The 57,671-nt window shown below is 61.0% G+C and carries 53 protein-coding genes and 2 tRNA genes (2 of these 55 cut by a window edge); 22 read left to right on the top strand and 33 right to left on the bottom strand.

Going from position 1 to position 57,671, the window contains the following annotated elements; all coding sequences use genetic code 11:
* Both G533_RS0104755 and G533_RS0104760 read right to left on the bottom strand, forming a co-directional pair.
* Positions 1 to 1,657, bottom strand: partial view of an efflux RND transporter permease subunit gene (locus tag G533_RS0104755; RefSeq protein WP_027948975.1) — the 5' portion only. It extends 1,520 nt beyond the left edge of the window; 1,657 of the gene's 3,177 nt are visible here — the first part of the coding sequence; the start codon lies at positions 1,655 to 1,657; its stop codon lies off the left edge, out of view.
* Complete coding sequence (locus tag G533_RS0104760) at positions 1,654 to 2,727, bottom strand: efflux RND transporter periplasmic adaptor subunit (RefSeq protein ID WP_027948976.1); 1,074 nt, start codon at positions 2,725 to 2,727, stop codon at positions 1,654 to 1,656. Before G533_RS0104760 ends, G533_RS0104755 begins: the two co-directional genes overlap by 4 nt.
* 200 nt (positions 2,728 to 2,927) lie before the next feature.
* Here G533_RS0104760 and acnA point away from each other — a divergent pair, with 200 nt between their 5' ends.
* On the top strand, positions 2,928 to 5,663 hold the full coding sequence (acnA, locus tag G533_RS0104765; protein WP_027948977.1) for an aconitate hydratase AcnA: 2,736 nt from the start codon (positions 2,928 to 2,930) through the stop codon (positions 5,661 to 5,663).
* 15 nt (positions 5,664 to 5,678) lie between these two features.
* On the opposite strand, the gene G533_RS0104770 is transcribed toward acnA, so the two are convergent.
* A complete protein-coding gene (locus tag G533_RS0104770) occupies positions 5,679 to 6,107 on the bottom strand; it encodes a CBS domain-containing protein (RefSeq protein ID WP_035526490.1) in 429 nt (142 codons plus the stop codon).
* 171 nt (positions 6,108 to 6,278) lie between these two features.
* Here G533_RS0104770 and G533_RS0104775 point away from each other — a divergent pair, with 171 nt between their 5' ends.
* Positions 6,279 to 8,072, top strand: coding sequence for a DEAD/DEAH box helicase (locus G533_RS0104775; protein WP_027948979.1), 1,794 nt, complete (start codon positions 6,279 to 6,281; stop codon positions 8,070 to 8,072).
* 20 nt (positions 8,073 to 8,092) lie between these two features.
* On the opposite strand, the gene G533_RS0104780 is transcribed toward G533_RS0104775, so the two are convergent.
* Together G533_RS0104780 and G533_RS0104785 are read right to left on the bottom strand one after the other, a co-directional pair.
* Positions 8,093 to 8,878 (bottom strand): TSUP family transporter, encoded by a 786-nt coding sequence (locus G533_RS0104780; protein WP_035526493.1) that lies wholly within the window; start codon positions 8,876 to 8,878, stop codon positions 8,093 to 8,095.
* Positions 8,871 to 9,719, bottom strand: coding sequence for a heme-dependent oxidative N-demethylase family protein (locus G533_RS0104785; RefSeq protein ID WP_027948981.1), 849 nt, complete (start codon positions 9,717 to 9,719; stop codon positions 8,871 to 8,873). Before G533_RS0104785 ends, G533_RS0104780 begins: the two co-directional genes overlap by 8 nt.
* A gap of 185 nt (positions 9,720 to 9,904) precedes the next feature.
* Between G533_RS0104785 and G533_RS0104790 the strand changes: the two genes are divergently transcribed.
* Entirely contained in the window at positions 9,905 to 10,852 is a 948-nt protein-coding gene (locus tag G533_RS0104790; RefSeq protein WP_240472372.1) for a surface lipoprotein assembly modifier, read from the top strand.
* Here the strand turns inward: G533_RS0104790 and G533_RS20565 are convergent, their stop codons facing one another.
* Positions 10,853 to 12,586, bottom strand: coding sequence for a S8 family serine peptidase (locus G533_RS20565; protein WP_240472373.1), 1,734 nt, complete (start codon positions 12,584 to 12,586; stop codon positions 10,853 to 10,855). It lies immediately after the preceding gene.
* 119 nt (positions 12,587 to 12,705) lie between these two features.
* On the opposite strand from G533_RS20565, the gene G533_RS0104800 reads away from it, so the two are divergent.
* Both G533_RS0104800 and G533_RS0104805 read left to right on the top strand, forming a co-directional pair.
* Positions 12,706 to 13,203, top strand: a complete 498-nt coding sequence (locus G533_RS0104800; protein ID WP_027948983.1) for an RNA polymerase sigma factor — start codon at positions 12,706 to 12,708, stop codon at positions 13,201 to 13,203.
* A gap of 7 nt (positions 13,204 to 13,210) precedes the next feature.
* Positions 13,211 to 13,951, top strand: a complete 741-nt coding sequence (locus G533_RS0104805; RefSeq protein WP_051229980.1) for a hypothetical protein — start codon at positions 13,211 to 13,213, stop codon at positions 13,949 to 13,951.
* 301 nt (positions 13,952 to 14,252) lie between these two features.
* Here the strand turns inward: G533_RS0104805 and G533_RS0104810 are convergent, their stop codons facing one another.
* From G533_RS0104810 to G533_RS20570, 4 genes are read right to left on the bottom strand one after another with little or no spacing between them, the layout of a single operon-like run.
* Positions 14,253 to 14,981, bottom strand: a complete 729-nt coding sequence (locus G533_RS0104810; protein ID WP_205622547.1) for an SIMPL domain-containing protein — start codon at positions 14,979 to 14,981, stop codon at positions 14,253 to 14,255.
* 34 nt (positions 14,982 to 15,015) lie between these two features.
* On the bottom strand, positions 15,016 to 16,344 hold the full coding sequence (locus G533_RS0104815; protein WP_027948986.1) for an ATP-binding protein: 1,329 nt from the start codon (positions 16,342 to 16,344) through the stop codon (positions 15,016 to 15,018).
* Positions 16,341 to 17,024 (bottom strand): response regulator transcription factor, encoded by a 684-nt coding sequence (locus G533_RS0104820; RefSeq protein WP_027948987.1) that lies wholly within the window; start codon positions 17,022 to 17,024, stop codon positions 16,341 to 16,343. The genes G533_RS0104815 and G533_RS0104820 overlap by 4 nt, the downstream gene beginning before the upstream one ends.
* Before the next feature lie 3 nt (positions 17,025 to 17,027).
* Positions 17,028 to 17,291 (bottom strand): PepSY domain-containing protein, encoded by a 264-nt coding sequence (locus tag G533_RS20570; RefSeq protein WP_035526499.1) that lies wholly within the window; start codon positions 17,289 to 17,291, stop codon positions 17,028 to 17,030.
* A 712-nt stretch (positions 17,292 to 18,003) separates the two neighbouring features.
* Here G533_RS20570 and G533_RS0104835 point away from each other — a divergent pair.
* Positions 18,004 to 19,311, top strand: coding sequence for an amidohydrolase (locus G533_RS0104835; protein ID WP_084638801.1), 1,308 nt, complete (start codon positions 18,004 to 18,006; stop codon positions 19,309 to 19,311).
* A gap of 27 nt (positions 19,312 to 19,338) precedes the next feature.
* On the opposite strand, the gene G533_RS0104840 is transcribed toward G533_RS0104835, so the two are convergent.
* On the bottom strand, positions 19,339 to 20,202 hold the full coding sequence (locus G533_RS0104840; RefSeq protein ID WP_027948990.1) for an LLM class F420-dependent oxidoreductase: 864 nt from the start codon (positions 20,200 to 20,202) through the stop codon (positions 19,339 to 19,341).
* Positions 20,203 to 20,317: 115 nt separating this feature from the next.
* A complete protein-coding gene (locus G533_RS0104845; RefSeq protein WP_027948991.1) occupies positions 20,318 to 22,276 on the bottom strand; it encodes a flavin-containing monooxygenase in 1,959 nt (652 codons plus the stop codon).
* A gap of 159 nt (positions 22,277 to 22,435) precedes the next feature.
* On the opposite strand from G533_RS0104845, the gene G533_RS0104850 reads away from it, so the two are divergent.
* From G533_RS0104850 to G533_RS0104865, 4 genes are all read left to right on the top strand, one after another.
* A complete protein-coding gene (locus G533_RS0104850) occupies positions 22,436 to 24,472 on the top strand; it encodes a TonB-dependent receptor domain-containing protein (RefSeq protein ID WP_027948992.1) in 2,037 nt (678 codons plus the stop codon).
* Positions 24,473 to 24,564: 92 nt separating this feature from the next.
* Positions 24,565 to 25,035, top strand: coding sequence for a Rid family detoxifying hydrolase (locus G533_RS0104855; RefSeq protein ID WP_027948993.1), 471 nt, complete (start codon positions 24,565 to 24,567; stop codon positions 25,033 to 25,035).
* Positions 25,032 to 26,099, top strand: a complete 1,068-nt coding sequence (locus tag G533_RS0104860) for a pectin acetylesterase-family hydrolase (RefSeq protein WP_027948994.1) — start codon at positions 25,032 to 25,034, stop codon at positions 26,097 to 26,099. Before G533_RS0104855 ends, G533_RS0104860 begins: the two co-directional genes overlap by 4 nt.
* A 30-nt stretch (positions 26,100 to 26,129) precedes the next feature.
* Positions 26,130 to 27,434, top strand: a complete 1,305-nt coding sequence (locus G533_RS0104865) for a malonyl-CoA decarboxylase (RefSeq protein WP_027948995.1) — start codon at positions 26,130 to 26,132, stop codon at positions 27,432 to 27,434.
* A gap of 164 nt (positions 27,435 to 27,598) precedes the next feature.
* Here G533_RS0104865 and G533_RS0104870 read toward each other — a convergent pair whose 3' ends face one another.
* The 5 genes from G533_RS0104870 to G533_RS0104890 all read right to left on the bottom strand — a co-directional run bounded on the left by G533_RS0104870 (position 27,599) and on the right by G533_RS0104890 (position 30,656).
* On the bottom strand, positions 27,599 to 27,895 hold the full coding sequence (locus G533_RS0104870) for a cytochrome C oxidase subunit IV family protein (protein ID WP_035526504.1): 297 nt from the start codon (positions 27,893 to 27,895) through the stop codon (positions 27,599 to 27,601).
* 2 nt (positions 27,896 to 27,897) lie between these two features.
* Complete coding sequence (locus G533_RS0104875; protein ID WP_205622548.1) at positions 27,898 to 28,590, bottom strand: cytochrome c oxidase subunit 3 family protein; 693 nt, start codon at positions 28,588 to 28,590, stop codon at positions 27,898 to 27,900.
* Between the two features lie 135 nt (positions 28,591 to 28,725).
* Entirely contained in the window at positions 28,726 to 29,640 is a 915-nt protein-coding gene (gene secF, locus G533_RS0104880) for a protein translocase subunit SecF (protein WP_027948998.1), read from the bottom strand.
* 89 nt (positions 29,641 to 29,729) lie between these two features.
* Positions 29,730 to 30,059: a hypothetical protein gene (locus G533_RS24450; protein WP_144079793.1), complete on the bottom strand. Its 330-nt coding sequence runs from the start codon at positions 30,057 to 30,059 to the stop codon at positions 29,730 to 29,732.
* A gap of 138 nt (positions 30,060 to 30,197) precedes the next feature.
* Positions 30,198 to 30,656, bottom strand: coding sequence for a hypothetical protein (locus G533_RS0104890; protein WP_027949000.1), 459 nt, complete (start codon positions 30,654 to 30,656; stop codon positions 30,198 to 30,200).
* A 254-nt stretch (positions 30,657 to 30,910) separates the two neighbouring features.
* On the opposite strand from G533_RS0104890, the gene G533_RS0104895 reads away from it, so the two are divergent.
* Positions 30,911 to 31,837 (top strand): HDOD domain-containing protein, encoded by a 927-nt coding sequence (locus G533_RS0104895; protein WP_084638803.1) that lies wholly within the window; start codon positions 30,911 to 30,913, stop codon positions 31,835 to 31,837.
* Between the two features lie 57 nt (positions 31,838 to 31,894).
* Complete coding sequence (locus tag G533_RS20575) at positions 31,895 to 33,520, top strand: mechanosensitive ion channel family protein (RefSeq protein ID WP_035526508.1); 1,626 nt, start codon at positions 31,895 to 31,897, stop codon at positions 33,518 to 33,520.
* 114 nt (positions 33,521 to 33,634) lie between these two features.
* Here G533_RS20575 and G533_RS0104905 read toward each other — a convergent pair.
* The 9 genes from G533_RS0104905 to thrS all read right to left on the bottom strand — a co-directional run bounded on the left by G533_RS0104905 (position 33,635) and on the right by thrS (position 41,281).
* A tRNA-Pro gene (locus G533_RS0104905) sits at positions 33,635 to 33,711 on the bottom strand.
* Between the two features lie 54 nt (positions 33,712 to 33,765).
* Positions 33,766 to 34,128: a MerR family transcriptional regulator gene (locus G533_RS0104910; protein WP_027949002.1), complete on the bottom strand. Its 363-nt coding sequence runs from the start codon at positions 34,126 to 34,128 to the stop codon at positions 33,766 to 33,768.
* Positions 34,106 to 34,411, bottom strand: coding sequence for an integration host factor subunit alpha (gene ihfA / locus G533_RS0104915; RefSeq protein ID WP_027949003.1), 306 nt, complete (start codon positions 34,409 to 34,411; stop codon positions 34,106 to 34,108). The genes G533_RS0104910 and ihfA overlap by 23 nt, the downstream gene beginning before the upstream one ends.
* Before the next feature lie 5 nt (positions 34,412 to 34,416).
* Positions 34,417 to 36,816 (bottom strand): phenylalanine--tRNA ligase subunit beta, encoded by a 2,400-nt coding sequence (gene pheT, locus G533_RS0104920; protein WP_027949004.1) that lies wholly within the window; start codon positions 36,814 to 36,816, stop codon positions 34,417 to 34,419.
* Between the two features lie 21 nt (positions 36,817 to 36,837).
* Positions 36,838 to 37,851 (bottom strand): phenylalanine--tRNA ligase subunit alpha, encoded by a 1,014-nt coding sequence (gene pheS, locus G533_RS0104925; protein WP_027949005.1) that lies wholly within the window; start codon positions 37,849 to 37,851, stop codon positions 36,838 to 36,840.
* Between the two features lie 326 nt (positions 37,852 to 38,177).
* Entirely contained in the window at positions 38,178 to 38,534 is a 357-nt protein-coding gene (rplT, locus tag G533_RS0104930; protein ID WP_027949006.1) for a 50S ribosomal protein L20, read from the bottom strand.
* Positions 38,535 to 38,564: 30 nt separating this feature from the next.
* Positions 38,565 to 38,759: a 50S ribosomal protein L35 gene (gene rpmI / locus G533_RS0104935; RefSeq protein WP_027949007.1), complete on the bottom strand. Its 195-nt coding sequence runs from the start codon at positions 38,757 to 38,759 to the stop codon at positions 38,565 to 38,567.
* Positions 38,760 to 38,817: 58 nt separating this feature from the next.
* Positions 38,818 to 39,342, bottom strand: a complete 525-nt coding sequence (gene infC / locus G533_RS0104940; protein ID WP_123035200.1) for a translation initiation factor IF-3 — start codon at positions 39,340 to 39,342, stop codon at positions 38,818 to 38,820.
* Between the two features lie 7 nt (positions 39,343 to 39,349).
* A complete protein-coding gene (gene thrS / locus G533_RS0104945; RefSeq protein ID WP_027949009.1) occupies positions 39,350 to 41,281 on the bottom strand; it encodes a threonine--tRNA ligase in 1,932 nt (643 codons plus the stop codon).
* 336 nt (positions 41,282 to 41,617) lie between these two features.
* Between thrS and G533_RS0104950 the strand changes: the two genes are divergently transcribed.
* Positions 41,618 to 43,291, top strand: coding sequence for a putative bifunctional diguanylate cyclase/phosphodiesterase (locus G533_RS0104950; protein ID WP_027949010.1), 1,674 nt, complete (start codon positions 41,618 to 41,620; stop codon positions 43,289 to 43,291).
* On the opposite strand, the gene G533_RS20580 is transcribed toward G533_RS0104950, so the two are convergent.
* Together G533_RS20580 and G533_RS20585 are read right to left on the bottom strand one after the other, a co-directional pair.
* Complete coding sequence (locus G533_RS20580; protein ID WP_240472374.1) at positions 43,245 to 43,862, bottom strand: class GN sortase; 618 nt, start codon at positions 43,860 to 43,862, stop codon at positions 43,245 to 43,247. The genes G533_RS0104950 and G533_RS20580 overlap by 47 nt on opposite strands.
* Positions 43,846 to 45,990 (bottom strand): marine proteobacterial sortase target protein, encoded by a 2,145-nt coding sequence (locus G533_RS20585; RefSeq protein WP_051229982.1) that lies wholly within the window; start codon positions 45,988 to 45,990, stop codon positions 43,846 to 43,848. Before G533_RS20585 ends, G533_RS20580 begins: the two co-directional genes overlap by 17 nt.
* 166 nt (positions 45,991 to 46,156) lie before the next feature.
* Between G533_RS20585 and pdsR the strand changes: the two genes are divergently transcribed.
* Both pdsR and G533_RS0104970 read left to right on the top strand, forming a co-directional pair.
* Complete coding sequence (pdsR, locus tag G533_RS0104965; RefSeq protein WP_027949011.1) at positions 46,157 to 46,849, top strand: proteobacterial dedicated sortase system response regulator; 693 nt, start codon at positions 46,157 to 46,159, stop codon at positions 46,847 to 46,849.
* 3 nt (positions 46,850 to 46,852) lie between these two features.
* Positions 46,853 to 48,925: an ATP-binding protein gene (locus tag G533_RS0104970; RefSeq protein WP_027949012.1), complete on the top strand. Its 2,073-nt coding sequence runs from the start codon at positions 46,853 to 46,855 to the stop codon at positions 48,923 to 48,925.
* On the opposite strand, the gene uvrB is transcribed toward G533_RS0104970, so the two are convergent.
* Complete coding sequence (gene uvrB, locus G533_RS0104975; protein ID WP_027949013.1) at positions 48,918 to 50,936, bottom strand: excinuclease ABC subunit UvrB; 2,019 nt, start codon at positions 50,934 to 50,936, stop codon at positions 48,918 to 48,920. The genes G533_RS0104970 and uvrB overlap by 8 nt on opposite strands.
* Before the next feature lie 172 nt (positions 50,937 to 51,108).
* On the opposite strand from uvrB, the gene G533_RS0104980 reads away from it, so the two are divergent.
* The 6 genes from G533_RS0104980 (at position 51,109) to G533_RS20590 (ending at position 54,655) form a co-directional block, all read left to right on the top strand.
* Positions 51,109 to 51,184: transfer RNA gene (locus G533_RS0104980), tRNA-Asn, on the top strand.
* Positions 51,185 to 51,335: 151 nt separating this feature from the next.
* Positions 51,336 to 51,854 carry a hypothetical protein gene (locus G533_RS0104985; RefSeq protein ID WP_240472375.1) on the top strand — a complete coding sequence of 173 codons (519 nt, stop codon included), beginning with the start codon at positions 51,336 to 51,338 and terminating at the stop codon, positions 51,852 to 51,854.
* 106 nt (positions 51,855 to 51,960) lie between these two features.
* The gene (locus G533_RS0104990) at positions 51,961 to 52,182 is read left to right on the top strand and encodes a hypothetical protein (protein ID WP_027949015.1); all 222 of its coding nucleotides are present in this window, start codon (positions 51,961 to 51,963) and stop codon (positions 52,180 to 52,182) included.
* A gap of 263 nt (positions 52,183 to 52,445) precedes the next feature.
* Positions 52,446 to 53,276 (top strand): methyltransferase domain-containing protein, encoded by an 831-nt coding sequence (locus G533_RS0104995; protein WP_027949016.1) that lies wholly within the window; start codon positions 52,446 to 52,448, stop codon positions 53,274 to 53,276.
* Positions 53,277 to 53,455: 179 nt separating this feature from the next.
* A complete protein-coding gene (locus G533_RS0105000) occupies positions 53,456 to 53,881 on the top strand; it encodes an H-NS histone family protein (protein ID WP_035526512.1) in 426 nt (141 codons plus the stop codon).
* 24 nt (positions 53,882 to 53,905) lie between these two features.
* Positions 53,906 to 54,655 carry a pseudouridine synthase gene (locus tag G533_RS20590; RefSeq protein WP_035526515.1) on the top strand — a complete coding sequence of 250 codons (750 nt, stop codon included), beginning with the start codon at positions 53,906 to 53,908 and terminating at the stop codon, positions 54,653 to 54,655.
* On the opposite strand, the gene G533_RS0105010 is transcribed toward G533_RS20590, so the two are convergent.
* Both G533_RS0105010 and G533_RS0105015 read right to left on the bottom strand, forming a co-directional pair.
* Positions 54,642 to 55,403, bottom strand: a complete 762-nt coding sequence (locus G533_RS0105010; RefSeq protein ID WP_027949018.1) for an SDR family NAD(P)-dependent oxidoreductase — start codon at positions 55,401 to 55,403, stop codon at positions 54,642 to 54,644. The two genes, G533_RS20590 and G533_RS0105010, sit on opposite strands and share 14 nt — an antisense overlap.
* A gap of 70 nt (positions 55,404 to 55,473) precedes the next feature.
* The gene (locus G533_RS0105015) at positions 55,474 to 55,800 is read right to left on the bottom strand and encodes a hypothetical protein (protein ID WP_027949019.1); all 327 of its coding nucleotides are present in this window, start codon (positions 55,798 to 55,800) and stop codon (positions 55,474 to 55,476) included.
* 180 nt (positions 55,801 to 55,980) lie between these two features.
* Here G533_RS0105015 and G533_RS0105020 point away from each other — a divergent pair, with 180 nt between their 5' ends.
* Positions 55,981 to 56,571: a DUF502 domain-containing protein gene (locus tag G533_RS0105020; RefSeq protein ID WP_027949020.1), complete on the top strand. Its 591-nt coding sequence runs from the start codon at positions 55,981 to 55,983 to the stop codon at positions 56,569 to 56,571.
* Between the two features lie 9 nt (positions 56,572 to 56,580).
* On the opposite strand, the gene G533_RS20595 is transcribed toward G533_RS0105020, so the two are convergent.
* On the bottom strand, positions 56,581 to 57,456 hold the full coding sequence (locus G533_RS20595; protein WP_035526519.1) for a LysR family transcriptional regulator: 876 nt from the start codon (positions 57,454 to 57,456) through the stop codon (positions 56,581 to 56,583).
* 74 nt (positions 57,457 to 57,530) lie between these two features.
* Positions 57,531 to 57,671, bottom strand: partial view of an acetyltransferase gene (locus tag G533_RS0105030; RefSeq protein ID WP_027949021.1) — the end only. Its footprint extends 816 nt past the window's final position; only the last 141 of its 957 coding nucleotides appear in the window; its start codon lies beyond the right edge, outside the window; the stop codon is at positions 57,531 to 57,533.

The raw sequence follows: 57,671 nt of genomic DNA on the forward strand, positions 1-57,671 counted from the left end.
CGGGCGTCAGCGTGATAACTGCCAGGGAACTGGCAGCGACCACCAAAACAACACAACCCACCCGGCGGCCGGCGGTCGCAAGCAACCAGGCAACCCCCTGCAACGTCTTGTCCCGCAAGCGCGGTCGCGATGTCGGCACCGCACCCTCGCGCCCAAGGGTCAGGCGCGCCGCTGCGGCCGGCAACACGGTGATGGCCACCAGCATGGAGGCCAGAATGGCCGCGGATATCGCGATGGCCACATCCGAATACAACTGACCGGCTTCCTCCTCCACAAACATGACCGGAATGAACACCAGGATCGTGGTTGCGGTGGAGGCAAACACAGCGGGCCACACCTGGCGCACCCCGTCGACCGCAGCACGCAGGCGGGACGCACCGCGCCGACGCTCCAGGGCGATGCTCTCCAGCACAACAATGCTGTTGTCCAGGGTCATGCCAATGGCAAAGGCGATACCTGCCAGGGAGATGACATTGACGGTGCGCCCCGCCAGTAGAAGACCGAGAAAGGCCACAATGATGCACAGGGGCACGCCCATCACGCCCACCAGCGTGGCGCGGGCAGAGCGCAAGAACAGGTACATGACCAGGGTGGCAAACAACGCCCCCAGAATGAGGTTCTGCCAGACGTTACGTACCGAATCCTGAACATAACGTACGTCATCGGAGACCGGCACCATCTGCAATCCCGCCGGCTCAAGTACCTCTTGATTGACGGCGTCGAGCTCCGCCAGCATCGCGCGCTTGATGGCAATGACGTTGGAACCGGACTCGCGGCGCACAGACAGGAAGATGTTGGTCTGGTCATTGAAAAACGACAGGGTGCGGGATTCAAAACTGCCCAGTGTCACGTCCGCCACATCGCTCAAACGAGTAATCGCATCCCCGCGACGCAACAGAATCAGCTGTTCCAGAGAGGCCTGGTCCGCGAAGCGGCCCACGGTGCGCAACAGGTACTCCCGCTTGCCCGACTGCACATCGCCGGCGGAGCGATCGCGGTTGCGGGAACGCACGGCATTGCGCACGTCAGTCAGCGTCAGGCCACGCTGTGCCAAGCGGGCCGGGTCGATCAAAATCTGGATCTGCCGTTCAGCGCCCCCGCCAAGGCTCACTTCGGAAACGCCGGGCACCCGGGCCATGCGCGGCTTCACCGCATCCTCGATAAAATCCAGTGCCAGGTTCACATCCACCTGGCGCGGGTTACCCGCCAGCGGCGTTATACTGAAAAACATGAAGGCATTGGCCGAGAACGAATTGGCAAAAATGCGCGGCTCGTCGACGTTTTCCGGGTAGTCCGGCACCTGGCTGAGCGCGTTGCTGACCCGAATCAGCATTTCCGTGATATCGGTGCCAAAGGGAAATTCCAGCTCGATTTCCGCGCGGCCGGCGCGTGCGGTCGCCACAATGCGCGACAGGCTGGGGAGGTTGCGCAGGTACTCCTCCTGCTCGATGAGAATCTCTTTCTCCACATCCTGGGGCGTGGCGCCGGGCCAGGTGGTGCGCACACTGATCACGCGCACATCGAGATCCGGAATCATCTGTACGGGTATACGCAGCGCCGCAATAATACCCACGACCGTCACGATCAGGGCGATAACGGTCACCAGTGTGCCCCGGCCGACGATACGCTCGAAAACGCCGGCTGAACCCTGCGTCATGGCGTGTCTCCCGTGGGTGCAAGCACCAGGCCGGGTTGCAAGGCTTCATTGCCTCGCACTACCACCTGCTCGTTTACCGTCAATCCCTGAGTGATTTCGATTTGGCCGGCGAACGCGAGGCCGGTGGTCACCGTATTCTCCCGTGCCACAAGCGCCCCGCCCTCGGGCTTGGCCGTCCACACCACAACCCGCCCGTCCGGGTAGCGAACGAGCGCGTCGCGTGGCACTGAAATACCCTTGCGTCCAGTGGCGAGGGCCAGACGCGCACTGACCGACATTCCGGGCAACAAGGCATCACGTGCACTGTCGGCCGGTGCGATGCGCAAGAGGAAGGTACGCGCCGCCGTATCAGTAACCGGCACCAGGCTGGCCACCGTACCGGTGAATTCCTGTGCCGGCCTGGCCGCCGTGGTAAAGGTCATGGGGGCGCCCTCCTGCAGGGAGGCCAGATAGTCTTCCGGTACGGCAAAATCCAGGCGCAGGTCTTCGAGACCAACCAGATCGAAGACCGCCTGGCCCGGCGTCAGCCATTCACCGCGCTCGGCGCGGCGCAGGCTGATCACGCCGGCAAAAGGAGCGCGCAGCGTATGCCGGGCCAACAGCGCCTGCGCCAGCGAAGCCTCGGCGGTGACCTGCTGCAGTGTCGCCCGCGCAGCATCGCGGTCGGCGACCAATTCCCGCACCGTGGTTTCGGCAATGCTCCGTTGCGGCAGTAGTGTCTGCGCCTCCTGCAGTCGCCGCTGGGCATCCCGCGCGCGCACCTCTGCCTGCGCCACCTGGGCCTGGGCGGCCGCGTGACGCAATTGGGCAAGCTCGGCGTCCATGCGCAACAGGACATCCCCCGCCGCCACCTGCGCCCCGGTATCAACTACGATATCAGCCACCAGGCCTGCCGCTGCCACCGACAGGCTGGCATCATGCTGCGCCGTGACCGTTCCGGTCAGGCGCAGCTCGCGCAGGATATCCGTGGTCTCGACAGTTGCCAGCCCCACACGAACCCCGGTATCCGCCGCGCACACACCCGCCAGGAACCAGAGCAATAGCGCCCAGCTGCCGGTGCGTCCCGCCATTGCCCATCGCGTAAAATAATGCACCCGGTCTCCTCTTACTCGTTGAATGTTGGCATCGCCGCAATGGCGGCGTTGCTGATCATACAAGCTTACGCAAACCCCGCCGGATCGTCTCAAACTGCCAGACGCGCCGACCTGTGCTAGGGTAACTGAACGGGACACAGGGTTCCCGCTTGTTCACTCGAATGAGAGGCATCAGCATGAGTACAAAATACCGCAGGGAACAGTCCCTGGATGTGAACGGCACACGCTATACCATCTTTCCACTGGATGGCGCCGGCGGAGACACACAAACCCTCCCCTATTCCCTCAAGCTGCTGCTGGAAAACCTCCTGCGCCATGGCAACGAACCCTACGTCACCGACGCCGATATAGAGGCTCTGACCCAATGGGACCCCGATGCAACACCCAGCCAGGAGATCGCATTCGTGCCCGCCCGGGTGCTGTTGCAGGATTTCACCGGTGTGCCGGCTATCGTGGACCTTGCCGTCATGCGCGATGCCATGGTGGATCTTGGCGGCGAACCGGGCAAGATCAACCCGCTATCACCCGTCGAACTGGTCATCGACCACTCTGTCATGGTCGACTATTTTGGTGGTGAGGACTCCCTGGAGCGCAATACGGCGGTTGAAATCGAGCGCAACCGGGAACGCTACCAGTTCCTGCGCTGGGGACAGGAAGCCTTCGACAACTTCAAGGTAGTGCCGCCCGGTACGGGCATTGTGCATCAGGTCAACCTCGAGTTCCTGGCACGCGGCGTGTTCAGTGCCGAACAGGACGGCCAGACCCTGGCGTACCCGGATACACTGGTCGGCACCGATTCGCACACCACCATGATCAACGGCCTCGGCGTGCTCGGCTGGGGTGTGGGTGGCATTGAAGCCGAGGCCGCCATGCTCGGCCAGCCGGTGACGATGCTGATTCCGGAGGTGGTTGGATTTCGCTTGCAGGGCCAGCTGCCCGAAGGGGCAACCGCTACCGACCTGGTGCTCACCGTCACCGAACAACTGCGCAAGCACGGCGTGGTCGGCAAATTTGTCGAGTTCTTTGGCCCCGGCCTCGTCCATTTAAGCCTGGCGGATCGCGCCACCATCGCCAACATGGCACCCGAGTATGGCGCTACCTGCGGCATCTTCCCGGTCGATGAGGAAACCGTGAAGTATTTGCGCCTCACCGGGCGCAGCGAGGAGCAACTGAACCTGGTCGAGCGCTACATGAAAGCCATGGGGCTCTGGCACGACGCGAATAGCGTGGAAGCCCGCTACAGTGCCACACTCACGCTGGACCTGGGCGACGTTGAACCCTGCATTGCCGGCCCGAAAAGACCTCAGGACCGGGTGCCCGTAAACAAGGCCAAGCAGGCGTTTACGCAGGTGCTGCGGGAATTCCAGGAACTCACCGTGGTATCGGAGGATGAAGGCGGCTGGGAGCAGGAAGGTGGCACGGTCAACGGCGAGGAGGCCACTGCCCTGAACGGCATTACCGTGCAGCGCGGCGGGAAATCATTCCAGCTGCAGCACGGTGCCGTGGTCATTGCGGCCATCACCAGTTGCACCAACACCTCCAACCCCGCCGTGCTCGTTGCGGCCGGTCTCGTTGCACGCAAGGCCCGGGCGCTGGGCCTGCGCTCCCGCCCCTGGGTAAAGACCAGCCTCGCGCCCGGCTCCAAAGTCGTCACTGAGTATCTGGAAAAGACCGGACTCATGGACGACCTGGAGGCCCTCGGCTTCTACCTCGTGGGGTACGGCTGTACCACCTGCATCGGCAATTCGGGGCCACTGCCGGACGACATCAGCGCCGCCATCGCCAAGGGCAACCTGCTGGTAACTTCGGTGCTGTCCGGCAACCGCAATTTCGAAGGCCGCATACACCAGGATGTGCGTGCCAACTACCTGGCTTCGCCGCCGCTGGTGGTCGCCTATGCACTGGCCGGCAACATGGATGTCGATCTGTTCAACGATGCGCTGGGTGAGGATGCCGACGGCAACCCGGTGACGCTTGCCGATCTGTGGCCGAGCAATGCAGAAATTCGCGAGATTGTCGACGGTGCCGTCAACGCGGGGATGTTCAGAGAGAAATATGCCGACGTCTACAGCGGCAACACGATCTGGAATGACCTCCCCGTGGCCGACAGCGAGCGCTATCCCTGGCCGGAATCCAGTTACGTGCGCAAACCCACATTTTTTGACGGGATGCCACCGCAAGCGGCTGACGTACAGGCTATAAATGAGGCCCGCTGCCTGGTGATGGTGGGCGACAGCGTCACCACCGATCACATCTCACCGGCGGGCGCCATCGCGCCGGACAGCCCCGCCGGCCAGTACCTGCAGGACCGCGATATTGCGGTGGATGATTTCAACTCCTACGGCTCTCGCCGCGGCAATCACGAGGTGATGATGCGCGGCACGTTCGCCAATATCCGGCTGCGCAACGTGCTGGCGCCGGGCACCGAGGGCAGCTGGACCACCTGCTTCCTCAACGGCGAGCAAATGTCCATTTTCGAGGCCGCGGAGCTCTACCGCGAAGAAGGCGTCCCACTGCTGGTTCTCGCCGGCAAGGAATACGGCACGGGGTCGTCTCGGGACTGGGCGGCGAAAGGGCCATCGCTGCTGGGCGTACGCGTAGTCATTGCCGAGAGCTTCGAGCGTATTCACCGCTCCAACCTGGTAGGCATGGGCATACTGCCATTACAGTTCAGTGAAGGGGAGAACGCCGAAACGCTGGGGCTTACGGGCGAGGAGAAATTCAGCATCGCCGCGGTCGAGCCCGGACAGAAACACGTTACCGTGAAGGTGCGCAGTACAGACGGCAAGGAGAACGAATTCCGGGCTCTCATCCGCATCGACACACCCAATGAATTCAGCTATTACCGCCACGGCGGCATCCTGCACTACGTCCTGCGCCGGCTAGCCGGCACGGCCGCAAAGGAAGAGTGAGACGCAGGAAATAGCTTATCCACGCTGCTCGCGAAAGCGCCGCCGGGAGTGTTCCATCAACGCCCAGAGGATGTTTCGTGAGCTCACTTGTCCCACCAGCACGCCGTCCTCAACCACGGGGCGGCGGCGCTGACGGGTCTCCAGCATGGATTGCGCCACTTCCACGATGCTGTCTTGCGCACTACAGGCATTGACCGTCGATGTCATCACCTCGCTGACCAGCGCGTGCTCGGGATCTCCATCGTTGTAGATGGCGGTCAATATGCCGCGCAGGCAATCCAGCTCGGAGAGCACACCCTGCACCGCGCCAGTGGCATCGGTGACCGTGAGCCCCGTGAGGCCGTGCTCGGTGATAATATTCACCGCCTCCACCAGATTCGCATCCGGCCGTATGGTGAGCGGTTGACGGTGCATGCAGTCTCTGACCGTGGTGGGTTGCGTCATACTGGATTCTCCACAAGTGAACAATGACTGCCAGTATAGCCGAGGTGAGCCCGGACTGGAGCGGGTACACGCCGCCGAACACGGCATATTCACGCTGCAGCCGCGTTGTCGCCCCGCCTGTAGCCTGTATACTACCGCCCCGTTGACCGCCCCACCCCCAAGGTACTCCCCATGACCACCGAACTCCCTGACGCGACTCGCTTCGCGGACCTGAACCTGCCCGATTTCCTCCTGCGCGCACTGACTGCCGTTGGCTACGAAACGCCATCGGCGATTCAGGCGCGCACTATCCCACCGTTGCTGGAGGGCTGTGACCTGGTGGGGCAGGCGCAGACCGGTACGGGCAAGACGGCGGCCTTCGCCCTGCCGCTACTCGCCGGGCTGGACGTCAAGCAGAAAACACCCCAGGTCATGGTGCTCACCCCCACGCGGGAACTGGCCATTCAGGTGGCTGAAGCCTTCCAGAAATACGCCGCCTACCTGCCTGGGTTTCATGTTCTACCCATTTACGGGGGCTCCGACTACCGCGGCCAGCTGCGTCAACTGGAGCGTGGTGTACATGTGATCGTGGGTACACCGGGACGTGTCATGGACCATATGCGTCGCGGCTCACTGGACTTGCGCGGACTGCGCTCGCTGGTCCTGGACGAGGCCGACGAAATGCTGCGCATGGGCTTCATCGATGATGTCGAATGGATTCTGGAGCAGACACCCCCCACACGTCAGGTGGCCCTGTTTTCCGCCACCATGCCCACGGCCATTCGCCGCATTGCACAGCAGCACCTGAAATCACCCAGAGAGATTACGATTCAAGTGAAATCGATGGCCAACGAGGCCATCCGTCAACGGGTGTGGATGATGGCCGGCGTACACAAGCTCGATGCCCTCACCCGCATTCTGGAAATGGAAGACTTCGACGCCATTATCATGTTCGTGCGCACACGCATCGCCACCACGGAACTGGCTGAGAAGCTTGCCGCCCGCGGCTATTCAGCGGCGCCCCTGAACGGCGATATTCCGCAGCAACAGCGCGAAAAAACCGTGGAACGCTTGAAGAATGGCGGTCTGGATATTCTGGTGGCCACCGATGTTGCGGCGCGCGGACTGGATGTCGAGCGCATCAGCCACGTCATCAACTACGACATTCCGCAGGATGTAGAAGCCTACGTACACCGCATTGGCCGCACCGGCCGTGCCGGGCGCAAGGGTGAGGCCATCCTGTTTGCCGCTAACCGGGAGCGCCGCCTGCTAAAGGCTATCGAACGCGCCACCTCCAACGTCATCGAACCCATGCAGCTACCCAGTGCGCAGGAGGTTCAGGACAAGCGCAGTGACCGCTTCAAGCAGCAGATCACGGCGACGCTGGATACCCGCGACCTCGATGCAGCGCGCAAACTGGTCAGCGACTACCAGCATGAATACGGCGTGCCCATGCTGGATGTCGCCGCAGCGCTGGTGTTGTTGGCCGGCGGCAAGGCCGATAGCCCTGCACCCGTAAAGGACAGCCCCACACCGGCCACGGGCGGGCGGGAGAAACCGCCACGCGGCGACACCCGGCCACCACGGGAAGCTCGCGAACCGCGCGACAAGCCCCGTCGGCAAGAGCGCGACAGCGAGCTGGCGAAGGGCATGGAACGCTTCCGCATCGCCGTCGGCCACACGCACGGGGTCAAGCCGGGCAACATCGTGGGTGCCATCGCCAATGAAGCCGACATCGACAGCGAGCACATCGGCCGCATTATCATCCACGACAGCCACAGCACCGTCGACCTGCCCGAGGGCATGCCCGAAGAGATCTTTGATCATCTGCGCAATGTCTGGGTGAGCGGACAGAAGCTGAACCTGCAGCGGGACCAGGGCGCAACGCCGGCTGGTAACGACAAGCCGGCGGCAGCGCGCAAGCGCACTGGCAAACCCGGCCAGAAGCCCGACCACAAGCCGGGCAAACGCAAACCGAAAGCCTGAGCCTGCAACCGCCGCAGGGATCAGTGCAGCAGCTGGCTTATCATCCGAGCCAGCCCAACCAGGCTGACCGCCAGCAGGCCAACGCCGAGCACGCGAAAAAACACCGCGGTGTCGGCGCGCAGCGTATAGGCGTGAAAGCGCAGGCCCAGCACGTGGCCGACGGCAGCGCAGGGCAGCAGCCAGAGGTGCTGCCGCCACTGCAGGTCGACACCCGTCCAGGCAAAGGCGGCCAGCTTTATGGCAACCAGTACAAACCAGAGTACAAATAGCGTATCGCGCAGTTCGTGACGGGCCACCCGGCTCGCCGCTACCGGCACTACCAGCGGTGCAGCAATCAGCGATGTACCACTCACGTAACCACCCAACATGAGCAGGCCGGCATCTACCCGCCGACTGTTGCTCTTGAAGGGTCTCTGCAGGATGTAACTCACGGCGTAGACACCGACCACCACGAAAATGAAACTGCTGACCACCGATGCCGGCAGTGTCAGCACACCGGCCACACCGATGAGTTTCGGCACCAGCATCAGCGCCAGGGCGTAGCGCAGGAAAGGCCAGTTCACGGTACCGGGGTCGCTGCGGGTGGTCCCGCGGGCCCGCACATGCGCCTGCACAATCGTCAGCCCGGAAAAAAACAGCAAATGCACAGAGATGATGGGCAGATAAACCAGCGGTGCGTTGTACACCATCAGCAAAAAGGGCAAGGTGAGCACCGCACCACCGAAACCGAGGCCCGAGCGCACAAACCCACCCCAGACAAAGAGCAGCCCGATGAGGGTCATTTGCCACCAGGCGAGATCAGCCATGCGCACTCCGGTAGGACGCCAGTTCACTTTCTATGCGGTCAAATCCCTTATAAGCCGCGAGCTCAGTCGGGCAGGCATCAACCGCCTGTAGTAAAGAAGGTATCGCATCGGGAACCGAAGCCAGGGCAGCGAGCGGACACAGATACACGCGTATCGTGAAGAGAATCGCAGCGGTGTTGGGGAGACGGCACAATGATTGCCGTTCGCAGCGGTAATGCAACGGCCCCACCGCTGCGCCCCCCTCCCTGACGCAAAGAGCATCCCCACACTGCAAGCCCCAGTTGAACCGCACCACGGGATGCTCGGGGCGCAGATGCTGCAGAAAGCGGTTCACGCGGGGCTGCAGTGCAGACGCAAATCCGGGAACATCATCGTGAATGGCGGTCAGCGGCTGCTCGAATTTGTCTTCCAGACGCCAGTGGCTCGGGCTGCAGAGGCTGGCAGCGGTTAACAGATACTCATCATCACGCTGCTGCAGCAGCAAGAGGTCATCGGCAACGGCCAGGGAGACGGCCCAAAGCGGCTCAGCACTCTGCGCATCGACACTGATAGCGCCTGCCGCAGAGTGCAGAAACGCCCCGTCCCTGCGATAAAACCCGGGATGATCACGTTCGAGGTGTGCCGCAAGCAGCTGACTGGCCTCACGCTGCGCCGGCAGGGACGCAGGGAGTGCGCGAAAAACCCGGGAGTCGAGCCTGCTGCGTGCTGCCTGCTTGTGCCGGAAGAAACGTGGCAGCGCGTCATCCGGCTCAATCCAGGTGTGCGCATTCAGCGGCGCAAGCCCCATGCCCAACACAGTCGGGTTGCGCAGGTGGGGAAGGTAGGGAATCGGCAATGGCACGCAGCACAGGTCTCCTCGATGAGGGAATGCATTCTGCGCGGTTGTGGCCCTTGGGGCAAACCGCGCAACGCTCAATTGCACATGGCTCAATGAGCACACGCGGCGGCGCGGCGCAAGGCCTTGTCGCACAGGCCGGCATTGGTTAGTCTCGCATTTCCGTCTCGACCGCCATCAGGACCCTTGGCATGCAACAGCCGAGCATTCACCTGTCCGGAGTCGTCGCCCTGACTGCGTGCTTGATGTCTCTGGGTGTCGCAGCCGAAGAGGAAAAACCTGCAATCCCGGCAACCCACTATTTTGCCGAGCTCGGTATTGGTGCCGAGTACGACACCAACGTCACCATTGATGAACTGGACGCCAGTACTCGGGAAGGCGATGCGGCCGCCACCCTTGAAGGCAAGGTGGGCATGCGTACCTACTTCAGTCCGAAAACCGACCTGCGCCTGACCTACGACTTCAATCAGGATATGTATCAGGACTTTTCAGACCTGAACAGGCAAACGCATATTGTTGGTGCCAACCTCAAGACCCAGCCCGGTAGCTTCGACGCCGGATTCTCGACTTTCTATGTCAACTCCCTGCTCGACGGCAACGGCTTTCTGGAACTGTACCGGGCCTCGCCCTACGTCTCGGGCTTTCTCAGCCAGAAATGGTTCAGCCGCCTGGCCTACGTGTTTTCCGACAAGCAGATCAAGGAGAGGGCGGAGCGCGATGCGACAACACACACCGGGGAAATCGACCTCTACTTTTTTGCCCGGGGACTGCGCAGCTACTACAACATGGGTTACCGGTTCCGCGATGAAGACGCCAACCTCGAGCGCCTGGACTTTACCTCCCACGCCGCCAAACTGCGTTACATTCGCCGCGTGGATATCGGCCGCAAAGTACTCAAGGTGGAAATGGCGTATCGCTATGAAAACCGCGACTACAGCGGCGTAACGCCGGGCATTGGCAGCATAGAGGGTGAACCGCGCAAGGACGAACGCCACCGGGTGCAGATCGACCTGGAGTACCCAGTGACCAAACAGGGCGCCCTGCAGCTATACCTGGCTTACGGTGACTACCAATCCAATTTCCCCATCAGTGACTTCGACCAGGGAATCGTCGGCAGCCGCTACGTCTACCGCTGGTGATCAACCGTTTACGCGCAGTACACCGTAGCCGTAAACATCATCTCGTCCGGGCACACCCTCGTCCTGCACGCTGCTGAGCAACGCCTCGCGCACGTCCTCGTAGGGAGTGAGCAAACGCAACCTGGCAGCGGCGGTGGCCACGAAGGGTACCGCAAACGAAGTGCCCGACGAGGTGGCGTAGCCACCGCCGGAGCGGGCATGCAACAGGCCAACACCGGGTGCGGCAAGGTCTACATAATCGCCGCGGTTCGCCAGCCGGAACACACGCCCGTGAGAGTCAACCGCCGTCACCGCCATCACCGATGAATAGGCCGCCGGGTACATGGGCTTGGCCATGGGCCCACCGTTACCGGCTGCCGCAAGAATCAACACCCCGCGACCGGCAGCGCGGCTGAGCGCCTTTTCCAGCAAGCGATTTGGCGGGCCGGCGAGGGAGATATTCACCACGTCGACACCGGACGAAATCAACCAGTCGAGGGCGCGTACCAGGCTCACTGTGCTGGCGATTTCACCGCGCGCGGCATCCTGCTCGAACACGGCAGCCGCATACAATTCGGCGCTGGGGGCCAGCCCGACATAATCCGTATCACGGCCGGCAAAAATCGAGGCGATGGCCGTGCCGTGGAAAGCGGGCAGTACTGCACCCTCGGTGGCAAACGCACGACTGTGGATATTCGCTTTCTGCAGCGCCGGGTGCGCCGTATCGACAAGGCTGTCGATCATGCCCAACCGCAGCGCCAGATCATCCATTCCGGCGGGGAAATGCAGCACGTTGCGCGGACTGGCGCCCTCAACGGTGTGATGCACCGGGGCTCCCGCGGTGTAGATATGGTTCAGGTCAACCTCTGCGCGTCCGCGGCCGACCACGTCGATCACGCCTTCCCGCACGTCGTAGATCTCGAAACTCGATGGCGCCTCGACCTCTGCCAGCAAGAGGCCCATACCCGGCAAGTCGGTAACACGGTCAAACAGATACCCCTTCACCGCCAGCTCATCGAATACCTCCGGCTCGGCCATCACCAGCCACTGCTGCGTCTTGATGCGGGCCTCGTCGATTTCCAGCTGGCTTTCCAGGTCTTCGAGCACGGTGGCGATTTCGCTCTCCAGACGCTCCTCGATGGCCGCTGCAATGCCGACCTCGACCTCACTCTCTACCGAGGCGGTCACCGACTGCTCGACCGTCTCCTCAACGGATTTCTCCACGGCACTCGCGACATTCTGCTCGACCGTGGTCTCGACGGAGTCCTCTACCGCCCCGGCGACCGATTCCTCTACCGTGGTCTCGACTGCTTCCTCGACGGCACCCGCTACCGATTCTTCAACACTGGTCTCCACCGCATCTTCCACCGACTCCTCAACGCTATCGGCGACGGTTTCCTCGACCGACTTCTCCACCGACTCGTCGATGGTCTCCTCGATTGAATCTTCAATGGAGTCCTCGATGGTCTCGCCAACGGCCTGGTCGACGGCAACCTCGAGCTCCTCTTCAAGGTTGTCGACCACCTCTTCTTCAACGTTCTCGGAGACTTCTTCTTCTATCGACTCGTCGATGTATTCCGCGAACTCATCTTCATCCAGGCAGCAGGGCACCTGGGCATTCACGGCAGCGGGCGCGAGCAGGGTGATGACGGCGGCGAACGTGCACGCCGCGATGAAGCGCGAGCCAGGGCGAAGCGAGCAGCACGCTTCGTGACTCACGACCTGCAAAACGGACATTCCGGTAGACTGTCGCACGGCTTTCACCCTCCACATGGCAGACGCCATCTATAGTAAAGACGAATCATAGCGCGATTAATTCCCCCAAATGGAATAGAATCCGGCGGCTAATCGTCTTCTCCAATAACAGGATCATTATGCCATCGCTGAGCCACTCACAGCGAGAAGTTCTGATGGCGGAGCTGGGCAGCTTGCGCCGGTTCTGCCTGTCCCTGAGCGGAACGCCGGCCGACGCCGACGATCTGCTGCAGGCGACTGTAGAACGTATCCTGGAAAAAGGCATGCCGGAGGATGCCGATGCTGCGAAATGGGCGTATCGCGTGTGCAGAAACGCCTGGATCGACGAGTTGCGCTCGCGTGAAGTACGCCAGCGGTATCCACTGCAGATGGCATGGGACACGGACGAAGCACCATCGGCCGAGGACGACGCGGATCTCGAGCGCGCCCTGGAAGCGGTCTCCGTGGCGCTCAATGCACTGCCGCCGGAGCAGCGAATGGCGCTCTCACTGGTGGCGGTAGAAGGCAAGAGCTACGCCGAAGCCGCAGACATACTGGAGGTGCCGGTGGGCACCATCATGAGCAGGATCGCCCGCGCAAGGGCAACGCTGCTGAAGAACCGGGATACCCCGGATTGAGGACGATGTGAAAGGCACCATAACGGAACAGGACTGGGAATTACTGTCAGCCTACCTGGACGGCGAGTTGCCGCAGGCAGCGCGCGAGGCCTGTGAGCAGCGCCTGGCGCAGGAGCCCACTCTGGCAGCCAACCTGCAGGCAATGCAGGCGCTGCAACAGCAACTGCACGACACGCTGCACGCCGCCAATACCGCCCGCCCCCTGCCTGAGCATGTTCAATCCCTGCTGGATAAAACGCCGGTCACCATCAACGCCGAGCCACACCGCCTGCACCGCTTTACCCACGGCGGGGCCCGCGGTTTCGCCGTGGCGGCATCACTGGTTGCCGCGGCGGCTCTGCTGCTGGTTCCGCAGTGGCAGCAGGAACCGCAGAGCGACTCCGCAGCACTGCTTTCCGCCGCTCTGGAGAAGGTGCCCTCCAGCGCCGATGACTGGGAAATCCTGCCCGATGGCAGCCGCTTGCGCCCAGTACTCAGCTTTCCCAGCCAGGACGGTAGCTGGTGTCGTGAATACCTGCTGCACAACCCGGAGAAAACCGTCCGTGGCGTTGCCTGCCGCAATGACGGCCAGTGGGAAACCCGTGTCGCCGCGGCGCAAACGATCATGCACGATGCTGAGGGTGACGCCTACCGTCCGGCCAGCGCGGCAGACAGCGACCCGATCGCCACCTTCGTGGAGACCAATGCGAGTGGTGATGCGGCAGGGGCAAAAAGAGAAGCAGGGCTTATTACCAGAAGCTGGCAATAAACCCTGTAGTTCCAGGGCTGGGGGGCTAGCGTTCCCCATCCTGTCCTGAGGCGTTGAACGTCTCATTCCCTTCACATTCAGCCGGTTGGTTAGCACCTTCTGCTTGCTTAGGTTCAGCGGACTTCCAACGAAAATGGAGGCTGGCGGGGAAGGCCGTGTGACCGGGCACCGAAGTGCACAAGCCACTACCCAATCGGCGCTTCGCCGCCCCCTCTAAGTAGTGTTTCACTCCACTTTCACATCTAAGACGTACGACGAACGCCGCTTATTCCCTGCAAGCCTTAATTTTTTTGCGGCCCGCTCACTGCTCCAGGGCGAACGTGACATTTACCGTAATCCGGTAGCTGTTCTCACCGCCGGCAATGGGGACGGAGCCCGCATCCGCCATCATCTCAGTTCTCGCCATCATCATTGGGCGGGGCTGATAGGATTGCTCGGATATCTCGAGAATTCTGCCCAGGCCCACGTCGGCTGCCGCGGTGAGGGTGCGGGCCCTGGCCAGGGCGTCCTGCATGGCGGCACTACGTGCCACGCTCAGCGCCGCGGCCGGATCTTCGTTCAGGAAACGGATCCCGCCACCCTGATTCACGCCGAGACGCACCGACATGTCTATGACGCCTCCGAGGCGGCCAAGATCGCGCACGCGCACACTGAGCGCGTTACTCACGGTGTAACCGACGATACGCGGTGTGGACGGCTCACCCTTCACCTGCGCCGGCTCATCACGGTAGCGTGGCTGAATGGCAAACTGCTCCGTTTGCAGGTCACGCTCCTCGATACCCGCCTTGCGCAGGGCCGCGAGCACCTCCCTCATAGCCGATGAGCTTGCGTCCAGAGCCTGCTGTGCCGTTGGGGCTTCGCGGGCGACGGCAAGCGAAAGCACTGCCATGTCCGGCGGCAGGCTGGCCACACCCTCACCGCTGACGCGGATCTGTGGATAGGGAGCGGTCTCCGCGGCGGCGGCCGGCAGTGCGAGCCCCAACGAGAAAAGTAGCAGTATATAACCGTGAATCAGCCAGGTTTTCATCATGTTTTCTTCCTCCAGCAAAAATGGCCCCAGGCCATCAATTAAAACGCAACCGGACACGCGCCCCGCCTTGCCCGGCTGAATCAATCGTCAGGCCACCCTGATAGCTCGCGGCGATGTCCGCCGTTACTGACAGGCCGATACCCTGGCCCTCGCCGCGGCTATCCGCGCGGAAGCCGCGTTGCAGAATCGCCCGACACAGGGCCGGCGCAACACCCGGCCCGTCATCCTCCACGATAATGTCCAGTGGATTCTCATCGCCACCGGCAGCGCTGATGCGAATACGGCGCTGCGCATATTTGCAGGCGTTGTCCATCAGGTTGCCGAGCATCTCCATGAGGTCACGCTCGTCACCGCGAAACATGCACCCGGCTTCTACCAACAGCTGGATATCAAGCCCGCGCCCCGCATACACCTTGAGCAGGCTGTCGCGCAGGCGCTCCAAAACCGGTGCTACCGGTACCCGCTGCAGCAGGCGCGCACTGCCACCGGTGGCGCGTTGCAATTGATAACTGACGATTTCCTCCATGCGGTCGGTCTGTTCCGCGACCATGGCTGGATAGTCCAGAGCATGCGGGTCCGCTGTTCGAATCACCGCCAGGGGGGTCTTCAGGCTGTGCGCCAGGTCACCCAGGGTGCGCCGCACCCGCTCCCGCCGTTGCTGCTCACCCAGTAAAAGCGTATTCAGATTGCGCGTGAGCACCTGCACCTCACGTGGATAGGGTCGCTGTAGCAATGCTGTTTCACCCGCCTCCAGCCGCGCGATATCCGCTGCCAGCGCTCGCAGGGGTCGCAGCCCCCACCCCAGTATGAGCAACTGGCAGGCCAGCAAGGCGAGCGCGGAGCCGCCGAGCCAGAGCAGCAGGCTGCGCCTGTATTGCGCCAGATCCGCCTCAATCGGTGCGGTTGTCTCCAGCACCGTGAAGCGCAGGGGCACATCTGCCCCGGAGGGCGTTTCCCAGAGTACCTGCAGCGAAACACGCAGCAGCCCGTTGATCCGGGCGCTGGCGCTCCCGCCGGGACGCAAGGGAGGCATTGCCAGCTGTATTGTGCCGAGATCCAGGCCGAGGGCGGAACGAGACGACCATAACAAGGCGCCGGAGGCATCGCTTATCAGCGCGTAGAACCCCGAGCCGGGTTGCGCCAGACGCGGCTCAAGCAGATCGACCGGCATTTCCAGCGCGGCGTCAAACTCGGCCTGCGCCAACAGGTTGAGGAGCTGTAGCTCCAGGCGCTCGGCCTGCGCCGCCTCCAGGCTCAAACGATGACTGCGTTCGAGAAACCAGCCGGTAGCCCCCAGAAACAACGGCAACAGCAGCGCGCTGGCCAAAGAGAGACGCGCTGCGAGCGAGAGCCCACTTCTCACCGTGCCACCGGCACAAGTGCAAACCGATAGCCGGCACCACGCACGGTTTCAATCGGCTGCAGCTGCCCACCGGGGTCCAGCTTGCGCCGCAGGCGTCCAACAAACACCTCAATCACATTGCTGTCACGATCATGGTCCTGTTGATAGAGGTGTTCCGTCAGCTCGGTTTTGGACACCACAGTACCCGCGCGATGAGCCAGATAAGCCAGCGTATTGTACTCATACGCAGTGAGCTCCAGTGCCACGTTGTTGAGGTTGACCGTTCGCGCGCTGAAATCGATAGCAACAGGCCCGTAATCCACCCGTTCGGTTGTGCGCCCGGACACGCGCCGCAACAGCGCGTTCACCCGCGCTTCAAGTTCTTCCAGATAAAAGGGCTTGGTGACGTAGTCGTCGGCACCGGCTTCGAGTCCCTGCACTTTTTCCTGCCAATCGGCGCGCGCGGTGAGTACGAGCACGGGAAACACCTGGCCGGCGAGGCGCCAACGGGAAATCAGTTCGACACCGGGCACGTCGGGCAAGCCCAGGTCCACGATCGCCAGGTCACAGGGGAACTCACGCACGAGATAGTCCGCCTCCGCCCCCTTCTGTGCCTCATCCACCACCCAGCCCTGTGCGCTGAAGTGCGCCGCCAGCCGTACACGCAGCCGGGCGTCGTCCTCCACTACCAGCATGCGCAACTGTCAGCCCTTGACCGTAACAGTGATCACTCGGCCCGATTCGAGCAAGAGCTTCACCCGATAGACGCCGCCCTGCCGGGAAACATTGAGCACCTTGCCACCGTGCTGTGCCCGCGCCTTTGCCGCGGCTTCGCGCGGGGTCATGGTGCTTTTCTGGGCACTGGCGCCCGCCTGTTGCGCCACTGCCGGCGCAGGCGCAAGCCAACCGCCAGCAACGACCAGCACACAAGCAAGCAGCAGGAACACGCCTATACGTTTACCCATCATGGCCCTCACGCGTAACTCCTTCCGGCAGACGCCAAACACACCGCACAGCAGTGTGCCAGATGCCGCCCCCTCAGCGGTAGCGCTGGCTGGCGCCCCCGGAATTTCCGACGCGAGCAGCTTAGTCCCTACAAGCTGAACCGCAGCTGAATGCACCCGGCAAACAAGACGCCCTGCATTCAGGCCCGGTTCAGGCGGCAGGCGCCACTGTGGACATCACAGGCATCGATAGAAGGAGTACAAGCATGCACAAACCCCTGGTTATTTCTGCGTTGCTCGCGTTGCTGGGTTCGGCCTCCGCGGTAGCGGGGCCGGATCCAGCTCACAGGACATTCAAACACTATCACTCCACAGGCCACAAGGTCGTACTGCAGCACAACCATCGACACCACCCTGCGCACGCATACAAGCATAGACACGGGAACGATCTACGCCACTGGCGCAGGGAAGTGTATTCGCACAGCGATAGACGCCGGCACAGCGTAGGCGCCTTTTTGCTGGGCTCCGCCCTGACTTATAGCCTGGTACACGATCATCATGACAGCAGCTGCCGCGAGCGGCACCGCAGCGCGCGCGGGCACGTCGGTCACCGCTGAGCAGGCATCAACGACAAGGAGACCTTGGGGGCGTATGCCCCCTTTTTTCTTCGTGTTTTCTTCAACCCCGCGGACGGTCACGCTACACTCAACAGCGACGACACTGCGGAGACACGCTCATGCACTTCAGATCACTGTTTTTCCCGGCCGCGATGCTGCTCGCTGCCGGCACCGTACAGGCGGCAATCGATAACGCAACACTCGATGCCGCCTACGCCGCCGTGGAGCCACGCGTCATTGAGTGGCGCCGCGACCTGCACCAGAACCCCGAGCTTTCCAATCGCGAATTCCGCACCGCAGAGAAAGTGGCGGAGCACCTGCGCGCCCTGAAATTCGACACTGTTGAAACAGGTGTGGCACACACAGGCGTGGTGGGCACACTGCGCGGCGGCAAGCCCGGGCCGGTGATCGCGCTGCGCGCGGACATGGATGGATTGCCCGTACAGGAGCAAACCGGGTTGCCCTTCGCTTCCAGTGCCCGCGGCGAATACATGGGCAAGGATGTGCCGGTCATGCACGCCTGCGGCCACGACACCCACGTCGCCATGCTGATGGGCGCTGCACACATACTGGCGCAACACCGCGAGGAGCTGGCCGGCACCGTCAAATTCATCTTCCAACCCGCTGAGGAAGGCGCACCGCCCGGTGAGGAAGGCGGCGCAGCACTGATGGTGAAAGAGGGGGTTCTGGAAGGCCCCGATGCACCGGAGGCTATCATTGGCCTGCACGTCTGGCCCGATGATGCAGGCTCGCTGGTGTATCGCAGTGGCAGCTTTATGGCCGCGGCCGACAGTATCGAAATCACCATCACCGGACGCCAGACTCACGGCTCCTCGCCCTGGCTGGGCGTTGACCCCATCTACGTTGCAGGCCAGGTACTGAGCGCGCTGCAGGGCATACCCGGGCGCCACATCGATATCACCCGCGGCCCTGCCGTGCTGACCATTGGTAGCATTCAAGGCGGTGTGCGCGGCAATATCATTCCCGATGACGTGACGATGCTGGGCACTGTCAGAACCTTCGACCGCGGTGAGCGCGAGCGCTTGCTGGAGCGCCTGCGGGCAACGGTCACAGCCATTGCCGAAGCGAACGGTGCCAGTGCCACCGTCGATGTCACCTACTCTACACCCGTGACCGGCAATGACCCGCAGTTACTGCGCCAGATGATGCCAACCCTGGTCAGGGCGGCGGGGGAAGACCGCGTTTTCGAAGGCAACCTGATTACCGGCGCTGAGGACTTCTCCTACTACCAGGAACACATCCCCGGCATGTTCATCATGCTGGGCGTGGGTGACCCGTCGGTACCGCGCAGCGAGCGTCCGTCCAACCACTCACCCTTCTTCACCGCGCAGGAAGACGCGCTGATTGTGGGTGTGCGCACACTGGTGGGCTTTGCCATGGACTACGCAGAGCGCGGCGGGCTTTAACCCCCGCAAGCGCCTGCCGCAGCGTCGTCAGGCGTTGATCTGCGGGATCAATCCGGCGAACTTGTCGATCAGTGGCATGATTTTTTCGGGTTGGTCCCACATGTCCACTGCAACACCGATGACCACCCGCTCAACACCCATGTCACGGTAGCGCCTGAGCGTGTCCAGATCGGGCGTTATCAGCGTTTGCAGGGTCACCGGCACAGCGTCCGGGTCACGACCATTGGCCGATACCTGGGCGCGAAACGCACTGAGCCCTTCCGCCACATCACCCATGGCCACATCCACCGGCATCCAACCGTCTGCCCACTGTGCGGCATGCTTCACGCCGAGTGGTCCCATGGCGCCGAAAATCACCGGCGGCCCCCCCGCCTGGGCCGGTTTCGGGTTGCACCAGACCGGGTCGAAATCGATATAGTCGCCGTGGAACTCCGCCTCGTCGTCGCGCCATAGCGCGCGGGTGGCCATCACCGTCTCACGCATCACCCCGTAGCGCTTACCCCAGGGCTGCTGTGTGCAGTTGGCAAACTCTTCCTCGTTCCAGCCGACACCGGTGCCGATCATCAGCCGCCCGCCGCTGAGGCGATCGAGGCTGGCGATGGTCTTGGCCTGGGAGAACAGTTCGCGCTCCATCAACAGGGCGATACCGGTGCCCAGCTTCAGCGTGGTGGTGACCGAGGCCGCCGCCATTAACGTGATGTAGGGGTCACCCATGAGCTTGTAGGCTTCCGGCAATTCATCACCTGCCGGATACGGCGTTTTTCGCGAAACCGGGATGTGGCTGTGTTCACCGGTCCACAAGGATTCAAAGCCGCGTTCCTCCAGCGCTCGCGCCAGGTCGCGCGGGTCCGGATCGTGCGGGGTGTTCATGAAACTGAAGCCCAGATGCATGGGGACTCTCCTTCCCTCTCGTTTATTGTTGCGCCGTCAAACGGCGCCTGAACACGCAGTGCATTTTACACAGAATACTGGAGCTACCGGACGCTGCACAGCCACCGGGAGCCATTCACTGCAACAGGAAATCGTCGGGGTCTGCGTGGCGAGTCATCTTCCAGTAATCGATGATACGGAAGGGCAGATTGGCCGTCACTCGGCCCGAAGCGTTCTTGTACCAGTTATCGACCAGCGGTGACCCCCACGCCGTACCCGCATTCACGGCGTCAACACGCTCATTGTAACGGTCGTGCACATCCTGGCGGCACTCCAGGCTCTGCAGGTCATCCTCCAGCAACAGGCGGATGCACTCCAGAATATAGTGCACTTGGGACTCCGCATTGTGCGCGATGCTGCCGGCCACCACGAGGTTGGTATTGGGGCCGTAAATGCAGAACAGGTTGGGGAAGTTGGGTACCGTAATGCCCAGATAGGCACGACCATTGGTTTCCGCCCACTGCGTGTTCAGCTGCACACCGCCGCGACCGGTGAATTGCATGGGGAAAAGAAAACGGTCCGCATGAAAACCGGTGGCGCAGACAATGGCGTCTACCGCGTGATGCCGCCCGTCTTCGGTCAGCACACCCTGCGCGTCAACAGCGCGGATACCCGTGGTGACCACCTCCACATTGTCGCGTTGCAGCGCCTCCAGATAGCAACCGTTGTCCTGCAGAATACGTTTGCCAAACGGGGGATAGGTGGGCAACACTTTCTCCAACAGTTCCGGATCCTGTATCTGTGACTGTATCCAGGCGGTCAGGGCTTCGCGCATGGCGTCGTTGGAGGCACTTACCGAGCGGGTACTGCGCCATTCAGGGTCCACCAGAGTCTGGTTATACACGCCTTCAACCGACGTGTAGAACAACCAGAAACGGTACCACTTGGAGTAGTACGGCAGTTTTTCCAGCGCCCAGCGCTGCCCCGCTCCCACCTCGGTGTGGTAGCCGGGGTTGGGAAACATCCACACCGGTGACCGCTGCAGCGCCACCAGCTGTGAAGCCGTTGCCGCCAGTTCCGGGATGATCTGGAACGCACTGGCGCCCGACCCGATGACCGCCACCCGCTTGCCGGCGAGATCCAGCCCCTCGGGCCAGGCGCCGGAGTGCACAACCGGGCCATCGAAGTCGGCAAGGCCGGGAATCTCCGGCATTTTTGGTCGATTCAGCTGCCCTACTGCACTGATGACGGCACGTGCCGAGAGCACAGATTCCACACCCTGCCCATCGCGCACCTGCACCTGCCAGCAGGCGGCGTCTTCATCGTAGTGCGCCGCGACGACCTCAGTGCTGAATCGAATATGGGGCGTTACCTCGAAACGCCGCGCGCAGCTGTCGAAGTACGCGCGAATCTCATCTGCCAGCGGGAAGTGGCTGCTCCAGGCGTGATTCGGGGCAAACGAGTAACTGTAGCTATGCCCGGGGACATCCACCCTGCACCCCGGATAGCGGTTTTCAAACCAGGTACCGCCCACGCCAGGGTTCTTCTCAATAATCGTGTAGGGGATTCCGGCCTCTGCCAGGCGTATGCCCGCAAGCACTCCCCCCATGCCAGCGCCAATCACGACCACAGGGAATTGCGCCGCCCGCGCCTTGAGTTCCGGATCATCGAACTGCAGACCGCGCCGGTCAACACCGTCGAGCGCGACCTCTTCATCGATAAACTCGAGGTATTCCGGATCGACGTCCGCGCCACACATGAAGCGGTAGAGGGCCTGAATGGTGTCAGCGGTAAGCGGTTCGAGAGGACAACCACGCGCTTGCCAGTCGGCAATCGCAGACAGTGCCCAGTGGTGTACCTGCGCCACCTGAGCCGCTGTGTAGCCGCCCTCCAGCAAATCCTCACCGTCCTCGGCACCGGCCGCCACCACGTCCAGCGTGCGCGGTGTCGGCAATTCGTCCAGCAATGCGGTGTCACCTGTCATATGCACCACTGACATGACCAGCGCTGCCGTATTCAGTTCCTTGAGATAGTCGGTAATTACCTCCGTACTTTCCGTGATCGGCTGCAGTTCGGGCGTGGAAGGCAAGGTCATGGGAGCAACTCCGGGGCGACATACAACCCATGATAATGCATCGGTAAGGTTGTCTTGTCCTCCTTCAAATGGGTGAGAGGTGCGCCAATATGTCGCATTCCACCGGGCACGAGGATTTCTATAATGTGCGCCCGAATACGCCAACGAGGACACCGACCCATGCCACTGGACCGCACCCCCCATGCGCTGGCAACAGCCGTATTTCTCGCCAGTGCCGCCCTCGTTGCTCCTGTGCAGGGGCACGACCTGGCCATTGAGCTGGTCGAGGTGACTGCGCGCGCAGAACCTGCCGGTGGCAACACGCTGCTCAGCGAGACGCCCATTACGCGCCCCACGCACGACGCTGGCGAACTGCTGCGCTCGGTAACCGGCATGACCGCGCTGCGTCGCGGCGGCCGCGGGTTCGACCCGATTATCCGCGGGCAGAGCCAGAGCAACCTCAACGTCATCGCCAACGGGGCCTACAGCTACGGCGCCTGCCCCGGGCGCATGGACCCACCAAGCACCTATGTTGGCGTGGACAGCTTCGACTCCGTGTCCGTGATCAAGGGTCACCGGTCGGTCATCTATGGGGCGGGCGGTAGCGGCGGCACGCTGATCTTTGAACACCTGCGCCCGGAGCTTGGCAGCAATGGCATGACCGGGTCATTCACGACCGGTTACACCGGCAACTCGGACCTGAGCAGTGTGGGGGGGGACTTCGCAGTCGGCAACGAAAAAGGCTACGTGCGCGTCTTTGGTGCCATTCGGGAATCCGACAACTACGAAGACGGCAATGGCGATCGCGTGGCATCGGCCTTTGAATCGACCAGCGCCGGGTTGGTTGCGGGCATTGATCTACAACCCAACACCTACCTCGAAATCAGCCATGAGCAGGCCAGCGAAGATGATGTCTGGTATGCCGGCAACGGCATGGATGCCGTATTCGCCGATTCGGCCAGCACCAGTGCCAAATGGGTGCAGCGATCTGTGGGCGCCATCGACACGCTGGAGCTGACCGCCTACCTCAGCGATGTCGATCACCTGATGGACAACTACAGCGTACGCAACCGCTCCATGATGCCAAATGGCGCAGCAGCGCCGTCGACGTCGACCACATGGGGTGGCCGGCTGCTGGCGACCGTAACAACGGAGCAGGCCGAGCTGCGCAGCGGCATTGACTACCGCGCGAATGACCGCAACGCTGACTTGTACATGGACATGGGCAAGGATGGCAGTTACGACATGCTGGTCGCGCGTATGTGGCCTGCAGCCGAGCAACGCCAGGCGGGGCTGTTCGCGGAGATGGACTATCGCAGCAGCCCAGACGACACGCTGCGCCTCGGGCTGCGCCTGGACCAGTTCGATTCTCAGGTGCGTGAAGCCACGTTGAGTGCCGGCATGATGGGCAGTGCAACACCGATTCGCCTTTACGAGCAGTTCTATAACACCACCGAGACACGCACCGATGACTACGGCCTAAGCGCGGTGCTGGGCTGGGACCGGCGTCTGGACCCGGCGCATACGGTGAGCGTGAACCTGAGCCGCTCGGTACGCACACCGGACAGCTCGGAACAGTGGATAGCGCGCAGCGCCAATGGCGCGTTCTGGGTGGGCAACCCCAAACTGTACGCCGAAATCCACCAGCAACTGGACCTGACGCTGATGCATGAAAGCGGCCGGTTGAGTTGGAATGCAAGCGTGTTCGTGGATGAGGTTAACGACTACATTGAACGCTATGCTGAGGGCAGCGCCGACCTCTACCGCAATATCGACGCCACACTGTTCGGCTCGGAGCTCGATGCCGCCCTGCAGATCAGCGAGCGCTGGCGTGCCCGAATGGGTATTGCCTACACCCGCGGCCACGGCGACAACGGTGATCTGGCGCAGATTGCCCCTCTGGAAACACGCCTGAACCTGGACTACCAGCACGCAGACTGGGCCCTGGGACTGGAGTGGGTCACTGCGCAGCGTCAGAACCATTTCGACCCGGCAGTCGACGTTGACGCGGCCACGCCGGGCTTTGGCGTACTGCATCTCTACGGCCACTGGAACCTGACCGGTCAGCTGCTACTGGAGGCGGGTGTTGAGAACCTCTTTGACAAAGCCTATGCGTACCATGTGAACGCGGGCAACCTGGACCCGTTCAACCCGGAAGCGGTACGTGTCAATGAGCCCGGAAGACAGGGCTGGGTGAAGCTGCGCTACGCATTCTGACCGCGAACGGACAGGTGAGGGTTGTTTACTGCACCGCGCAACCGGGATAATGTCGCAGCGCTGCTCCGTTCATAGCCCTGAGGATCTTCCCGATGCGTAAACACCTGCGTACCCTTGCCGCCAGCGTACTGTTGGCAGCGACCACCCTCTCCAGCTCATACGCCGCCGAGGTTGAATTCCTCAACGCCAGTGGCGCACTACCCGCGAACCTGCCGTTCTCCGATGCTGTGCGCGTCGGGAATCTGTATTTCCTCTCGGGGCAGCTGGGGGTTAAACCCGGCACGATGGAGCTGGTGCAGGGAGGCATGGAGGCAGAAGCACGGCAAACCATGGAAAACATCGCTACCGTACTCAAGGCCAATGGCCTCGCCATGAGTGATATCGTCAAATGCACCGTGATGCTTGCGGACATGGCCGACTGGGGCGCTTTTAACGAGGTCTATCGGAGCTTCTTCACGCCACCCTACCCGGCGCGTAGTGCCTTTGGCGCTACGGGACTGGGCCTCGGCGCTCGCGCCGAAGTGGAGTGTATTGCCGCAGATCGCGACGCAACCGCGCCATGAGTTCGCTGCGAGCAGTTTTCTGCGCCCTGCTCGGTGGCGCGCTCGCTATTGCGCCATTTATTGCCGGTGCTCAGGATAGCGACCCTTGGGAAACCATTTACCCGGGAGGCGACACCCAATGCGCCACCGGCACTCCCTACAGCTTCCATGTGCGCCGGGCAAACCCGGAAAAAGTCATGATTTTCTTCAATGGCGGCGGCGCCTGCTGGAGCACGGGCAGTTGCGATATCAGCGGGAAGCCCACCTACCGCCCCTTCGCCAATGCCGAGGCGGGCAACGACCCTCGCCACTACGATGGTGCCTTTGCCCTGAATAACCCCGAGAATCCGTTTCTGGACTGGTCTCAGATCTTCGTATCTTACTGCACCGGGGACGTGCACCTGGGCACGGCGGAACGCGAATACACCCGGGAAGACGGCACCCGCTTCACCATCGCGCACCGTGGGTGGGCAAACAGCAGCGCAGCACTGGAGTACCTCTTCAGCAGCTTCCCTGCACCCGAGCACGTGGTCGTATCAGGTGGCAGCGCAGGTGCGCTGTCATCACCCCTGTTCGCCGCGCTCATCGCGAGACACTACAACGAGGCGCAAGTCACCCATTTCGCCGGTGGTGCCGGTGGCTACCGTCTGCCGGCGCCTGCCGCGTTATGGCAGCAATGGGGTGTGTTCGCCGCGTTCCCCGATTGGTACAACGCGCGGGGCGAGACGCCTGAGACACTGACCATGCCGGACCTCTATCGGCTGGCCGCTGACGCTGCGCCCGGGGTACGCTTTCACCTGTTTGACCACGCCTATGACGCCGTACAGGAAGATTTTCTGCGCATGCTCGGCTACCCCGCCGACCTGCTGCCCGGCCTGGATGCCAACGTCGCCGAATTACAGGCAGAGATCCCCTTACTGCGCAGTTATGTCAGTGCCGGGGAATTTCATACCCTGCTGCGTTACAGCGAGCTCTACAGCCGCGGCACTAATGACGTGAGAGCCGTTGACTGGGTCCGGTCCATCATCAACGGCGAAACCGTAGACGATGTGCATTGCACTGCGCCTGCGGGCTGCCGCCAGTAGCGCCGCCGCACACACCCACAGGAACACCGCATGGTTATCAACCGCTGGCTGAACTCCGTCGCCTCCGCAGGCAAAAACCTGCTGCGCCGATCCACACGGGAACGCAATTCGATGGCGTCCCTGTGCAGCGAACTGTACTCCAACAAGGGCGAAGCCCTGGGCATCGCCCTGGCCGACGAGGTGGTCAACGCCTATGCCACACTCGACAGCGAAGAGAAAAAAACATTCTTCAACGTGTTACTGCGCGACTACAGCCCCGACCCGGAATTGATCAACCGCTGTGCTGAAGCGTACCGCAGCGCGCTCACACCCGAGACCTACCGCGCCCTGGCGCAGGCGGTTGAATCGCCGCGACAGACCCTGTTCAGGCGCATCAACATGGCGCCGACCGGAACTCGCACCGTCATTGACATGCGCGAGGACCTGCTACAACACCTGTCCGAGCACCCGGAGTTGCGCCTGGTCGATGATGACCTACAGCATCTGCTGACGTCCTGGTTTAACCCGGGCTTCCTGCAACTGCGCACCATGGACTGGGACAGCCCCGCAGCTGTGCTGGAGAAGCTGATCGAATACGAAGCCGTGCATGAGATGCAGGGGTGGGACGACCTGCGGCGACGCCTGGATGCGAAAGACCGGCGCTGCTTCGGGTTTTTCCACCCGGCTTTGCCGGACGAGCCACTGATTTTCGTCGAAGTCGCGCTTGTCCCGGCGGTATCCAGTTCAGTGCAAACCATCCTCGCACCCCACGAAGGGCTCGTTGCACAGGAGCGCATCAGTACCGCGATTTTCTATTCCATCAGCAACTGCCAACCCGGTCTGCGCGGCATCAGCTTCGGTAATTTCCTGATCAAACAGGTGGTAATGCGCCTCAAGGAAGACATGCCGCAACTCACCGAGTTCGCCACGCTTTCGCCCATACCCGGATTCCGCAAATGGCTGAACTCAGTACTGGCCAACGATCAACAACCGCTGCTCTCAGCAGAAGATGCCTCACTCCTCACCGCCCTGGACACACCGCGCTGGCTGGAAGACACGGCCCTGCAGGCACGACTCAAGCCCTTGCTGATGCGGCTCTGCGCACGCTACCTGCTGCGGGAAAAACGCGGCACTGCCCCACTCGACCCCGTGGCGCGCTTTCATCTGGGCAACGGCGCCAGCGTGGCCCGGCTCAACTGGCTGGGTGACACGTCCGCCAAGGGCCTGCAGCAGTCTGCCGGCCTGCTGGTGAACTACGCCTACGACCTGGAGGAAGTTGAAGAGCACCACGAGGCATTCCTCAACCGCGGCGAAATTGCCTGCGCGTCCGCCGTCAAAAAACTGCTGGGGAGTTGAGACCGCTCACCAGCGGGTAGTGGTCACGGCGTGAACTCATCCTGTTTGTCCGCGACCCACTGCCTGGCGAGGACATTACTGTGAACTGGCGCAACGCGGGAATGTGAGGCGGGTAACGCGCCCTACACACCACGGGTTTACCCGGACCTTCCCGGTGACTACTCCTAATTCAAACCCGCGAAAAAGTAAGCAAGAAAAATCAGCATAATAGTTGCCGATAGCAGGGTGACAAAACTGCCCTTCCAACCGGCACTGGAAACCCGCAGGTTAAGATAAATCATCAATATTTGCTGGGCCTTGAAGCCGGCACTTGCAAGTACAATGGCGATAACCCACATCGGCAGTGGTTGCCACCCTGATTGGCTGCCCAATTGCGCCGACGCCATAGCCAATAGCGTCAGCACCATCAGCAGTAACCAGGTGATTAGCAGGCGTTTGGTGCCCGGCAGTGTGTCATTCATACTTATCTCAACAGGTACAGTAATGGATAGAGCAGCACCCAGATCAAATCCACCAAGTGCCAAAACGCGGTTACGATTTCAACATTGACGCGCGACGTTCGCCAGCTCGCCAATGCGAGCAAGGCCAGGCCGTACACCACATGGGCGAAATGAAAGCCCGTCAGCAAATAATAATAGGTAAAGAAACTATCAGTTTCAGGCGTCAGGCCCGCGCTGAATTTATCGATATATTCCAGCACTTTGATGAAGCAGAAAATCACGCCCAGCACCATCGCCAGGCCCAGCCACTGGCGGCAACGTCGCTTGTTGTTATCTGCGATTGCCTGTATAGCAAAGGCGGCACACAAGCCGCTGGTGAGCAGCACCATGGTATTCAAACCGCCGGTCAGAGGATCGAGCAATTGCTGGGAGGCGTTGAACAATGCGGGATCAGCAGCGCGCTGCCACGCGTACAGCACAAAGAACGCTGAAAACACCAGCATCTCGCTGAGAATAAACACCCACATCAACGGGTTACCGGGCAGCGAAGAGAAGGGCCCCCAGTCGTCTTTTTTCGCTGTGGTCAAACGTGTTTCCTCACACCAAACCAACGGCTTTTTGGTGCATCGATAGGCAACAGCCCTGACAAGCCAGCCAATCGCGATACTGTCACGATTGTAAACATTTTCACTCCCCACAACGAGATTGTGGCGCATTAGTCTATCATTACTGCGGTTTTCTACTCCATCAGCAACTGCCAACCCGGCCTGCACACACCACGCTGACTGGGTGGCAACGCCCGCCGTCAAGAAACTGCTGGCGAGCTGAAGGCGCTCGCCAGCGGGTAGTCGTCACGGCGTGAACTCATCCTGATCAGCGCCATCGCGCACCGGCAACATCAAGTCTTCCTTGGTGACCCCCAGCATCAAGAGAATATTGGATGCCATGTAAATGGACGAGTAGGTTCCCACCGTAACGCCCACCAACAGCGCGAGGGCGAAACCGAAGATCATGTCGCCGCCGAAAATCGCCAGTGAAACCAGCACCAGCACGGTGGTCAGAGATGTCACCAGCGTGCGTCCCAGCGTTTCCGTAATCGATCGATTCACGACCTCCATTGGCGACAGGCCGCGCAGCTTACGGAAGTTCTCGCGGATGCGGTCATACACCACAATGGTATCGTTCAGAGAGTAGCCAATAACCGCGAGAATGGCCGCCAGGACGGTAAGATCAAACTCCAGCCCGGTGAGCGAAAAGAAGCCCAGTGTGATAACAATATCGTGCACCAGCGCAATCACCGCACTGACCGCGAACTTGAGCTGAAAGCGGAATGCAATGTAGAGGGTAATCAGGCCAAGCGCCAGCAGCATTGCCAGCCCCCCCTGCTCGCGCAGTTCGTCGCCAACCTGCGGGCCCACAAACTCCGTGCGCCGTAGTTCCACCCCACCAGTGGCATCCTGCCGCAGCAGTTTCAGCACAGCATCGCCCGCCATCTCGGTATGCCCTTGAGGCAGGCGAATCAACACGTCCCGGTCTGTACCGAATGCCACAACGATGGCACCGGGAAAACCACCTTGCTCCAGACCCGCCCGCACACGGGCCAGTTCCGCTGTTTCCGCAAAATGCACTTCAACCAAGGTGCCACCAGTAAAATCGAGGCCCCAGGCCAACTGCCGGGTAAAGAAAGACGCTACCGACAGCAATAAAAAGCCGACAGAAATAGCCAGCGCAATCCTGCGCCAACCCATAAAATCAATGACACGCATGAGTAATTACTCGCGAAGATGTACCCAATATTCCAGCGCAACCAATACCGGTGGACCGGGTATCGTGCGCCGCACAGCAAAGGCCTTGCTCAGCTGACTGTGGGTGGTCCCTGGGGTACGCGCGAGGAACGTGTGATGTGCAGGCGCAGCGCGCCTGCCGCAAGCGGGAATGCCCTTATGCTCTCCGGGAGAAAAGCCGCAAAAGGCGTGAGGCGAGATGCTACCAGCTCGACATCATCTGGATTATCGAGGGACCGGCTTTCTGCGGGAAGTGCAACGCCCGTATCAAAAAACGGCTCCAGCTGTCCCTGACTCGCCGGCTGCTGCTCCGAGATCAGTAACCCCCCGATCAGGGCGAGCGTTAGCAGCAGGTGATTACCACAGAGTGCAACGGGTGCCAGCCAGCGGATAATAGACATTGTGACTTGATGGACTCGGTCAGCAGATTGGCGTTGTTATACTCGCCTCTCGGGAAGACCGCTAGACGGAATTTTACCGGTTTGCGCGGGAAGCAAGCAGAAGACCGGGGGCAACCCCGGCCTCCGCGATGTCGCCGGTTATTCGCGGAACTTGAGAACCTGTAGCAGTGAGGAACCCTGAACTTCACGGTATTCTGCACGATTACCGCTTTCATCCACCATCGCCTGCTCGCTCTTTTCACTCCACGCGGCGTATTCCTTCTGACGCTTTTCACCCTCGGCACCACTGGGAACACTCTCAATGATGCGAATAATGTAGAGGTCTGGCTCCCCCTTGCGGGCGTGCACGTTGGACAGTATCACATAGTCTTTGATCCAGCCTTTTGACTTGGCGAACTCACTATTTTTACGCCATTCATCCGAGAGCCACTTCGTATATTTCCAACTACCGCCATCCTTTACATCGACTGCCGTCACGTCCCAATAATCGGCGCCGTACATGGGCCATTCTTCCTCCGTCATAGCCTGCGTAGACAGCAGCAGCGATACAGCGCCCAGAACGAGTCCGCCAAAAACGTTTTTATCAATTATTCTCATTGACTGTTTCCTCATGCGGCAAGCCGCATAGTGTGTTGTGCTGTATCGAACTCGGCCACAGCATGGACGAATTCGAACCCTGGCTGCTTCGCAGCCTTCACTGAGTGTAGTCGTGTACAGCAGTTCGCGCGAAGTTTGATGATAGAGGGCATGAGAGGAACCGCACCGCCTGTAGCCAACAGCACCGGTCGCACACCACAGGCCACATTTTTATTTTATACTCGAGTTAAATAGATGGGGCTCAGGGCTACAACATGGAAAAAGTGATACGGGATATTTCCTCCAAGCATCTCAATCCATTTAAAGAGGAGCCGGAGGAGAAGGTGGCGCAGGAGCGGGTCATCGATCAGAACGCGCTGGAATTCGTCAAACAACTTGCCTCCGACCTACAGCAGGGGGAGTTCGACCTTCCGCCCTTCCCGGACACCGCACTGCGAGTACAGCAGTGCATCAGGGACCCTGCGGCGGACAACCGTTCACTCGCTGCAGTGATCGCAACGGAGCCCGCTCTCGCCGCACGACTGATGCGCATGGCAAACTCGGCGCTGATGCGGCGCGGCCCCATGGAAGTCACCGACATACCCACCGCAATCTCGCGCGTCGGCATGACCATGGTACAGAATGCGGCCATGTCTTTTGCCGCCAGGGAGGCCTTCAAGGCCCCGCCCGGCAGTGCCTGCGTCGGCGAGTTGAACAGCTTGCGGCAGACCAGCGTCAAGGTGGCAGCAATCGCCTATGTGCTGGCGAAGGAGGCACCTAGCCTGCGCAAACCCGACGAGGCCATGCTGGCTGGCTTGCTGAGCTCGGTGGGCAAGTTCTACATTTACACCAAGGCCGCCGATCACGTCGAATTGTTCGCCGACCGCCGTGCGCTGGATCGCCTGATCGCGCAATGGCACACCGGCGTCGCCCGCGCCATTGTCGAATCCTGGCAGTTTCCAGATACCGTTGCCCAGGCTGTCGACGAACAGGAAGTTAAAGAAAAGAACCGCATCGACGGTGCAGACTTGAGCGACGTGTTGCTGATTGCGAACATCATCGCCCGCGCTGGCGTCAAGGCAGCGGAGCACCTTGGGGACCTGGATTCACTGGCGCGGCTGAGAATGGACGCAAATACACTGCGCGCTACGCTGGAAGCCGGCGAGGATGATATTCAGTCGATGATGTCTGCGATGTCGTGACAGAGAGTGCTTCAGCCCAATGTCTGGAGCAAGCGGGCAAGATTAAGGAAAAGTACTATGTTGCGCTACCTGATCGGACTGCCCCTATTGTCCTTACTCATTACCGCTGCCGTGTGGGCACAACCCGCGGTGCAAGAACCCGGCGTGTCTGCGCGCGAATTGCTGGAGGCAGAGAAGCAGGTCGAGGAACTGGTAGAGCGGCGTACTTCCACAGACAAGACGGCGGCCAATGAGCAGGCAACTCCACTTGCTGCAATGCTGGGCCTGAGAGCCGCCATCCGCGCCAATGACTATGAGGCCTTTGGGAAATTCCTGGACAGGCGCTACATCGAGGAGGAACTCGAGTCATATACCGACCAGCAATTGTTAAAGGCGCTGAGCTACGTTTTCAACCGCCAGAATATTATCGACCTGACTGCACTCAGCGATAGTCCCGACGGGCGCCGCAACGACGGGTTGCCTGACTACCGCGACCAGATTGGCACGGTGAACCTGGTTAAAGAGTCCATTCCCGTTTATCTGCAGCGTGTGCCCGACGGCAAGGGCGGCAGCGTATGGAAGCTTTCGAACGCGACCGTCTCAAGGATTCCCGATATGTGGAATGAGCTGGGCTACAGCGATACAGCACTGAGACTCGGTCAATGGCTACCCGACTTCCATGTGATGGGTATGGAGAACTGGCAGGTTGCAGGGCTGCTGCTGTTTTTCCTGCTGGCCTGGCCTCTGGCCAGCCTGATCAGCTATCTGCTAATGCGGATTGCACTTCTGATACCCAACCGCTTCCCGTTGGGTATTCAGCAGTTTTTCCGTCGACCGATGCGGTTTTTCATCTTCATTTTGATTGCCCGCCTCCTGATCGACAAGCTTGGCCTGTCGATGACAGCGAGCATATTGCTGGATTCTTCCGGCATTGATTACATCGCATTCACGGTCCTGCTTATGGGGCTTCTGTCTCTACTGCGTGACTACCAGATACGCAAAATGCAGCATGCCGGGAATACACATTATGTTGCCCTGCTGAAACCATTCACCATTATCGCCAAGATACTGGTCATCACCATCATCGCACTGTATTGGGCAAAGCAGGCCGGCTTCGATATGTCGACCATTTTGGCCGGCCTGGGTGTGGGATCGCTGGCAGTGGCACTGGCAGCGCAAAAGACCCTGGAAAACCTGATTGGCGCGATTACACTTTACACCGCCCGCCCCGTCAGCGCCGGTGACCTCTGTCGCTTCGGCGACGTGGTTGGCGTCGTTGAGGAAATAGGGCTTCGCTCAACGATCATTCGCACACTCGACCGCTCAATAGTGGTGATACCGAACTCCATGTTTTCCTCTGTCGAGATCGAAAACTTCTCCCGGCGCGACCGCATCCGCTTTTACCGCCACTTCCGCTTTGAGGTGCCCACTCCAGATCAGATGCGCTCAGTACTGGCCGCGGTTCGCGCGCTACTGCAAAGCCACGAACAGGTTGTGGACGATACAGTCAGTGTCCGGTTCGAGAACATTGTGGATGCGAATGCGGTGCTGCGAGTGGACGCGGCCGTTGCCACAACGGATTACCAAACATTTCTGCGGGTGGCCGAAGAAATCAACCTGGGCATGCTGGACATTGTTTCGCGCGCCGGCGCACACTTTACTGGCCCGGCCCAGTTGCATCAGGAGCCGATGAACAAACAATAAACAGGGTTTGGTGAAAATCGGTCTGCCACCCGTTATGTGAGTAGAGCCGAGCCGGGCCGATATACAGAAAAGCCCTGATTGACAGGGCTTTTCGGAGGTTGCCAGATGGGTAATTGGTCGGGACGGCAGGATTTGAACCTGCGACCACCACACCCCCAGTGTGGTGCGCTACCAGGCTGCGCTACGCCCCGAGAAGTCGCGAATGCGAGGCCGGCATTATACTGAATGGGCCTCTGATGACAAGCCTATTTACCCGGCGCGAGCACCTTGAGTACATCTTCCAGCTCTTCAATGGTCTCTTTGATAACCGCCTGCATATCCAGCTGCAGCGCATCGGGCTCTTCAGTGGTCATGCGCTGGCGCGCGCCACCGATGGTGTAGCCCTGATCGTAAAGCAGGCTGCGAATCTGGCGGATGGTGAGCACGTCTTCACGCTGGTAATAGCGGCGATTGCCGCGGCGCTTGACCGGCTTGAGCTGCGGAAACTCCTGCTCCCAGTAGCGCAGCACGTGCGGCTTCACCGCACACAGCTCGCTCACTTCGCCAATGGTGAAGTAGCGCTTGCCCGGGATGGCGGGTAATTCGTTATTGTGACTCGGTTCCAGCATATTCTTCTACTCGCGCCTTCAACTTTTGCCCTGGACGGAAAGTGACTACCCGCCGCGCTGAAATGGGAATTTCCTCCCCCGTTTTGGGGTTGCGACCCGGACGCTGGCTTTTATCGCGCAGATCGAAATTACCAAAGCCCGAAAGCTTCACCTGCTCGTTGCCCTCCAGGCTGGCACGGATTTCCTCAAAAAACAGCTCCACAATCTCCTTGGCCTCACGTTTGTTGAGCCCCAGCTCTTCAAACAGGCGTTCGGCGATTTCGGATTTGGTGAGAGCGGTCATCGTCTTTACAGCGCCTGGTTCCTGAGCTCAGCGTTATAGTTTTTTTCCAATGAATCAATGACTTGTTTCATGGACTGGTTAACCACATCGTCGCTTAGAGTGCGCGATTGGTCCCTGAAAGTCAAACCAAATGCAAGGCTTTTTCGTTTAGGATCAATACCTTTGCCTTCATAGACATCAAACAACCTTAACTGACGCAGGTAAACGCCTGCCGACACTCTCACATTCTGCATCAGCTCCGCCGCCGGTACGTGCTTGTCGACAATAATTGCGATGTCTCGCCTGACTTCCGGAAAGCGGGACAGCTCGCTAAAGGCGGGCAGCTGCGCCGCCAGCAATGCATCCAGAGCCAGCTCACACGCCAACACCGGCCCCGGGATATCGAGCGCGCCCAGCACGTCCGGGTGCAGCGCGCCTACCACGCCGACCTGCTCACCGTTGCGACTGATGGCCGCTGTCTGCCCCGGATGCAATGCCGGGTGCGTCGCCGCGGCAAACGTGAACTGCTCGGCACAGCGCCCGAGGCCCAGCAGGCTCTCGAGATCACCCTTGATGTCATAGAAATCCGCCGCCCCGGACGCCACCGACCACGACTCGTCGAAGCGGCGACCGCTGATCACCATCCCCAGTGATGGAGACTGGCGCAGCCCCTGCAATCCATTGCCCTCGCCGCCGGGGATAAAGCGCAACCCGGTCTCGAACAGGCGCACGCGCGGCTGCTGCCGATGGACGCTGCGCTGCACCGCGCTGACCAATCCCGGCAACAGGCTGCTGCGCATCACGCCCATTTCCGCGGAGATGGGGTTCTCGAGGGCGATAGGGGTCACATCAGGATCAAACAGCTGTTGCAGTTTGCGGTCGACAAAACTGTAGGTGATGGCCTCGCGATAGCCGCGCGCGCTCAGGTGGCGGCGCACACCCCGAAGGGAGAGCCGTGTTTCCGGCTGGGCGGGAATCACCAGGTCCGCCTGTACGTGGCTCACGGGCAAGCGGTTGTAACCATACACCCGCGCCAGCTCTTCCAGGAGATCCGCCTCGATGCTGATATCAAAACGCCAGCTGGGTACGCTGCAGCACCAGCCTTCTGCCACAGTCGTCACACCGAGCCCGAGGCCAGCCAGGATACGGTCCACCTCCCCATCCGCGAGCTCAAAGCCCAGCAGGCGGCGGATACGTGCGCGGCGCAGCACGACATCGGGGCGTGCGGGCAGATGCGCTTCGGACACAGCCTCGGTCACCGGGCCGGCCTCCCCGCCTACAACGTCCAGAATCAGTTGCGTGGCGCGCTCCAGCGCAGCGCGCTGCAGGTTGAAGTCGACACCGCGCTCGAAACGGTGTGAGGAATCGGTGTGCAAGCCGTAGCGGCGCGCCTCACCCGCCAGGTAGTCCGGTGAGAAAAACGCCGACTCCAGAAACAGGTGCTGGGTGCTGCTGCCCACCGAACTCGGTTCGCCGCCCATGATCCCCGCCAGGGCCAGCGGTGCACTGTTGTCTGCAATCACCAGCGTATCGGCGCGCAGCTCTGCAACCTGACCATCAAGCAGCTGCAGGGACTCGCCCTCCCGCGCCGTACGCACCACAATGCCCTGCTCCAGCTTATCCAGGTCGAAAGCGTGCATCGGTTGGCCCAGCTCGAGGAGGATATAATTGGTGACATCCACCACCGCATCAATACTGCGCAATCCACAACGACGTAACTTTTCCTGCAGCCAGAGGGGTGATGGCCGCGACACATCCACATTGCGGATTACCCGCCCCGCATAGCGCGGGCAGCGCTCCGCTGCCTCCAGGCTTACCGTCAGGGAATCGGTAATCGTTGCCGGCACCGGCTCACAGAGCACAGCCGCAACCGGTAAATTGTTCAGCAGGCCGACTTCGCGGGCGATGCCGGCGATGCCCAGGCAATCTGCGCGGTTGGGCGTGAGACCGATCTCAATGAGGTGATCATCCAGCTGCAGATACTCACGCAAATCGGCGCCTGGAGGCGCATCAGCTGGCAATTCCATGAGGCCTTCGCTGGCCTCCGACAGGCCCAGCTCGGCTTCGGCGCAGAGCATGCCCCGCGACTCAACGCCGCGCAGCTTGGCTTTCTTGATTTTGAAATCACCCGGCAGCACCGCGCCCACTTGCGCCAGTGGCACCTTGATGCCAGCGCGGGCATTGGGTGCCCCGCAGACAATCTGCACGGTCTCCGCCCCAGCATTGACCGTGCACACCCGCAGCTTGTCGGCATCGGGGTGTTGCACCGCCTCGAGGATTTCGGCCACCACCACGTTGCTGAACTTGCCCGCGACGGGCTCGATAGCATCCACTTCCAGCCCGGCCATGGTGATCTGGTGCGCCAGTTCCTCGGTCGATAGCGACGGATTTACCCACTCACGGAGCCATTGTTCGCTGATTTTCACTGATCGTTTCTCCGTGGTCTGCTAAAACTGCTCAAGGAAGCGCAGGTCGTTTTCAAAGAACAGGCGCAGGTCGTTCACGCCATACCGCAACATCGCCAGGCGCTCGACACCCATGCCAAAGGCAAAACCGGTGTAGCGTTCGGGATCGATGCCTGAACCTTCTAGAACGCGGGGGTGCACCATGCCGCAGCCCATGACCTCTAGCCAGCCAGTCTGGCTGCACACCCGGCAGCCGGCACCCGCGCAATTCACGCACTGGATATCCACCTCTGCCGATGGCTCGGTGAACGGGAAATAGGAGGGACGAAAGCGCACGGACAGGTCTTTCTCGAAGAACACGCGCAGGAAGTCTTCAATCAGGCCCTTGAGGTCGGCGAAACTGGAGCGTTCATCCACCAGCAGCCCTTCAACCTGGTGAAACATGGGCGTGTGGGTCAGGTCCGAATCGCAGCGGTATACACGCCCGGGGCAAATCACCCGCAGGGGCGGCTGGCTGTTTTCCATGACCCGCACCTGCACGGGCGAGGTGTGGGTGCGCAGCACCGTGGTGGGGTCTACGTAGAAGGTGTCGTGCATGGCGCGGGCCGGGTGGTGGGCCGGAATATTCAGCGCTTCGAAGTTGTGGTAGTCATCCTCGATCTCCGGCCCCTCGACTACCTCAAAGCCAACCGCCGCAAAAAAATCTTCCATGCGCTCGATGGTACGGGTGACGGGGTGAATGCCGCCGGTGCTCTGCCCCCGGCCGGGGAGTGTCACGTCTAGGGTTTCTCGAGCGAGTTGCTCGGCGAGGGCGGCGGCTTCCAGCGCCGCCTTGCGCTCGTTGATCAGCGCCTGCAGTTCCTGTTTGACCACATTGATCCTGGCGCCCGCTGCTGGCCGCTCTTCGGCGGAGAGCTGGCCGAGGCCTTTGAGCAGTTCGGTTACGCGCCCTTTTTTGCCGAGGAAGTCGACGCGCAGCTGCTCAAGTGCGGCACTGTCGCCGGCACCGGCAATGGCGCTTTTGGCCTCTTCAGCCAGGGGAGTCAGGTTGTCCATGTGTTCTCACATTCTGCTGTTGGTGTGTTCACGGTGGGCGGTTGAGGCCAAGCTCTCACCAGGGCTTCCCTACGCTAAGGTGTGGGAGCATTGGCGCCGTCCACGGCGGATAGCTGCGCTTTGCGGGACTCGCCGTGAATACGTCCATGCAGGCCCGGTGGCGACATCCTTGTCGCCAACGGTCCCGCAAAGCGCAGCTACCCCCCGCGGACTCCCTCCGTGCTTGCGATGTAGGTCCAATAAACAAAAAAGGGAAAGAGCTCTGCCCTTTCCCTTTTCTGGTCTTACACGTATCACCAGCGAGCCGCGCAGGCGGCAGGGCGGGCTCAGGCCAATGCGGCCTTCGCTTGCTCCACAATCGCTGCAAAAGCCGGCTTGTCATGCACCGCCAGGTCCGACAGGACGCGACGATCCAGGCCGATATCGGCTTTCTTCAAACCGTTGATCAGGCGGCTGTAGCTCAGGCCGTTGGCACGGGACTGGGCGTTGATACGCGTGATCCACAGCGCGCGGAACTGACGCTTGCGCTGACGGCGGTCACGGTATGCATACTGGCCGGCCTTGGTAACAGCCTGTTTGGCAACACGAAACACTCGGCTGCGGGCACCATAGTAACCCTTGGCCTGTTTCAGGATCTTCTTGTGACGGCGATGGGCCGTTACACCACGTTTTACGCGAGGCATAGTCTACTCCTAAGGTCAGATGGTTAAGCGTCAGCAAGCCCGCATCATGCGGTCTACGTGCACCTTGTCGCTGGCGTGAACCAAAGAGGTTCCGCGCAGCTGGCGCTTACGCTTGGTGGTCATCTTGGTCAGGATGTGGCTTTTGTAAGCACTTTTGCGCTTATAGCCGCCAGCCGTTTTCTTGAAACGCTTGGCTGCCCCGCTGTGAATTTTTGCTTTTGGCATCGTCAGATACTCCGCATTGGCATCAATAAAAAGTGAAGAAAAAAGGCATTCACAGGCCCTAGTTCTTCTTCTTGGGTGCGATCACCATGGTCAACTGTCGGCCTTCCATTTTCGGAAATTGCTCGACAGAGCCCAATTCGGCCAGGTCAGCTTCTACCCGTTTGAGTAGCTCCATGCCGATTTCCTGGTGAGCCATTTCACGACCGCGAAACCGCAGCGTGACCTTGGCCTTATCGCCTTGCTCGAGAAAACGCACCAGGTTGCGTAGTTTTACCTGGTAGTCTCCTTCCTCCGTCCCTGGACGAAACTTCATTTCCTTTACTTGTGTGCGTTTCTGCTTCTTTTTCTGCAGGTTCTTCTGCTTCTTCGCTTCGAAGATGTGCTTCCCGTAGTCCATCACCTTGCAGACCGGGGGATCAGAATCCGCGATCAACACGAGGTCCTGACCCGCGCGCTCCGCGACAGCCAAAGCCTCTTGCAGGGGCACAATGCCTACCTGCTCACCCTCCGGGCCGACAAGGCGCACCGGGCTGACAGTAATCTGGTCATTTATCAGGGCTTTTTTGGAGGCGCCCTTTCCCATGTCTTTCTTAATGCTGATTCTCCAATACAATACGGCCGCGACGCGCCACATCGTTGGTGATCAGCGCCTCTAGCGCTTCCAGGCTCAATGAACCCAGATCTTCACCACGACGGGCCCTCACGGCCACAGTCTGTGTTTCCACCTCTTTGTCCCCGACCACTAACAGGAAGGGCACCTTGCGGAGAGTGTGCTCGCGGATTTTAAAGCCGATCTTCTCATTTCTCAAGTCCGATTGAACCCGAAAGCCCTTGTTTTTCAAGGAATCTTCCACAAACCGGGCATAATCGGCCTGTTTATCGGTAATATTCAGCACCATGGCCTGGGTTGGTGCCAGCCAGGTGGGGAACACGCCTTCGTAGTGCTCGATGAGAATCCCGATGAACCGCTCGAAGGAACCGAGTATCGCGCGGTGCAGCATGACCGGCACCTGGCGCGAACCGTCCTCTGCCACGTACTGTGCACCGAGGCGACCGGGCATGGAGAAGTCCACCTGAATGGTGCCCAGCTGCCAGATCCGCCCAATACAGTCTTTCAGTGAAAATTCAATTTTCGGGCCGTAAAACGCGCCCTCCCCGGGCAACTCCTGCCAGGGCAGTTCATGCGCGTCCAGCGCATCGGCCAGGGCCTTTTCCGCGCGGTCCCAATCGGTATCCGAGCCCACGCGCTGCTCCGGACGGGTGGACAGCCGGTAGATCACCTCGCTGAACCCGAAGTCGGCATACACGGCGTGCAGGAAGTCTATGAACGATGCCACCTCGGGCTGGATCTGCTCTTCGGTGCAGAAAATGTGCGCGTCGTCCTGGGTGAAACCGCGTACCCGCATAATGCCGTGCAAGGAGCCAGAGGGCTCGTTGCGATGGCAGCTGCCGAACTCGGCCAGCCGCAACGGCAGGTCGCGGTATGACTTCAAACCCTGGTTGAATACCTGTACGTGGCAGGGGCAGTTCATGGGCTTGACCGCGAACTGGCGCTCCTCAGACTGCAGGGTGAACATGTCATCGCCAAATTTGTCGGCGTGGCCGGAGCGCTCCCACAACGACATATCGACCAGCTGCGGCGTGCGGATTTCCTGATAGCCATGCGCACGCTGAGCCTGACGCATATATTGTTCGATAGCCTGATACAGGGTCCACCCATCCGGGTGCCAGAACACCATGCCGGGGGCCTCTTCCTGGGTGTGGAACAGGTCCAGCTTCTTGCCGATCTTGCGGTGGTCGCGTTTTTCCGCCTCTTCGATACGGGTCAGGTATTCGTTGAGCTGCTTCTTGTTCGCCCACGCCGTGCCATAAATGCGCTGCAACATTTCGTTGTTGGAATCGCCGCGCCAGTAGGCACCCGCTACCTTGGTGAGCTTGAACGCTTTGAGTTTGCCAGTGCTGGGCACGTGCGGGCCGCGGCACAGGTCCATCCAGGGACCCTGCTGGTAGATGGACAGCTCCTCACCCTCCGGCAGCGCCTCGATGATCTGCACCTTGTAGTGCTCGCCCATATTGCGAAACAACTCGATGGCCCGCTCGCGGCTCATGACCACACGCTGCACCGGCAGGTCGTCGGCGACGATCTGCTCCATGCGTTGCTCAATCTTCTGCAGATCTTCGGGGGTGAAGTGGTGCCCGCTGGCAAAGTCGTAGTAGAAGCCGTCTTCAATCACCGGCCCGATGGTCACCTGCGTACCGGGGAAGAGCTCTTGCACTGCCATGGCCAGCAAGTGCGCCGTGGAGTGACGAATAACCTCGAGGCCCGCCGCATCGCGCTCGGTGACAATCGCCAGGCTCGCATCACCGTCGATAACGTGGCTGGTATCGACCTCGCGCCCATCTACCACACCGGCGAGGGCCGCTTTGGCAAGGCCCGGGCCAATGGCACTGGCGACATCGTGAACGGAGACGGGGCTGTCAAACTGACGTTGGCTTCCGTCGGGAAGGGTAATAGAAGGCATGCGTTTTCCTTGGTGTCAGTGGTGGCCCCTACTAAAGGCCACGTGAGCCGGCTGCTATCAATAATCGAAGGCAGGAGTTCGTGAACCCCCATGCAGCTGAAATCGGGCGACATATGTTAGCACAAGCAGTGAAAGAGGTCACAAAACAAACCGCGCCCGGGTCGAGCCCCTCACCGTATGTCCCTCGACCACAGCACAGCCACCCGCACATGTAAAACGCACGACATGCGGGAAAAAGCGCCCAGCTGGGCTATAGTGTGGTGCGAAGCTCACCCATTTTGAGAGCGACGACATGCGCACACCCGTAAACACCAAGACGCCAGGCAGCCCGTTGCAGTGACACTTCCACGTATTCCAGCCCAGTATCTTCAGGTCGATTTTCTCAACGCCCTGTTTGAAGCGATGCCAGATTTGTACTTCCTGTTGACGCTGGACGGCGTCATTGAGGATTTCCGCGGCCGGCAACTGGACCAGCTGTTCGTGCCGCCAGAAGCGTTTCTCGGTCATCATGTCGCCGACGTGCTGCCAGAGGAGCTAGCCGCGCAGTTCGTGCAGGCACTGGCGGAGGCCGGGCACTCGAATGAAGTAATCTCCTTTGAGTACCAGCTGACCGTGCGCGGTGCCAAGGCGTGGTTTGAGGCGCGCATCACTGCCCTGCATGACCACCAACAGGCGGTATGCGTGGTACGCAATTTCACCGAGCTGCACGAGGCACGGCAGCAGTTGGAATCCATGGCGCACTACGATGCGCTGACCGGGCTCGCGAATCGCGCACTGCTCGATAAACTCCTGGAGCAAAGCGTGCGTTCCGCCAGACGCAACAACCAGCGCATGGGCGTAATGTTCATCGACCTGGACCGCTTCAAGGATGTCAACGACACCCTGGGGCACGCTGCAGGCGACCGGCTCCTGAAGCTGGCATCGGAGCGCTTGCAGGGCACACTGCGCGAAAGTGACACACTGGCCAGGGTCGGTGGCGACGAGTTCGTGGTGGTACTGGACGATCTCGAGAGCATCGACAGCGCCTCCGGCGTAGCGCGTAAACTGATGGATGACCTGTGTGCTCCATTCGATCTGGCCGGCACAGAGGTCGTTATCAGCTGCAGCATCGGCATCAGTATTTTCCCGGACGATGCAGAAAGCGCATCGCACCTGCTCAGCTATGCGGATACGGCCATGTACCGCGCCAAGCAACAGGGCCGCAACGACTGGCGCTTCTATACGGCAGACATGACCCGCGCCGCCGTGGAGCACCTCGCCCTGGTGGAAGCCCTGCGCACAGCCCTGGATGAAAACAGCCTGACCCAGCTCTATCAACCGCAATACGATTGCAACACTGGCCTACCTGTGGGTGTGGAAGCGCTGGCGCGCTGGGCGCGCCCCGGGGGCAATAACCTGGGTCCACGGCGCTTTATTACGCTGGCGGAACAGGCGGGGCTGGCACGACGCCTCGATCGCTGGTCACTGCAGGCGGCCTGCAAGCAACTGCGCAGCTGGCTGGAGGAAGCGCATGATCCCGGCCGCGTCAGCGTCAACCTGAGCATCCATTCGCTCACCGACGACACACTGCCAGAAGCCATGGAAGCCGTCCTGCGTGAGTACGCGATCCCGCCACACCACCTGCAGGTCGAGATCAAGGAGCTGGCCCTGTTGAGCGAGCGCCCCGCCGCAAAGGACTGCCTGCAGGCCCTGATCAGCCTGGGTATCGACATCGCAGTAGATGACTTCGGCTCAGGCTACGCTGCTCTGGAGTACCTGCGCGCACTGCCGGTCACCACGCTCAAGATTGATGCCGCCTTCATGCACGGTGTGCCGGCAGATGAGGAGCAGACAATTATCGCCAATACGGTCATTGCCATGGGGCGCGCACTGGGCATGAGCGTAGTTGCCAAAGGGATAGAAAGCGCGGAACAGGCTGACTTCATTCGCCATCAACACGGTGTACAGGGCCAGGGCTACTATTTCAGCCGTCCATTGAACCCCGAGCAAGTGGGTGCACTGCTGGACTAGGCATGGCCTCAACCACGTACCGCAATGGTCCGTTGGGCCGCCAGTCATTGAAGGGGTAACAGGTCACCAGAAGCAGCCCGGCAGGCCCTGCTGAGGGCGGCTGCAGCGTTTCTACGCGGCTGTCTACCACGCGCACGGAAGCTACCTGAAACGCGCGAACCGACCCCGCCATATCCTCCAGCCAGAGCGCCATGCCGGGCTGCACCGACTGCAGGAACCCGAAGTGGGTATCGCGGTGCCCGGCGATGACGGCCCAGCGCCCCCCGGCACCGTCGAACACCTCATGCAGGCCCGGCCCGAAAGCGAGAGCCTGCCCCGATGTACCTGCAAGCACGCGGTAGTCCGCGTCCAGCGTGGGCAGCTGCAAGCGCGCCACCGGCCATGTATCCGCCCAGGGCCAGGGTTTTTGCGCCTCGCCCTCCCGCTGGGCGGAATCCCAGGCACGCACCAGCAGATACTGTGCCAGCGCGGCCTTGGTGTGTATCCACACCGCACCCCAGAGCTGCCAGCCGGCCAACAGCAGGACCAGTACGAGCGCCGGACGGCGCAGGGCATTAACGCTTGGCATCATCGGGCACGTGGTCCAACTCGGGGCCGCGCATCACCCAGAACAGCAGCGCGACAAAGAGCAACAGGCAGGCGAAGAAGAGCTTGGAACTCGCGGTAGTAGCGGTTTGCGGGTAGGCAAAGCCCTGCGAGGACTGGCCGCCAGGGCGGGTATTGCGCACCGCATCCGGCTTCAGGGGCACGTCGGTCGGCCGCGAGACCTGCTCCTCGACGGCGACAAAGCTTGTATAGGGACTCAGTAACTGGTGCTGCAGCGCAACGGCCAGCACATTGGCTCGAATCACCGCTTCCCGAGCCCCTGTATAGCGTTCATCGAGCAGCGCCTGGATCCGCGCGCGCGCCCAGAGGCTGCCAACACCGCGGGCCGGCTGCTGGGCACTATCGCCGAGTTCAAGCTCCTGCCGCCATGGCTGGCCGTTGAGCCTGCCCGATACCCGAATAACGCCTACCTGCGGCGGGGTATTGAAGTGCACCGAGCGAATCAGGGGTGCGCCTGCGTACAAGTCGGGCAAGGGGCCACCGGCCTCCGCCACCGCCTGCGGCCAGTCCACGCGCACGTCGGTCAACAAAGGGGCCGCTAGGTAGTCAACCAGTGCATCCATCTGCGTGCTGACCTCACTTGATTCACCCACGTGAAGATGCCGACCGCGTCCGAGTGCGGCGGCCTCGCGCAGGAACCAGCTATTGGGGGCGGAGCCAATACCCACCGTAAACAGGCGGGAGGCCCCGATCCGCACTGCAATCATATCGATGATGGCCTGCTCGTTGCCCACGGCGCCATCGGTCAGGAAAACGACCTGGCGCAACCGCTCGTTCGTGGTGGCGAGACCCTGCTGTAGCGCATGCTGCAGCGGCGGCAGCATTTCCGTTCCGCCACCCGCCTCCAGTTTGCTGACGAAGCGTCGCGCCTGTCGCAATGCGTCGGGTACCGCCTGACGCGATTTCGCAAACAGTGACCGGTACTCGTGGTCGAAAGCGATAATATTGAAATGGTCTGCAGGGCGCAGGCTGTCGAGCGCCGCGGCAAGGCTGTGCCGGGCCTGCTGCAATGGCACACCGCCCATCGAACCGGACGTATCAATCACAAACACCAGTTCGCGAGGTATCGCCGTATCCGCCTGCGTCAGCGCGGGTGGTACAACCATCAACATCCCGTAATGATCACCGTCAACCGCTTCGGTAAACAGCGCCGCGCGGGGCTCGCTACCCGTGGCCGGCGTCCAGCGCAGCACGAAATCGCGATCCATTTCCGCCGGCCCGCGAGCCAGTTGCAAGGCATAGCGGCTGCCTTCCCGGGACAAGCGCATGGCATGGCTGGGCGTGTCCACCTGTGCCAGGGGCAAACCCGCGTCCAGTTCAACGGCAATGTCCACGGGGTTCAGCGGCAGGGCATCGGCGCCCGCCCGCGGGTGTTGCCACGCGGCTATCAGCGGGGCATCGGGTACCTGGTCCGTTGCCGCATGCCAAGCCAGATAACTCGCCTCCGCTGCGCCATTTTCTGCGCGCGGCAGTGAAATACCGGGAATATAGCGAGGGGTCAGCGTCATGGGCAGGCGCAGGCTGAAGCGGCCCTGGGCGAACTCGACCGGCTGCACAAATTCGAGCTCAACGCTGACTGTTTCCCCGGGCGCCACATTGGCAATGCGGTTCTGAAACAGGTTGGGGCGCTGCTGCGACACCAGAGAGGCCTTGCGCCCACTGCTGGCCGCCTGCTGGTAAATGGCCTGCGCCTCCTGCCGTTCACGCACTTTGCCAACAATGCGCCGCCCTCCGGCACGCATTTCCATGTGCCGCACCGCCGCGTCCCCCGGCAAAGGAAACGCGTAGACGCCCTCCGCCCAGTCCCCACTGGTATTCTCGAAGGTCTGCTGCAACCGCACCACGGCGACCATGCCCGCTATTTGCACAGCAAAGCGACTGTGCTGCAGCAGGGCCGGCTCGGGAGGTAACCCGGGGCGCTGTAACAGAAGCTGACCGGACCCGGGCTCGAAACCCACGTCCGCACGTGCAATGCTCGCATTGAGGAGCAGGCCACATAGAAACAACGCCACTAACCGGGGCAAAAGCACAAAGCAAAGCCGCAGCAACGTGCGCGCCGCCAAAAAATGGTGTACTGGCCGTATGGTCATCATCAACATCTCTCCCTGAGTTTGGACGCCTCTATTGAAGCGCCGGGAGCTGTCCATCCGGTGGCAGACCTGTGGCGGACTGATGTGCAAATGTGACCAATTGTGGCAACGCTTGAGCAACCGCCCTGATTCTGGAACCATGGCAGCCTTTCCCGCCGGGTAAACCCGCATGCGACACCACATCGCTATTGTCGAAGACGAAGCTGCCCTGGCGGCCAACTATCGCGACGCACTACAGCGGCAGGGTTTCCGGGTGTCGCTGTTTGGCGACCGCCCGACCGCCAGCGCGGAGTTTCGCCGCCAACTACCGGACCTCGCCATCATTGATGTCGGCCTGGGTGACGATATCGAAGGCGGTTTTGAACTCTGCCGCGAGTTGCGCAGCCTGTGTCCGGTGGTACCTATCGTCTTCCTCACCGCACGCGACAGTGAACTCGATGTGATTTCCGGGCTGCGCCTGGGGGCCGACGACTACCTGACCAAGAACATCAGCCAGGCGCACCTGCTGGCGCGCATTGTGGCCCTGTTTCGTCGCGTTCAGGCCCTGCGGACACCCGAGCTACGGGAGCATGTGCTGGAGCAGGGCTATTTGAGCCTGAATCTGGAGCGCATGACGGCGCAGTGGCAAGGTGTGCCGGTGCCACTCACCGTGACGGAATTCTGGATGGTACACACGCTGGCAAGACACCGCGGCCACGTAAAAAACCGCCAGCAGCTGATGGACAGCGCCAACGTCGTACTCGACGACAACACCATCACCTCTCACATCAAACGCATCCGGCGCAAGTTTACCGCCCTGGACCCCGCGTTCGACTGCATTGAAACGGCCTATGGCATGGGCTATCGCTGGCTGGGTCACTAGCGCGTGAGCCTGCGCCGCCAGCTTATTCTGGTCAGCCTGCTGCTGCTGACACTGCCCTGGGCCGGGTGCCAATTCCTGCGCGAAATGGAAACGGCGCTGCGCCAGGGCCAGGCGCAGGCAGTCGCCGCCACCGCGGCCGCCGTTGCCGCCAGCCTTGCCGAACGCCCCGATGCGCTCTACCCCAATCGCGATCGCCTGCGCAGCCCCGACGACACCAGCGGCTCGCTGTATGCGCCGCTGCTGGAAAGCCCGCCGTTGCTGGACGGCTATGAAGACGGCTGGAGCGAACCCGTCCAGCAGACCTACAGCGGCCTGGAAACGCGCATCCCGAGCCTGGGCTACCGCGCCGGTGTGTACGCCGACACGCTCTACCTGATGCTGCACATAACCGATAGTTCGGTCACCTACCATGACCCGGGATTGAGCCCGGAGCCAAACGGGGATCGGCTCATCCTGCGCACGTGGCTGGACGGCAAACGCCAGGACTATGTGATTGCGACGCCTGCTCCCGGCAGCGTGCGCGCGCAATACGCTAGCCCGCGCCACCGCGCAGTCGACGCCGGACAGATCCGCGGCTTCTGGCAGGATACCCGCGCAGGCTACGCCGTTGAGCTTGCGCTGCCGCTGGCCATAACCGGCCAGCGCCTCGGGGTGTACGCCGTGGATGTAGACGGGCACCGCAGCAGTGGCTGGCGCACGGCGGGCAATACCGGCCCGCTGCAGCAGGCGGCACCGCCCTGGCTGATCTATCCACCGCGGGCACTGCAGGCGGACCTGGCGCGGTTTGCGCAGGCCGGCCAGCATCTGCGCGTGACAGACCGCCACGCCCGCCTGCTGGCGCAAGCCCGCGAACCGAAAGCGCCCGGCGTGGGCGCTGGTGATGACACCTTCTGGCTGGTGCAGGCGTTGTATCGACGCGCACTCGCCGAGGAGGCACTGGAACCCAGAGCAGCCCCGGCGAGTACAGGTTATCTGCACGCACCGGAAGTTGCTGCGGCCCTGGAAGGCCGCGCCACCCAGCACTGGTACGGCACTGACAGTCCGGGGCGACGGCTGCTGGCAGGCGCCGCACCCATACGCAGCGGAGACCAGGTGATAGGCGCGGTCATCGTGGAGCAGAGTAGCGATCAATACCTGTCTCTCACAGACCGCGCGTTCAGCCGTTTGCTTGGCTACAGCGCGCTGGCGTTGGCGGTAGCCGCGCTGGGCTTGCTGCTGTTCGCCAGCGTGCTCTCCTGGCGTATACGCCGTCTGAGCCAGGCCGCTCGCAGCGTGCTGGGGAGCCAGGGCATGGAGCTTGCGCACTTCCCCCGCAGCCGCGCGCGTGACGAAATAGGCGACCTGTCACGAAGTTACGCGCATCTGCTGGCGGAACTGCATGAATACAATGAGTACCTGCGCACGCTGAGCCGCAAGCTGTCGCACGAACTGCGCACACCGATCGCGGTCATCCAGTCATCACTGGACAACCTGGGCACAGCGGATCAGGCTGACGCGCGCGCTACCTACGTGCAGCGGGCACACCAGGGACTGTCCCGACTCAGCGGCATTCTTGACGCGATGACCGAGGCAACGCGGCTGGAAGAGAGCATCCGCCAGCGCGAGCTCGTCCGGCTGGACCTGGCTCCCCTGCTCGAATCACTCTGTGCCGCCTACCGCGGCGCGTACCCTCAGCATTCGTTCATTCTGCACGCGCCCGAAGACTGCGCCTGGGTGCACGGCGCTGCTGACCTGCTGGTACAGGCGCTGGACAAGCTGGTGGACAACGCCGCCTCTTTTGCGCCAGCTGGCAGTGCAATCACCTTACGGCTGCTGCCACACAACGGTTATTGGGCAATCAGTGTCAGCAACCCCGGGCCCGCGCTGCCTGCAGACATGCGCGGCCGACTGTTTGAGGCCATGGTGTCACTGCGCGAACCGCGCAAGGCCGACACCGTGCACCTGGGGCTGGGGCTTTATGTGGTTCGCCTGGTGGCGGAATACCACCACGGCAGCGCGCATGCCGCAACGCGGGACGACGGCAACGGAGCCGTCTTCACATTGCTGCTGCCCAGGGACCGCAGCCCCGTCAGCTGATAAAGGCCAGCTGGCGCGCCTCCGCCAACTGGTCGCGCAACGCCGCGGCCTGTTCGAACTCAAGGTTGCGCGCGTGCTCCTGCATCTGCGCCTCCATCTGCTGCAGCTTGCGTGCCAGAGCCGCCGGGCTCAAGCGCGCAATATCAGCACTGAAGGCCAGGGCCTGCTCGGCCACCTTGTTGCCCTTGGCACGGCCGCGGGTCGGCATGCGGCGAGCGCCCTCCATGATGTCCTTGACTGACTTGGTTACACCCACCGGCGTGATGCCGTGTTCCGCGTTGTGGGCCAGCTGTTTCTCGCGGCGCCGCGCGGTTTCCGCCATCGCCCGCTCCATCGACCCCGTTACCTTGTCGGCATAGAGCACGGCACGGCCCTTCAGGTTGCGCGCGGCACGCCCGATGGTCTGGATCAGGGAACGGTCGGAGCGCAGGAAGCCCTCCTTGTCCGCGTCGAGTATGGCCACCAGTGAGACCTCGGGCATATCCAGACCCTCCCGCAGCAGGTTGATCCCGACCAATACATCGAACTCACCCAGGCGTAAATCGCGGATGATTTCCACGCGCTCCACCGTATCGATGTCGGAGTGCAGGTAGCGCACCTTGACGCCGTGTTCGGAAAGATACTCGGTCAAATCCTCTGCCATGCGCTTGGTGAGTGTGGTTACCAGCACCCGGTCCCCCGTCGCTACCGTGGTGTGAATCTCCTGCAGCAAATCGTCGACCTGGGTGCTCGCCGGGCGCACCTCCAGCTCCGGGTCTATCAGGCCCGTGGGCCGCACCACCTGCTCCACGGTGCGCCCGGCATGTTCCAGTTCATAGGGGCCCGGCGTGGCGGAGACAAACACCGCCTGCGGCACCAGTCGCTCCCACTCCTCAAAGCGCAGCGGGCGGTTGTCCAGTGCGGAGGGCAAACGAAACCCGTACTCGACCAGGGTTTCTTTCCGCGACCGGTCGCCGCGGTACATGCCTCCGATTTGCGGGATGGTGGCGTGGGATTCGTCGATGATGACCAGCGCGTTTTCCGGCAGGTACTCAAACAGGGTTGGCGGCGGCTCACCCGGGCCACGCCCGGACAGGTAGCGCGAGTAGTTTTCCACACCGTTGCAGTAACCCAGCTCGCGAATCATTTCGACATCGTAGCGCGTGCGTTGCTGCAGGCGCTGTGCCTCAACCAGCTTTTCATTGTCCTTCAGCTGTTTTACGCGCTGCTCCAGCTCGGCCTCGATATGCACCACGGCATCGAGCATGACATCGCGCGACGTCACGTAGTGGCTTTTGGGAAAAATGGTGACCCGGGGTACCTTGCGTTCGACCACCCCGGTTAACGGATCAAAGAAATAGAGATTGTCGATCTCCTCATCGAACAGCTCCACGCGCACCGCTTCACGTTCGGAATCAGCCGGGTAGATGTCGATGACATCCCCGCGCACGCGATAGCAACCGCGATGAAAATCGACGTCATTGCGCGTGTACTGCAACTCGGCAAGGTGACGCAGCACTTCCCGCTGATTAATCATCTCGCCGCGCGAGAGGTGCAGAACCATCTTGAAGTAGGATTTCGGGTCACCCAGACCGTAAATCGCCGACACGGTCGCCACCACCAGGCAATCCGGGCGCTCCATCAGTGCTTTGGTGGCCGACAGGCGCATCTGTTCGATATGCTCGTTTACCGAGGCATCTTTTTCGATAAAGGTATCCGAGGACGGCACATACGCCTCGGGCTGATAATAATCGTAATAGGAGACGAAATACTCCACGGCGTTATCCGGGAAGAATTCCTTGAACTCTCCGTAAAGCTGCGCCGCGAGCGTCTTGTTGTGTGCCATGACGATCGTCGGGCGCTGCAACTGCTCCACCACATGGGCCATAGTGAAAGTCTTGCCGGAGCCGGTCACACCGAGCAGCGTCTGCGAAGCCAGCCCCGCATTCACCCCCTCCACAAGCCCCCGGATGGCCGCAGGCTGATCACCCGCAGGCGAGTAGCTGGAATGCACCTTGAACGGTTTGGACATAAGCAGTCGGCCCGGAGAGTTGTAAACCGACCATTATGGTCCACTAGGGGCGGAATTGCAGCCGGGTGGGGACTGCGTGAGGTGAGCGCCAAAAGCATTGCGAAAAATCCCCCTCAAGCTGTTGACCTGCCTGTGACGCATCATTAATATACGCGACCTCGGTTGACACCATTCCGCCTTAGCTCAGTTGGTAGAGCAATTGACTGTTAATCAATGGGTCGCTGGTTCGAGCCCAGCAGGCGGAGCCATATTCTGAGAAAAATAAAGGGGTTGCAGCAATGTGACCCCTTTTTTTCGTCTCCATAGAACAGCAACGACACCATCGTCGACCCCCTCAGGTTATCAACTTACACGAGACACAAGGACACTATGCTCACAGCCAGCAAACTTGAAAAAATCATGGAGCTCGAGGCCAACCTCCGCGCCGAGTATCAGCAACAGCTAGACACCAAGACCGCCGAAATCGACCGCCTCAGCGCCCGGGAGTCAGAGCTCCAGGCCGCAATCGACAAGCAGTTGGAGACCATCACCGAACTGACCGGCAAGGCCACCGACAGCCAGAAGGCCGAGCAGCGCGCCCGCGAGCTGCACAATCGCAGCGACAGGCTGGTGGGGGAAATCGCCGAATTGAAGCAGCGGATCAAGTCCCTGCAGAAGGATCTCGCGGCGGTGCGCGAGGAGAACAAGGCACTGACCCAGTTCGACCCTGTACGCATGAAGAAGAATCTCGACGCCAGCAAGAAAAAGCTCGCCGAGAAGACCAAGGCTGCTGACGCCTTACAAAAGACGCTCAGCGAGAGCAAGAAAGAGAACGCGGAGCTGCAACGGAAAGTCGCTGAGCTGGAAGCGAAAGTCGCTGACGCCGAATCCGCCGAAGCGCCTGCAAGCGCGGCGAAGGAAGAGTCAGCGGCGGCTTGATCAGTACGCCTGGTCAAGCCTGATCGGGCTGCCAACTGTCAGATCAGTTGGCGACTGTGAAAGCAAACACCCCCCAACTCTGCCCACTCACGCATACGAGCGCGATATGAACAGAATAGAGAAGCTCAAAAACGACATATACACCTTCGAAGAGCTCGATACTCTGGAGAAGAATGCGATCAAATTGCGCGATCAGGAAACGCTGAGCCTGATTATTCGTAGCCGCGCTTCCAAGACTGCCAAGGGCGAAAAGCCGAAAAGCACAGTTGATGCGGAGGGTAGGCCCCTGACTAAAAGGGCTCGTCGTGATGAAAAAAACAAGCGCTAGTTATTCGCTGGCACCGCTCTTCGACTGCTTTTCTGGCACCCGCTAAACCCTGAAACCACTGCCGGTTCAGACATCCATCTCTAAATCTGCCAGTGACCAGCGCTGATTGGTCCGTGCGGGTACCTCCATTGGAATTCCAGCCCTAACGAGTTTCTTGCGCCGCTCTTCACCCGTGTTCACACCCTTCCTTCCGCGCAGGACAGGTTACCGCAGCATCCGGTATGCTCCTTGCAGAAAAACGACGTGATTCAGGAGCAATCAGAATGCACTCCAAACGCGAATCCCTTCGCAAACGCCTGCACAGCGCGACCGTATCGCCAACCCGCTGTGCCCACAAATGGCAGGGCCAGTACTGGCAGCCGTCAAGCGCTGACGAGCGCAGCGTATCCTGCGCCACTTGCAGGAGCTTTGACTCGCACAAACAACGTTGCAGCATTAGCTTCGGCACGCCCCTGCGCAAATGCGTTGTCTCGAGCCTGGAGGCGCATTTTCATGACTGTGCCGGCGAGGAAGCATTGGAAATTGGGTTCGGGCGTTTCAAACTGGCCCGCAACCTGATAAACCGCAGCGGTGGCCGCTGGACTGGAATAGATCCCAAACAACCCACCTCACGGCCAGCTCGACTCGGAACAGGTGGTCACGGCCTCGCCGATGCGCTGCCATTCGAGAGCCAGACCTTTGACCGTGTGTTTGGAGTGCAATCCATAGAGCACTGGGGGCAGCGTGCGGGTTCGCAGCGTGAACCTGCAAAGTATGAAGATTGCCTGCGCGAAATTGCGCGGGTGACCAAACCCGGGGGGCGCATTTATTTCGATGCGCCAATTCATTTACACGGCAATGAAATATTCATAATGGGTGACGTTGCAAAAATACGCGACATGTTTACAACTGCTTACTGGCAGGACGTCAGTATCGAGCGCTGGCGAGAGAATCATGCGCCGCTGGAACGTTACGAACCATCGCACAAGGAATTCAGTGATTGGCCCATTGAGATTGTGAGCTACCCCGATAATGAAATTAATGCCATAAGACACAACGGTATCATCTGGCTACTGGTAATAACGGCCTGGCGCAGCGAGGTGCCGGTGGAATAGCTGGCGCGTGCGCATTGCAGTCGGGATAATTCGATAGAAAAAACCACGACAATTCTCAAGCCAGTATTTCCGGATAAAAAAATCGCAGCCAAAAAGGCGATAATATGAATGCACAGGGTCTTTGCGTTAATTAATGTGATTCGAATATAATTACGACATTATTAATCAGGAGGCTTCAAATGAAAGTCAAACCATCGGCACTGGCGGTATTTGCAAAATCAAAAGTGAAGGCCAAGGCGGAAGCGCGTCGGCTCAGCCAGGAAGAACTGGAAAAGCTTATCGCCTCATTGAATGAAGCACTCAAGGCGGAAAAGGAAAAGACGAAAAAGAAACAGGAAAAAGATCGCGTTGCCACAATCCGCAAAGTGAATGACTTGTTGGCGGAAAGCGGCCTCAAGCCTGAAGACCTGAAAAAGAACGCGTCCGCAGCACGCAAACGCAAGGCAACTGCAAAAAGCCGCAAGACCGGCACAGTGCCCGCTAAATATCGCCTCGTCATTGACGGCAAGAAACATGAATGGACGGGCCGCGGTCGCACGCCGAAGGTATTTCAAGCCTACTTTGATGCCGGAAACACACGGGAAAGCTGCGCTATCAAAAGCTGATACACAGCGCCTGGCGCCCCGGGCGTGCTGCAACTACTCCACTGCGACGAGCACCTCGTCGCAGTGAACAAGCCTTCCGGGCTGCTGGTACACCGCAGTCCCATCGATCGACACGAAACCCGCTTCGCCCTGCAGCTGCTGCGCGATCAGCTGGGACACAGGGTTTACCCCGTACACCGGCTCGACAAGCCCACATCGGGCGTATTGCTGTTTGCGCAGACACCCGCCGCCGCGCGCGCACTCGCGGAGCAGTTTGCCCAACGTCGCGTGCACAAAACCTATATTGCCATTGTGCGCGGTTGGTGCGCGCCAGAGGGAGTGATTGAACACCCCCTGACGGAACAGCCGGCAGACTCCGGCTCAGGCAAGTTCCCCACACGCACCCAAGCCGCAACCACGCGGTTTCGCTGCCTGGGCACAGCCGAGCTGCCCATTGCCGTGGATCGCTATCCCTCCTCTCGCTATAGCCTGGTACACCTACAGCCAGTTACCGGGCGCAGGCATCAATTGCGAAGGCATATGAAGCACATCAGCCACCCGATTATTGGCGATGCCAACCACGGGAAGGGAATACACAACCGGTTTTTCCAGACACACTTCAACTGCCACAGGTTGCTACTGGCCTGCACGGCGCTGGAGTTACAGCACCCGGAACACGCTTCAACATTGCGCCTGCGCGCCCGGCCCGGTGCCGATTTCGAGGCAACGGCAATTGCGCTGGGCTGGCAACGTGAACTGGAAGATGCGCTCAGAGAGGTCGCTACTGGACCATGAAGCCGCCATCGGACACCAGCGTAGCACCTGTTGTGAAGGCTGACATGTCACTTACGAGATAGAGCAGGGGCCCGAGGATCTCCTCTGTCTCGGCCACCCGTTTTTGCAGGCACGCGTCTATAGCCCCCTGCAAGTACGCAGGATTCTGCGCGGCGCTGTCGAATAGATCCGAGTGATAGTTTCCTGGAGCCAGGTTGTTGACACGAATCTTCAAGGGCGCCCACTCCGCCGCCATCACTTGGGTCATGGCCTGCAGTGCGGCTTTCGTGGCTGCGTAAAACCCCATGTTGGCCGGCGGTTTTAGCGCTGCCACCGAAATGACATTAACGACCACGCCTCCACCCTGTTCGGCCATGTGCGGTGCCAACCGCGAAGCCAGATACCATGGCCCCATCGTGTTGACGTCGAACATTTTATGGAAAAGCTCGGGGCTCAGCTCGCCCAGACCACCCCAGGCTGGGCTGATGCCGGCGTTATTAATCAGTATATCCACCCGCCCGTAGTGCCCGAGGGCGCCCTTGATCAACGCATCCAGCTCCTCTGTACGGCCGGTGTGAGCGGCAATGGGGAATGCACTCCCCCCCGCCGCTTCTATCTCAGCGACCACGGATTCGCAGGCATCCAACTTGCGGCTCGCCACAACCACAGCGGCGCCCGCAGCTGCGAGGCCGATAGACATGGCGCGCCCAAGACCTCGGCTACCCCCCGTTACCAGGGCCACCTTGCCCGTTAAATTGATCTGCTGCATACGCGACTCCCCCGCTGTTTTTCCACAGTGTAGCCTGCCCGCTCCGCGAGGTCAGCGGGGAGTACGCGTACTAAGGCTGCATGCTGACCGGGTTCTCTCCGAGGAACTCACCCAATTGCAGCGCAACGCCGTCGCGATCCAGAAACCGGGGCCCGCGCTCATCCACCAGGCAGTGCACGATAAACCGTTCGCCCTCACCGGGAATGACAGCAAGGCGTAGCTGATCCGGACCGCGGCGACGTTTTATGCCCACCAGCTTGGTGCGGCCTTCAGCCCCCAGCGCCGCCTCAACCCCCGCCTTGCACGCGGCGAGGTCGGCGCTGTTATCCGACGCCAATGCGGCACCCGTCAGGCCCATCAATGTGCAACTCAGTACCCATGCATTGAATGTTTTCATAACTCGCTCTCCCTGTAGGTAACGAGACTCAGGATAACCCTGACCGTATTTGATGGAAGTGGCCAATTCTGATCGTATTCGCTGCATTTTTGGGTATACCAACCACGCGGAGTGTACCGTCCGCAGTAACCGTGTACGCTACCAGCGTGTTCTCAGCCCCGTAGCAACCGAAGGATACCCATGAAACGTCTCGTCTCACTCACGCTGCAGGGGCTGGTGGCCGTACTCCCCGTCGCGCTGACTATTTATCTGGTGTACTGGTTACTGTTGACGCTGGAAACCATGACCGGTGCGGCACTGCGCGCGATCCTGCCTGGGGACTGGTACTTTCAGGGCCTTGGGCTGATTTCCGGCCTGATTCTGCTGATGTTGATTGGCTTGCTGGTAAACGCCTACGTGGTTCGCCACCTGCTGCGCCTGGGGGACACGCTGCTGAGCAGGATTCCACTGGTCAAATCGGTTCACGGGGCCATTCAGGATGTACTGCGCGCATTCAGCATCGCCAACAAGCAGCAGGCGGACTCGGTAGTGATGGTAACCCTTGGCGACAACATGCGACTGCTGGGATTTGTGACCTCGCGGGAGCCGAGCACACGGCTGCGCGGCGCAGTGGATGAATCAGTGGTCGGTGTTTATTTGCCCATGAGCTACCAGTTGGGGGGATATACCGTTTATCTGCCGGCGAGCCAGCTGGAGCCCGTTGACCTCAGCGTTGAGGAAGCCATGCGCATCGCGGTCACCGGGGGCATCCAGAACCCGAAATCGAGCTGACAGGCAGCGTCAGCGGGTATCCAGCTGCGCTGCCACCTTGGCGAACTCTTCAGCGATAACTTCTCTCAGCACTCGGAACCGTGCGCTCAAACGCAGGTCGCGATGCGTTAACACCCACACGTTTGACTGGTGTACAACGGGAGCATCGGGAACCCGCACCAGCTCCGGGTCACCAAAGGCCAGAAAACAGGGCATGAAGACCAGCCCCATGCGGCTGCGCGCAGCCATCTGCATGAGGTTGAGATCACTAATGGCGTGTCGCACAGGCAAGTGCTCGAAGCCACTGTAACGCAACCAGTCCTCGCGCTGGCCCTGGGGGTAGCGCCCCACCCAGGTCAGGTGCGAAACGTCGTGCGGGGCATCCTCGCGCAGCAGCGCCCGGTGTACGTAAGTCGAGGCACTGAGTGGGCACAAATTGCGACCGATCAGGTTGTCTGGCGGCCGGGCGCCTGCAGGCAATACACGCACCGCGATGTCCGCCTCGCGTCGACTGAGGTCGAGGGCGAGGTTGCTGGGCATGAGCTCGAGCTCAATACCCGGGTAATCCTCCGCAAAGCGAGCCAGGCGAGTGAGCAGAAATTCCACACGATCCGGCATGGTGAGGCGGATGCTGCCCTGCAGCTGTTGGTCGGTGCCCGTGATACGACGCTCGGCCGCCAGCATAAGCTCTTCAACGTGCTCCGCCGCTGGCATCAGCTCTTCCGCCGCTGCCGTCATCCGGTAGCCATCAGGAGTGCGATCGAAGAGGCGCGTGTGCAACGTGCTTTCCAGGTCGTCGAGTCGACGCGTTATCGTCGAGTTGCTTACCCCCAACAGCTGGGCTGCCCCCCGCGCAGAGCCCCGACGCCCCAACGCCAGTAGCACCTTCATGTCATCCCAGTTCACTCTGTTTCTCCCTGCAAGACCGATTCCGCGGCCTGCGTCACAGTCTGCGGGCAGCCGCCGGGGCGGCTGAGCGTCTACGCGTAGAACGCCGCTATACGCTCGATAAAAGCCTGCAGCTGGTCCGCTGGTAAAGCGTTTATACCCGCCGCTGCAGCGCGGCCGCCACCCGTGGGAAATTCCCGGCACAGTGCATCCGCGCCGGTCTTGTTGTTGAG

It is taken from the genome of Haliea salexigens DSM 19537 (assembly GCF_000423125.1).
GTDB classification, from domain to species: Bacteria; Pseudomonadota; Gammaproteobacteria; order Pseudomonadales; family Halieaceae; genus Haliea; species Haliea salexigens.

Coding starts and splice junctions, on each gene's coding strand:
- G533_RS0104760 (WP_027948976.1), bottom strand. CDS start 2,727: ATGGCGGGACGCACCGGCAGCTGGGCGCTATTGCTCTGGTTCCTGGCG.
- acnA (WP_027948977.1), top strand. CDS start 2,928: ATGAGTACAAAATACCGCAGGGAACAGTCCCTGGATGTGAACGGCACA.
- G533_RS0104770 (WP_035526490.1), bottom strand. CDS start 6,107: ATGACGCAACCCACCACGGTCAGAGACTGCATGCACCGTCAACCGCTC.
- G533_RS0104775 (WP_027948979.1), top strand. CDS start 6,279: ATGACCACCGAACTCCCTGACGCGACTCGCTTCGCGGACCTGAACCTG.
- G533_RS0104780 (WP_035526493.1), bottom strand. CDS start 8,878: ATGGCTGATCTCGCCTGGTGGCAAATGACCCTCATCGGGCTGCTCTTT.
- G533_RS0104790 (WP_240472372.1), top strand. CDS start 9,905: ATGCAACAGCCGAGCATTCACCTGTCCGGAGTCGTCGCCCTGACTGCG.
- G533_RS0104800 (WP_027948983.1), top strand. CDS start 12,706: ATGCCATCGCTGAGCCACTCACAGCGAGAAGTTCTGATGGCGGAGCTG.
- G533_RS0104810 (WP_205622547.1), bottom strand. CDS start 14,981: ATGATGAAAACCTGGCTGATTCACGGTTATATACTGCTACTTTTCTCG.
- G533_RS20570 (WP_035526499.1), bottom strand. CDS start 17,291: ATGATGGGTAAACGTATAGGCGTGTTCCTGCTGCTTGCTTGTGTGCTG.
- G533_RS0104835 (WP_084638801.1), top strand. CDS start 18,004: ATGCACTTCAGATCACTGTTTTTCCCGGCCGCGATGCTGCTCGCTGCC.
- G533_RS0104840 (WP_027948990.1), bottom strand. CDS start 20,202: ATGCATCTGGGCTTCAGTTTCATGAACACCCCGCACGATCCGGACCCG.
- G533_RS0104845 (WP_027948991.1), bottom strand. CDS start 22,276: ATGACCTTGCCTTCCACGCCCGAACTGCAGCCGATCACGGAAAGTACG.
- G533_RS0104850 (WP_027948992.1), top strand. CDS start 22,436: ATGCCACTGGACCGCACCCCCCATGCGCTGGCAACAGCCGTATTTCTC.
- G533_RS0104855 (WP_027948993.1), top strand. CDS start 24,565: ATGCGTAAACACCTGCGTACCCTTGCCGCCAGCGTACTGTTGGCAGCG.
- G533_RS0104860 (WP_027948994.1), top strand. CDS start 25,032: ATGAGTTCGCTGCGAGCAGTTTTCTGCGCCCTGCTCGGTGGCGCGCTC.
- G533_RS0104865 (WP_027948995.1), top strand. CDS start 26,130: ATGGTTATCAACCGCTGGCTGAACTCCGTCGCCTCCGCAGGCAAAAAC.
- G533_RS0104870 (WP_035526504.1), bottom strand. CDS start 27,895: ATGAATGACACACTGCCGGGCACCAAACGCCTGCTAATCACCTGGTTA.
- G533_RS0104875 (WP_205622548.1), bottom strand. CDS start 28,590: ATGCGCCACAATCTCGTTGTGGGGAGTGAAAATGTTTACAATCGTGAC.
- secF (WP_027948998.1), bottom strand. CDS start 29,640: ATGCGTGTCATTGATTTTATGGGTTGGCGCAGGATTGCGCTGGCTATT.
- G533_RS24450 (WP_144079793.1), bottom strand. CDS start 30,059: ATGTCTATTATCCGCTGGCTGGCACCCGTTGCACTCTGTGGTAATCAC.
- G533_RS0104890 (WP_027949000.1), bottom strand. CDS start 30,656: ATGAGAATAATTGATAAAAACGTTTTTGGCGGACTCGTTCTGGGCGCT.
- G533_RS0104895 (WP_084638803.1), top strand. CDS start 30,911: ATGGAAAAAGTGATACGGGATATTTCCTCCAAGCATCTCAATCCATTT.
- G533_RS20575 (WP_035526508.1), top strand. CDS start 31,895: ATGTTGCGCTACCTGATCGGACTGCCCCTATTGTCCTTACTCATTACC.
- G533_RS0104910 (WP_027949002.1), bottom strand. CDS start 34,128: ATGCTGGAACCGAGTCACAATAACGAATTACCCGCCATCCCGGGCAAG.
- ihfA (WP_027949003.1), bottom strand. CDS start 34,411: ATGACCGCTCTCACCAAATCCGAAATCGCCGAACGCCTGTTTGAAGAG.
- pheS (WP_027949005.1), bottom strand. CDS start 37,851: ATGGACAACCTGACTCCCCTGGCTGAAGAGGCCAAAAGCGCCATTGCC.
- rplT (WP_027949006.1), bottom strand. CDS start 38,534: ATGCCTCGCGTAAAACGTGGTGTAACGGCCCATCGCCGTCACAAGAAG.
- rpmI (WP_027949007.1), bottom strand. CDS start 38,759: ATGCCAAAAGCAAAAATTCACAGCGGGGCAGCCAAGCGTTTCAAGAAA.
- infC (WP_123035200.1), bottom strand. CDS start 39,342: ATGGGAAAGGGCGCCTCCAAAAAAGCCCTGATAAATGACCAGATTACT.
- thrS (WP_027949009.1), bottom strand. CDS start 41,281: ATGCCTTCTATTACCCTTCCCGACGGAAGCCAACGTCAGTTTGACAGC.
- G533_RS20580 (WP_240472374.1), bottom strand. CDS start 43,862: ATGATGCCAAGCGTTAATGCCCTGCGCCGTCCGGCGCTCGTACTGGTC.
- G533_RS20585 (WP_051229982.1), bottom strand. CDS start 45,990: ATGATGACCATACGGCCAGTACACCATTTTTTGGCGGCGCGCACGTTG.
- pdsR (WP_027949011.1), top strand. CDS start 46,157: ATGCGACACCACATCGCTATTGTCGAAGACGAAGCTGCCCTGGCGGCC.
- uvrB (WP_027949013.1), bottom strand. CDS start 50,936: ATGTCCAAACCGTTCAAGGTGCATTCCAGCTACTCGCCTGCGGGTGAT.
- G533_RS0104985 (WP_240472375.1), top strand. CDS start 51,336: ATGGAGCTCGAGGCCAACCTCCGCGCCGAGTATCAGCAACAGCTAGAC.
- G533_RS0104990 (WP_027949015.1), top strand. CDS start 51,961: ATGAACAGAATAGAGAAGCTCAAAAACGACATATACACCTTCGAAGAG.
- G533_RS0104995 (WP_027949016.1), top strand. CDS start 52,446: ATGCACTCCAAACGCGAATCCCTTCGCAAACGCCTGCACAGCGCGACC.
- G533_RS0105000 (WP_035526512.1), top strand. CDS start 53,456: ATGAAAGTCAAACCATCGGCACTGGCGGTATTTGCAAAATCAAAAGTG.
- G533_RS0105010 (WP_027949018.1), bottom strand. CDS start 55,403: ATGCAGCAGATCAATTTAACGGGCAAGGTGGCCCTGGTAACGGGGGGT.
- G533_RS0105015 (WP_027949019.1), bottom strand. CDS start 55,800: ATGAAAACATTCAATGCATGGGTACTGAGTTGCACATTGATGGGCCTG.
- G533_RS0105020 (WP_027949020.1), top strand. CDS start 55,981: ATGAAACGTCTCGTCTCACTCACGCTGCAGGGGCTGGTGGCCGTACTC.